This is a genomic window from Halomonas meridiana, from assembly GCF_009846525.1.
Taxonomy (GTDB): Bacteria; Pseudomonadota; Gammaproteobacteria; order Pseudomonadales; family Halomonadaceae; genus Vreelandella.
On sequence record NZ_CP024621.1, the window covers coordinates 562917 to 620397 of the forward strand.

General features: G+C 60.4%; 52 protein-coding genes and 1 pseudogene (2 of these 53 only partly in view). 25 read left to right on the forward strand and 28 right to left on the reverse strand.

Translation table 11 applies throughout. The features are described from left to right. The 6 genes and pseudogenes from lpxA to tilS form a co-directional block, all read left to right on the forward strand. Nucleotides 1-571, forward strand: a pseudogene (gene lpxA, locus CTT34_RS02855) (acyl-ACP--UDP-N-acetylglucosamine O-acyltransferase) (it extends 196 nt beyond the left edge of the window). 28 nt (nucleotides 572-599) lie between these two features. Beyond that, the gene (gene lpxB / locus CTT34_RS02860) at nucleotides 600-1775 is read left to right on the forward strand and encodes a lipid-A-disaccharide synthase (RefSeq protein WP_159341027.1); all 1176 of its coding nucleotides are present in this window, start codon (nucleotides 600-602) and stop codon (nucleotides 1773-1775) included. After that, a complete protein-coding gene (rnhB, locus tag CTT34_RS02865; RefSeq protein ID WP_159341029.1) occupies nucleotides 1765-2382 on the forward strand; it encodes a ribonuclease HII in 618 nt (205 codons plus the stop codon). The genes lpxB and rnhB overlap by 11 nt, the downstream gene beginning before the upstream one ends. Nucleotides 2383-2424: 42 nt before the next feature. After that, nucleotides 2425-5928, forward strand: coding sequence for a DNA polymerase III subunit alpha (dnaE, locus tag CTT34_RS02870; protein ID WP_159341031.1), 3504 nt, complete (start codon nucleotides 2425-2427; stop codon nucleotides 5926-5928). Between the two features lie 145 nt (nucleotides 5929-6073). Further along, nucleotides 6074-7030 carry an acetyl-CoA carboxylase carboxyl transferase subunit alpha gene (accA, locus tag CTT34_RS02875; protein WP_159341033.1) on the forward strand — a complete coding sequence of 319 codons (957 nt, stop codon included), beginning with the start codon at nucleotides 6074-6076 and terminating at the stop codon, nucleotides 7028-7030. Next, entirely contained in the window at nucleotides 7011-8300 is a 1290-nt protein-coding gene (tilS, locus tag CTT34_RS02880; protein WP_159341035.1) for a tRNA lysidine(34) synthetase TilS, read from the forward strand. The genes accA and tilS overlap by 20 nt, the downstream gene beginning before the upstream one ends. On the opposite strand, the gene ppx is transcribed toward tilS, so the two are convergent. Further along, nucleotides 8297-9847 (reverse strand): exopolyphosphatase, encoded by a 1551-nt coding sequence (ppx, locus tag CTT34_RS02885; protein WP_159341037.1) that lies wholly within the window; start codon nucleotides 9845-9847, stop codon nucleotides 8297-8299. The genes tilS and ppx overlap by 4 nt on opposite strands. Nucleotides 9848-10310: 463 nt before the next feature. Here ppx and rho point away from each other — a divergent pair, with 463 nt between their 5' ends. The 8 genes from rho (at nucleotide 10311) to CTT34_RS02920 (ending at nucleotide 17108) form a co-directional block, all read left to right on the forward strand. Continuing rightward, nucleotides 10311-11570: a transcription termination factor Rho gene (gene rho / locus CTT34_RS02890; protein ID WP_038481222.1), complete on the forward strand. Its 1260-nt coding sequence runs from the start codon at nucleotides 10311-10313 to the stop codon at nucleotides 11568-11570. A 59-nt stretch (nucleotides 11571-11629) separates the two neighbouring features. Further along, nucleotides 11630-13123, forward strand: a complete 1494-nt coding sequence (ubiD, locus tag CTT34_RS02895) for a 4-hydroxy-3-polyprenylbenzoate decarboxylase (RefSeq protein WP_159341039.1) — start codon at nucleotides 11630-11632, stop codon at nucleotides 13121-13123. 41 nt (nucleotides 13124-13164) lie between these two features. Beyond that, complete coding sequence (locus CTT34_RS02900) at nucleotides 13165-13929, forward strand: NAD(P)H-flavin reductase (RefSeq protein WP_159341041.1); 765 nt, start codon at nucleotides 13165-13167, stop codon at nucleotides 13927-13929. A 64-nt stretch (nucleotides 13930-13993) separates the two neighbouring features. Then, nucleotides 13994-14122 (forward strand): hypothetical protein, encoded by a 129-nt coding sequence (locus CTT34_RS18560; RefSeq protein WP_302476121.1) that lies wholly within the window; start codon nucleotides 13994-13996, stop codon nucleotides 14120-14122. A 100-nt stretch (nucleotides 14123-14222) separates the two neighbouring features. Beyond that, a complete protein-coding gene (locus tag CTT34_RS02905) occupies nucleotides 14223-14363 on the forward strand; it encodes a hypothetical protein (protein WP_159341043.1) in 141 nt (46 codons plus the stop codon). Between the two features lie 314 nt (nucleotides 14364-14677). Then, on the forward strand, nucleotides 14678-15742 hold the full coding sequence (locus tag CTT34_RS02910) for a 3-deoxy-7-phosphoheptulonate synthase (RefSeq protein WP_159341045.1): 1065 nt from the start codon (nucleotides 14678-14680) through the stop codon (nucleotides 15740-15742). 79 nt (nucleotides 15743-15821) lie between these two features. Further along, nucleotides 15822-16331: a DUF3087 family protein gene (locus CTT34_RS02915; protein WP_159341047.1), complete on the forward strand. Its 510-nt coding sequence runs from the start codon at nucleotides 15822-15824 to the stop codon at nucleotides 16329-16331. Between the two features lie 48 nt (nucleotides 16332-16379). Next, nucleotides 16380-17108 carry an MliC family protein gene (locus CTT34_RS02920; protein ID WP_159341048.1) on the forward strand — a complete coding sequence of 243 codons (729 nt, stop codon included), beginning with the start codon at nucleotides 16380-16382 and terminating at the stop codon, nucleotides 17106-17108. Between the two features lie 32 nt (nucleotides 17109-17140). Here CTT34_RS02920 and CTT34_RS02925 read toward each other — a convergent pair whose 3' ends face one another. Further along, the gene (locus CTT34_RS02925; protein WP_159341050.1) at nucleotides 17141-18211 is read right to left on the reverse strand and encodes a metal-dependent hydrolase; all 1071 of its coding nucleotides are present in this window, start codon (nucleotides 18209-18211) and stop codon (nucleotides 17141-17143) included. A gap of 214 nt (nucleotides 18212-18425) precedes the next feature. On the opposite strand from CTT34_RS02925, the gene gloA reads away from it, so the two are divergent. Next, complete coding sequence (gloA, locus tag CTT34_RS02930) at nucleotides 18426-18866, forward strand: lactoylglutathione lyase (protein ID WP_159341052.1); 441 nt, start codon at nucleotides 18426-18428, stop codon at nucleotides 18864-18866. Between the two features lie 2 nt (nucleotides 18867-18868). Here gloA and CTT34_RS02935 read toward each other — a convergent pair whose 3' ends face one another. Next, a complete protein-coding gene (locus CTT34_RS02935) occupies nucleotides 18869-19507 on the reverse strand; it encodes a hypothetical protein (protein WP_159341054.1) in 639 nt (212 codons plus the stop codon). Nucleotides 19508-19657: 150 nt separating this feature from the next. Between CTT34_RS02935 and CTT34_RS02940 the strand changes: the two genes are divergently transcribed. The 3 genes from CTT34_RS02940 to CTT34_RS02950 are packed head-to-tail and all read left to right on the forward strand — an operon-like array spanning nucleotide 19658 to nucleotide 22025. After that, the gene (locus CTT34_RS02940) at nucleotides 19658-19999 is read left to right on the forward strand and encodes a Cys/Met metabolism pyridoxal-phosphate-dependent enzyme (RefSeq protein ID WP_159341056.1); all 342 of its coding nucleotides are present in this window, start codon (nucleotides 19658-19660) and stop codon (nucleotides 19997-19999) included. Between the two features lie 2 nt (nucleotides 20000-20001). Further along, nucleotides 20002-20664, forward strand: coding sequence for a response regulator transcription factor (locus tag CTT34_RS02945; protein ID WP_159341058.1), 663 nt, complete (start codon nucleotides 20002-20004; stop codon nucleotides 20662-20664). Next, complete coding sequence (locus tag CTT34_RS02950) at nucleotides 20661-22025, forward strand: ATP-binding protein (RefSeq protein WP_159341060.1); 1365 nt, start codon at nucleotides 20661-20663, stop codon at nucleotides 22023-22025. The genes CTT34_RS02945 and CTT34_RS02950 overlap by 4 nt, the downstream gene beginning before the upstream one ends. A 19-nt stretch (nucleotides 22026-22044) precedes the next feature. Here the strand turns inward: CTT34_RS02950 and CTT34_RS02955 are convergent, their stop codons facing one another. Further along, complete coding sequence (locus CTT34_RS02955) at nucleotides 22045-22758, reverse strand: hypothetical protein (protein WP_159341062.1); 714 nt, start codon at nucleotides 22756-22758, stop codon at nucleotides 22045-22047. 156 nt (nucleotides 22759-22914) lie between these two features. Between CTT34_RS02955 and CTT34_RS02960 the strand changes: the two genes are divergently transcribed. After that, complete coding sequence (locus CTT34_RS02960; RefSeq protein WP_253019092.1) at nucleotides 22915-23367, forward strand: META domain-containing protein; 453 nt, start codon at nucleotides 22915-22917, stop codon at nucleotides 23365-23367. Between the two features lie 3 nt (nucleotides 23368-23370). Here the strand turns inward: CTT34_RS02960 and CTT34_RS02965 are convergent, their stop codons facing one another. The 3 genes from CTT34_RS02965 to CTT34_RS02975 form a co-directional block, all read right to left on the reverse strand. Next, entirely contained in the window at nucleotides 23371-23550 is a 180-nt protein-coding gene (locus CTT34_RS02965) for a hypothetical protein (RefSeq protein ID WP_159341064.1), read from the reverse strand. A gap of 119 nt (nucleotides 23551-23669) precedes the next feature. Beyond that, a complete protein-coding gene (locus CTT34_RS02970; protein ID WP_159341066.1) occupies nucleotides 23670-24857 on the reverse strand; it encodes an FAD-dependent oxidoreductase in 1188 nt (395 codons plus the stop codon). A gap of 46 nt (nucleotides 24858-24903) precedes the next feature. Beyond that, nucleotides 24904-26301 (reverse strand): GGDEF domain-containing protein, encoded by a 1398-nt coding sequence (locus CTT34_RS02975; protein ID WP_159341067.1) that lies wholly within the window; start codon nucleotides 26299-26301, stop codon nucleotides 24904-24906. Nucleotides 26302-26461: 160 nt separating this feature from the next. Here CTT34_RS02975 and CTT34_RS02980 point away from each other — a divergent pair, with 160 nt between their 5' ends. Continuing rightward, complete coding sequence (locus CTT34_RS02980) at nucleotides 26462-26863, forward strand: transcriptional regulator (protein WP_254436444.1); 402 nt, start codon at nucleotides 26462-26464, stop codon at nucleotides 26861-26863. A 32-nt stretch (nucleotides 26864-26895) separates the two neighbouring features. Here the strand turns inward: CTT34_RS02980 and CTT34_RS02985 are convergent, their stop codons facing one another. The 16 genes from CTT34_RS02985 to CTT34_RS03060 form a co-directional block, all read right to left on the reverse strand. Beyond that, nucleotides 26896-29031 carry an FAD-dependent oxidoreductase gene (locus CTT34_RS02985; RefSeq protein ID WP_159341071.1) on the reverse strand — a complete coding sequence of 712 codons (2136 nt, stop codon included), beginning with the start codon at nucleotides 29029-29031 and terminating at the stop codon, nucleotides 26896-26898. Nucleotides 29032-29084: 53 nt separating this feature from the next. Next, nucleotides 29085-29708 carry a TIGR04282 family arsenosugar biosynthesis glycosyltransferase gene (locus CTT34_RS02990; protein ID WP_159341073.1) on the reverse strand — a complete coding sequence of 208 codons (624 nt, stop codon included), beginning with the start codon at nucleotides 29706-29708 and terminating at the stop codon, nucleotides 29085-29087. Further along, nucleotides 29698-30417 carry a TIGR04283 family arsenosugar biosynthesis glycosyltransferase gene (locus CTT34_RS02995; RefSeq protein ID WP_302476122.1) on the reverse strand — a complete coding sequence of 240 codons (720 nt, stop codon included), beginning with the start codon at nucleotides 30415-30417 and terminating at the stop codon, nucleotides 29698-29700. Before CTT34_RS02995 ends, CTT34_RS02990 begins: the two co-directional genes overlap by 11 nt. After that, nucleotides 30404-31039, reverse strand: coding sequence for an ATP-binding cassette domain-containing protein (locus CTT34_RS03000; RefSeq protein ID WP_159341077.1), 636 nt, complete (start codon nucleotides 31037-31039; stop codon nucleotides 30404-30406). Before CTT34_RS03000 ends, CTT34_RS02995 begins: the two co-directional genes overlap by 14 nt. 24 nt (nucleotides 31040-31063) lie before the next feature. After that, nucleotides 31064-32752, reverse strand: coding sequence for an ABC transporter permease (locus CTT34_RS03005; RefSeq protein ID WP_159341079.1), 1689 nt, complete (start codon nucleotides 32750-32752; stop codon nucleotides 31064-31066). Between the two features lie 36 nt (nucleotides 32753-32788). Further along, nucleotides 32789-34006 (reverse strand): ABC transporter substrate-binding protein, encoded by a 1218-nt coding sequence (locus CTT34_RS03010; protein WP_159341081.1) that lies wholly within the window; start codon nucleotides 34004-34006, stop codon nucleotides 32789-32791. Nucleotides 34007-34030: 24 nt separating this feature from the next. After that, on the reverse strand, nucleotides 34031-35080 hold the full coding sequence (locus tag CTT34_RS03015) for an aminoglycoside phosphotransferase family protein (protein WP_159341083.1): 1050 nt from the start codon (nucleotides 35078-35080) through the stop codon (nucleotides 34031-34033). A 205-nt stretch (nucleotides 35081-35285) separates the two neighbouring features. Then, nucleotides 35286-38132: a valine--tRNA ligase gene (locus tag CTT34_RS03020; protein ID WP_159341085.1), complete on the reverse strand. Its 2847-nt coding sequence runs from the start codon at nucleotides 38130-38132 to the stop codon at nucleotides 35286-35288. Nucleotides 38133-38238: 106 nt separating this feature from the next. Beyond that, the gene (locus tag CTT34_RS03025; RefSeq protein WP_159341087.1) at nucleotides 38239-39555 is read right to left on the reverse strand and encodes an HlyD family type I secretion periplasmic adaptor subunit; all 1317 of its coding nucleotides are present in this window, start codon (nucleotides 39553-39555) and stop codon (nucleotides 38239-38241) included. Then, a complete protein-coding gene (locus CTT34_RS03030) occupies nucleotides 39552-41690 on the reverse strand; it encodes a type I secretion system permease/ATPase (RefSeq protein WP_159341089.1) in 2139 nt (712 codons plus the stop codon). Before CTT34_RS03030 ends, CTT34_RS03025 begins: the two co-directional genes overlap by 4 nt. Continuing rightward, the gene (locus CTT34_RS03035; protein WP_159341091.1) at nucleotides 41677-43104 is read right to left on the reverse strand and encodes a TolC family protein; all 1428 of its coding nucleotides are present in this window, start codon (nucleotides 43102-43104) and stop codon (nucleotides 41677-41679) included. Before CTT34_RS03035 ends, CTT34_RS03030 begins: the two co-directional genes overlap by 14 nt. A 34-nt stretch (nucleotides 43105-43138) precedes the next feature. Next, a complete protein-coding gene (locus CTT34_RS03040; RefSeq protein ID WP_159341093.1) occupies nucleotides 43139-43918 on the reverse strand; it encodes a SapC family protein in 780 nt (259 codons plus the stop codon). 71 nt (nucleotides 43919-43989) lie between these two features. Continuing rightward, nucleotides 43990-45168, reverse strand: a complete 1179-nt coding sequence (locus tag CTT34_RS03045; RefSeq protein WP_159341095.1) for an MFS transporter — start codon at nucleotides 45166-45168, stop codon at nucleotides 43990-43992. Between the two features lie 59 nt (nucleotides 45169-45227). Beyond that, the gene (locus tag CTT34_RS03050; protein ID WP_159341096.1) at nucleotides 45228-45659 is read right to left on the reverse strand and encodes a DNA polymerase III subunit chi; all 432 of its coding nucleotides are present in this window, start codon (nucleotides 45657-45659) and stop codon (nucleotides 45228-45230) included. Between the two features lie 82 nt (nucleotides 45660-45741). Next, nucleotides 45742-46863, reverse strand: a complete 1122-nt coding sequence (locus CTT34_RS03055; protein ID WP_159341098.1) for a branched-chain amino acid aminotransferase — start codon at nucleotides 46861-46863, stop codon at nucleotides 45742-45744. 153 nt (nucleotides 46864-47016) lie between these two features. After that, nucleotides 47017-48537, reverse strand: a complete 1521-nt coding sequence (locus CTT34_RS03060) for a leucyl aminopeptidase (RefSeq protein WP_159341100.1) — start codon at nucleotides 48535-48537, stop codon at nucleotides 47017-47019. A gap of 134 nt (nucleotides 48538-48671) precedes the next feature. Between CTT34_RS03060 and lptF the strand changes: the two genes are divergently transcribed. From lptF to bfr, 5 genes are all read left to right on the forward strand, one after another. Beyond that, the gene (lptF, locus tag CTT34_RS03065; protein WP_159341102.1) at nucleotides 48672-49751 is read left to right on the forward strand and encodes an LPS export ABC transporter permease LptF; all 1080 of its coding nucleotides are present in this window, start codon (nucleotides 48672-48674) and stop codon (nucleotides 49749-49751) included. After that, a complete protein-coding gene (gene lptG, locus CTT34_RS03070; protein ID WP_371825121.1) occupies nucleotides 49751-50821 on the forward strand; it encodes an LPS export ABC transporter permease LptG in 1071 nt (356 codons plus the stop codon). The genes lptF and lptG overlap by 1 nt, the downstream gene beginning before the upstream one ends. 34 nt (nucleotides 50822-50855) lie before the next feature. Beyond that, nucleotides 50856-51329, forward strand: a complete 474-nt coding sequence (locus CTT34_RS03075) for an RDD family protein (RefSeq protein WP_254436445.1) — start codon at nucleotides 50856-50858, stop codon at nucleotides 51327-51329. A gap of 158 nt (nucleotides 51330-51487) precedes the next feature. Then, the gene (locus CTT34_RS03080) at nucleotides 51488-51694 is read left to right on the forward strand and encodes a (2Fe-2S)-binding protein (protein ID WP_159341106.1); all 207 of its coding nucleotides are present in this window, start codon (nucleotides 51488-51490) and stop codon (nucleotides 51692-51694) included. A gap of 183 nt (nucleotides 51695-51877) precedes the next feature. Then, the gene (gene bfr, locus CTT34_RS03085) at nucleotides 51878-52363 is read left to right on the forward strand and encodes a bacterioferritin (RefSeq protein ID WP_159341108.1); all 486 of its coding nucleotides are present in this window, start codon (nucleotides 51878-51880) and stop codon (nucleotides 52361-52363) included. Between the two features lie 96 nt (nucleotides 52364-52459). Here the strand turns inward: bfr and CTT34_RS03090 are convergent, their stop codons facing one another. The 5 genes from CTT34_RS03090 to CTT34_RS03110 all read right to left on the reverse strand — a co-directional run. Then, on the reverse strand, nucleotides 52460-53929 hold the full coding sequence (locus CTT34_RS03090) for a carbon starvation CstA family protein (protein WP_159341110.1): 1470 nt from the start codon (nucleotides 53927-53929) through the stop codon (nucleotides 52460-52462). A gap of 212 nt (nucleotides 53930-54141) precedes the next feature. Beyond that, a complete protein-coding gene (sodC, locus tag CTT34_RS03095) occupies nucleotides 54142-54675 on the reverse strand; it encodes a superoxide dismutase family protein (protein WP_159341112.1) in 534 nt (177 codons plus the stop codon). Nucleotides 54676-54745: 70 nt separating this feature from the next. Continuing rightward, entirely contained in the window at nucleotides 54746-56161 is a 1416-nt protein-coding gene (locus tag CTT34_RS03100; RefSeq protein ID WP_159341114.1) for an ABC transporter ATP-binding protein, read from the reverse strand. Next, entirely contained in the window at nucleotides 56158-57012 is an 855-nt protein-coding gene (locus tag CTT34_RS03105) for an ABC transporter permease (protein ID WP_159341116.1), read from the reverse strand. Before CTT34_RS03105 ends, CTT34_RS03100 begins: the two co-directional genes overlap by 4 nt. Next, a protein-coding gene (locus tag CTT34_RS03110) for an ABC transporter permease (RefSeq protein ID WP_368027059.1) crosses the window boundary here: on the reverse strand, nucleotides 57009-57481 show its 3' end. The gene runs 487 nt beyond the window's last position; only the last 473 of its 960 coding nucleotides appear in the window; the start codon falls outside the window, past its right edge — the gene reads right to left on this strand; it ends in the stop codon at nucleotides 57009-57011. Before CTT34_RS03110 ends, CTT34_RS03105 begins: the two co-directional genes overlap by 4 nt.

Genomic DNA, 57481 nt, shown 5'->3' on the forward strand with positions numbered 1-57481 from the left:
GCCAGGACAAGAAGTACGCAGGTGAACCGACGCGCCTAGTGATGGGTGACGACAACGTGATTCGCGAGGGCGTAACGCTGCATCGCGGCACCGTGCAAGACCGAAGCGAAACCACCATCGGCTCCCGTAACCTGTTCATGGCCTACGTACACGTGGGCCATGACTGCGTCATTGGCAACGACTGTATTCTTGCCAACCAGGTGACGCTGGCGGGCCACGTGACGCTGGGCGATCATGCCATTTTGGGTGGCCTGGCCGCCGTGCACCAATTCTGCCATTTTGGCGACCATGCCATGGCGGGGGGGGCTCGATCATCACCAAGGACACTCCGGCCTACGTGATGATCAACGGTAATCCGGCAGAAGCGCGCGGGCTGAACCTCGTCGGCTTGAAACGCCGCGGGTTTAGTCGCGAAGCGATCGCCGCGCTAACCTCTGCTTACAAGCTGGTGTATCGCCAAGGCTTGACCGTCGAACAAGCGGTTAGTGAAATGCGCAGCCGTTTCGATCTACCGGAAGTCGCGCTGTTTGCCGACTCTATCGAGCGTTCGACTCGCGGTATCGTTCGCTAACCTTTTTCTAACCGGCTCTCCCGTCACTATGACACTGCAGCGCGTATACCTTGTGGCAGGCGAACTCTCTGGCGATATCCTCGGTGCGGGATTGATGCAGGCGCTGCGCGCCCGTCACCCCCAGGTGGAGTTTCGCGGTATGGGCGGTCCCCGTATGGAGGCCCAAGGCCTGAAGAGCCGTTTCCCCCTCGAAACCCTCTCGGTGATGGGGTTGGTCGAGGTGCTCAAGCACCTGCCAGAACTGGTTCGCGTGCGTCGCACCCTGCGCGAAGAGGCGCTGGCCTGGCAGCCGGACGTCATGATCGGTATCGATGCACCGGACTTCAACATTGGGCTGGAGAAGCAGCTGCGTGCCGCTGGCGTCACGACGGCCCACTACGTGAGCCCCTCGGTATGGGCGTGGCGGCAGGGGCGGGTGAAGAAGATCGCCAGCGCCGTGGATGCCATGCTCACGCTGCTGCCCTTCGAGGCGGACTTCTATCATCGCCACCGAGTGCCGGTCGCCTTCGTAGGCCATCCGCTTGCCGACGAGTTGCCGCTGGAGAATGACCGTGCCGTGGCCCGCCGTACGCTAGGGTTGAACGCGGACGCACCGGTTCTAGCGTTGCTGCCCGGCTCCCGGCGGAACGAAATCCGCTTCATGGGTGCCACCTTCTTGGATGTGGTGACGCTGCTGTGCCAGCGCCACACGGGGTTGCAGGTGGTGATACCTGCGGCCACCGCCCAGCGCTATACCGAGCTTGGCGAGCTGCTGGCAGGCTACCCCGCGTTGGCCCAGCGGGTCACGCTGCTGGAGGGCCAAGCCCGCGAGGCGATGGTCGCCAGCGATGCGGTACTGCTGACCTCCGGTACGGCGGCGCTAGAAGCCATGCTCTGCCATCGCGCCATGCTGGTGGCGTACAAAATGGCGCCCGCGACCCATTGGCTCGCCAAACGGCTGGTGAAAACCCAGTGGATCTCACTACCCAATTTGATTGCCCAGGAGAGCGTGGTGCCTGAGCTGATTCAGCACGCGGCCACGCCGGAGGCGATTGCCGAGCAGATAAGCCAGCTACTTAGCGATGCCGAGACGCGTCACGCTCTGGAGGCACGCTTTGCCGCGATGCATGCCACGCTGCAGCGCACGGCCAGCGAGCGCGCCGCGCAGGCGATTACCGCCTTGGTTGCAGGCGAGCCGCTGGAGGCTAAACCGGATGGCGGCTAAACCAGCCGACTTTCCGCCGCTCGTGGTGGAGTATGCGGGGGATTTTCTGGCGGGGGTCGATGAGGTCGGCCGTGGGCCGCTGGTGGGGAGCGTGGTAGCCGCCGCCGTGATTCTGGACCCCAAGGCACCTATCGACGGCTTAACCGACTCCAAGAAGCTCACTGCCCGCAGGCGTGAGTCGTTGGATGTGCTCATTCGCGAGCGTGCGCTGGCGTTTGCAGTGGCGGAGGCGAGCGCTGAAGAGGTCGACTCGCTCAATATCTATCATGCGACGCATCTGGCCATGCGCCGCGCGGTGGATGCGCTGCTTCCCCAGGCCGAATACCTGCTGGTGGATGGCAACCGCCTGCCGGGGCACGCGCTGCCGGGCCAGGCCGTGGTGAAGGGCGACGCCCGCCACCCCGCGATTGCCGCCGCCTCGATTCTGGCCAAGGTGGCGCGGGATGCACAAATGGCCGAACTGGATCTGCGCTATCCTGAATACGGGTTTGCCCGCCACAAAGGGTACCCCACCAAAGAGCACCTGGCGGCGCTGGAAGCCCACGGTGCACTGGCCGAGCACCGCAAAAGCTTCGCGCCCGTACAGCGCCAGTTAGCGCTGCTGTAGTCGCACACTTCATTTTGTTAAGCGTTCAATACTGAGAGTCCCATGACGGTTCCGTTCGTTCATCTTCGTTTGCACAGTGAATACTCTCTGGTCGATGGCTTGGTCAAACTCAAGTCACTGGTCAGCACGACCGCTGAGCGCGGGATGCCGGCGCTGGCGCTCACCGACGAAGCCAACCTGTTTGGTTTGGTCAAATTCTACAAAGCCGCTCAGGGCGCCGGGTTGAAGCCGATCATTGGCAGCGATCTCTGGCTCTCAAATCCCCACGACGATGCCCACCCGTACCGCATCACGCTGCTAGCGATGAACGATGTGGGCTATCGAAACCTGACCGAGCTGATCTCCAAGGGCTGGACCGATGGCCAGCGCCAGGGGCGGGCAATCCTCGATAAACAGTGGGTGCTGGCGCAAAGCGAGGGGTTGATTGCCCTGTCGGGCGGGCGCGAAGGCGAGATTGGCCGCCATCTGCTCTCCGAGCACGAGCGGGAAGCGCGCCAACTGCTGGAAGAGTGGCAGCAGGCGTTTCCCGACCGCTTCTACCTGGAACTCATCCGCACCGGCCGACCTCTGGAAGAGGCGTGCGTACACGCCAGCGTTCAACTGGCGATCGACACCGGCACGCCCGTCGTCGCCACCAACGACGTGCGCTTTCTAGAGCGTGAAGACTTCTGGGCCCACGAAACCCGCGTTGCCATTGGTGAGGGGAAGGCGCTGGACGACCCGCGCCGCGAGCGCCGCTACACCGAAGAGCAGTACCTCAAAAGCCCGGAAGAGATGGCAGCGCTGTTTGCCGATATTCCCGAAGCGCTGGAAAACAGCGTGATGATTGCCGAGCGGTGCAGCGTCGATGTGCGCTTGGGAGAGATCTTTCTGCCCGAGTTCGGCATTCCTGAAGGCATGACCCAGGATGAGTTCTTTCGCAAGGTCTCCCACGATGGTTTGACGGAGCGGCTCGATTTCCTGTTCCCCGCCGAGCAGTACCCGAGAGACAGTGACGCGTTTCGCGAGATCGACCAGCGCTACCGTGACCGACTGGAGTTCGAGCTCAACGTTATCATTCAGATGGGGTTCCCTGGCTACTTCCTGATCGTGATGGACTTTATCCAGTGGGCCAAGGACAACAACGTGCCGGTAGGCCCGGGGCGCGGCTCCGGTGCGGGGTCTCTGGTGGCCTATGCGCAAAAAATCACCGACCTGGACCCCATCGGCTACGATCTGCTGTTCGAGCGCTTTCTTAACCCTGAACGTGTCTCCATGCCCGACTTCGACGTCGATTTCTGCATGGAGAAGCGCGACAAGGTCATCGAGTACGTGGCTGACCGCTATGGCCGGAACGCGGTTTCCCAGATCGTCACCTTCGGCACCATGGCCGCCAAAGCCGTGGTGCGCGACGTGGCCCGCGCCCAGGGCAAGCCCTACTCACTGGGGGATAAGCTCTCCAAGCTGATTCCTTTTGAAGTGGGCATGACGCTGGCCAAAGCCATCGAGCAAGAGCCAGCCCTCAAGGAGTTCATCGAGAACGACGAAGAGGCCGAAGAGATCTGGGAAATGGCCCTGAAGCTCGAGGGCACCACGCGCGGTACCGGCAAGCACGCGGGCGGCGTGGTGATCGCCCCCACCAAACTCACCGACTTTTCGCCGCTGCTGTGTGACGAAGATGGCTCGGGGCTGGTGGTGCAGTTCGACAAGAACGACATCGAAGACGCCGGGCTGGTGAAGTTCGACTTCCTGGGCTTGCGCACGCTGACCATCATCGACTGGGCGCTGGAGATGGTGGACAAAGTGCGCGACGCTGCTGGCCAAGGCCCGCTCAATATCGACGCCATCCCCCTGGACGACGGCAAAACCTTCGAGATGCTCAAGCGGGCGGAGACCACCGCGGTCTTCCAGCTCGAATCCCGCGGGATGAAGGAGCTGATCAAGCGCCTGCTGCCGGACTCGCTGGACGATATGATCGCCTTGGTGGCCCTATTCCGCCCCGGTCCGCTGCAGTCGGGCATGGTGGATGACTTCATCAACCGGAAACATGGCCGGGCGGAAGTCTCTTATCCACACCCGGATTATCAGCACGATCTGTTGAAACCGGTGCTGACGCCCACCTACGGGATCATTCTCTACCAAGAGCAGGTCATGCAGATCGCTCAGGTGATGGCAGGGTACACCCTTGGCCAAGCCGACATGCTGCGCCGTGCCATGGGTAAGAAAAAGCCCGAAGAGATGGCCAAGCAGCGGGCAGGCTTCATGGAAGGCTGCGCGGCCAACGGCATCGATAAGGACCTGGCGGGCAACATCTTCGACCTGGTAGAGAAGTTCGCCGGTTACGGCTTCAACAAATCACACTCGGCAGCCTACGCGCTGGTGTCGTATCAGACCGCATGGCTGAAGGCGCACTACCCAGGCCCCTTCATGGCGGCGGTGATGTCCACGGAGATGGATAACCTGGACAAAGTGGTGCCGCTGATCGAAGAGTGCCGCCACTTGAAGCTCACGGTGACACCGCCGGATGTCAACGTAGGTGGCTACAAGTTTACCGTGGATACCGACGGCCGGGTGGTGTACGGCTTGGGGGCGATCCGTGGCGTCGGTGAAGGGCCGATTGGTGCCATCGTCGAAGCGCGTCAGGCCGACGGGCCGTTCAACGATCTGTTCGACTTCTGCCGTCGTATCGATCCGAAACGGATGAACAAGCGCACCCTGGAAGCGCTGATACGCTCTGGCGCGTTGGATAATCTGGGGCCCAATCGGGCGGTGCTGTTCGCGGCGATGGAAGATGCGCTGAAAGCCGCTGCACAAAATCATGCTAACCAGAACCTGGGCATGATGGACATGTTTGGCGATGCCTTTGCTGCCGAGGAAGAGACCAGCGATGTCTACGCCGAGTATCGTCATGTGCGCGAATGGACCGACCGTGAGCGGCTCTCTGGTGAAAAGGACACCCTGGGGCTCTACCTGACCGGGCACCCCATTGATGAGTATGAGCGCGAGCTCAAGCGCTTTGTCTCCACGCGTATCAGCGATTTAAAGCCTTCTCGGGAGCCGCAGCGGGTGGCAGGGTTAGTGGTGGCCATGCGGACGATGAAGTCCAAACGTGGCGACACCATGGCATTCATCACCCTGGACGACCGCACCGGACGTATCGAAGCGTCGCTGTTCGGCGAACTTTTCGAGCAGCTACGCGGCCAAATCGAATCGGATCAAGTGATCATCGTGGAGGGCGAAGTTTCCAGCGACGACTTCTCGGGCGGCCTACGCCTGCGCGGTAAAGATGTGACGCCGATGGTCACGGCCCGCGTGCGCTACGGCCAAGCCGTCGAGCTAGCGCTGGATGCCGGACAGATCAATGGCCGCTTGGTCGACAGCCTGCGGGATAGTTTGACGCCCTTTCGGGATGACACTGGACTGCCCGTGCGGCTGCAGTACCGCCATCCGGACGCGGTCGCTTGGCTGGAGCTGGCCGAGGAGTGGAAGGTTGCGCCGAGCGATGATCTGCTGCTTGCGCTGCGTGATGTGCAAGGGCAGGTAGGCGTCCAGCTACGCTACCGTTAATCACCCCGCGTGTGAGCGCTCCAGGGCGCTCGTGCGGAATTGGGCAGGCATTGCCTTGCGTGGCAGGGTCAGGGTGCGATAATGGCGCCCAATATGCGCGTTTCGACAAGGCTTATTTTTTATAGGCAGCTTACAGGCAGAGCCGATGAATCCTAACTATCTCGATTTTGAACAGCCCGTTGCCGAACTCCAGGCAAAAATTGAGGAGCTGCGTTTGGTGAGTTCCGACAGCCAAGTGAATCTCTCTGATGAGATTTCACGGCTGGAGGAGAAGAGCCGCAAGTTGACGGAATCCATCTTCAAAGACCTGACACCGTGGCAGGTGTCGCAGCTTTCGCGGCATCCCCAGCGTCCTTACACGTTGGATTACTTAGCGCACATCTTCACCGATTTCGACGAGCTGCACGGCGACCGTAACTTTGCCGACGATGCCGCTCTGGTCGGCGGGATCGCCCGCTTGAACGATGCCCCGGTCATGGTGATTGGCCATCAGAAAGGCCGCGACGTAAAAGAGAAGGTGCGCCGTAATTTCGGCATGCCACGCCCGGAAGGCTACCGCAAGGCCTGTCGCCTGATGGAGATGGCCGAGCGTTTCAAGATGCCGATTTTGACCTTCATCGACACCCCAGGGGCCTATCCGGGTATCGACGCCGAAGAGCGCGGCCAGTCGGAAGCGATTGCCTATAATCTTGCGGTCATGTCGCGCTTGAAGACACCGATCATCTCCACCGTGGTGGGTGAGGGCGGCTCCGGCGGCGCGCTGGCGATCGGCGTGTGCGACGAGCTGCATATGCTGCAGTACTCCACCTATTCGGTGATTTCTCCGGAAGGCTGTGCCTCCATTTTGTGGAAGAGTGCCGAGAAAGCCTCCGACGCGGCCCAGGCCATGGGCATCACCGCCGAGCGTTTGAAAGAGCTGGGCTTCGTTGACTCGCTGATCAAAGAGCCGCTGGGCGGCGCTCATCGTCATCCGGTCGACACTGCTGCACGGGTGAAGGATGCGCTGTCGGCTAGTCTCGAGCGACTGCAGGCGCTGGATAGCGACGCCCTGCTAGAGCGCCGCTACGCGCGCTTGATGAGCTATGGCGCCCCAGCCGCCTAACCGGCTGTTAGGCCTGCTCGATGACGCCCTGGCGGAGACCCCGCCGGGGCGTTGCGTTTGGGTCGCCCTCTCCGGCGGATTGGACTCCTCGCTGCTGCTGGCGCTGGCTGCCGAGGTGTGTCGCGGCAACGGCCATAGGCTGCGCGCGCTGCACGTCAATCACGGTCTTCAAGCCGCTTCCAGCGCCTTCGAGCGTCACTGCCAGCGGCTGTGCGAGCACCAGGGCGTCCCACTCACCATCGAGCGTGTGACCGTCGATGGACAGGGGGGCGGGGTGGAAGCCGCTGCCCGGCGTGCCCGCTACGCGGCCTTTGCGCTGCATGTGCCTGCGGGTGACACCCTATGGCTGGCGCAGCATCAGGACGATCAGGCAGAAACGTTGCTGCTGGCGGCGCTGCGGGGCAGCGGCATTCGCGGGCTGGCAGGCATGCCATACCGGCGGGAGTGGCAGGGCATCACGCTACTGCGCCCGTGGCTTGGCGTCAGTCGCCAAACGTTGGCCGATACGGCTCACGCGCTATCGCTTGACTGGTGTGAAGACCCCAGCAATCGCGATGTGGCGTTTGATCGTAATCGCTTGCGCCATGAGGTCTTGCCAACGCTGGCGCAGCGCTGGCCAGGGGCGGTGCGCTCGCTGGCCCAAAGCGCAGGGTGGGCTGGCGAGGCCGATGCGCTGCTGGCCAGCTACGCCGTCGACGAGTTGGCCGCACTCACACTAGCGCCGGGCTGCCTCGACGCGTCGGCACTGGTGGCGCTGCCAATGCCCCGCCAGCGCCTGCTGGTGCGTACGCTCTGCCAGCAACGAGGGCTGCCAACGCCTCCCCAAGCGCGTTTGACCAGCTTGCTCGACCAGCTGAACGCTGCCCGGGATGCTCAGGTGCTAGTGGAGTGGCCCGGTGCCCAGGCGCGGGTGTGGCGGCGCAGGCTATATCTCATGACACCAGTGAGCGCGCTACCGCATTGGCAAATGCCTTGGGACGGCACGCCGGGGGTGACAACGCCCCTGGGGCCGCTACAACTTCGCCTGGCTGACGATAGCGATTCAGTCGCCCCCGTCATGCTGCGCTGGCGGCGGGGCGGCGAGGTGCTCGACTTGCCAGGGCGTGGTCGACGCGACCTAAAACGCTGGCTGCAAGAGCAGGCACTGCCACCCTGGGAGAGGGAGCGTTTGGTGATCGTCATGGCGGGGGAGCGTTGTCTGGGGGTGCTGCAACCGCCTGCCCAAGTGCTCTGGCAGGCGGAAGGGACGGTGTTTCAGCGCGAGGGTTAGGCAGGGTTGTTCAAGTGGAGCACGAACCCTGCATTGGCCATGAAGGCCTGCTCCTGCTCCAAATCGGTGCTGAGCAGCGTGGGTTCATCGCTGGGGGGCAGCGTGATGGTCAGCGACTCGTCTTGGCTGTCCGCGTTGATGTCGGGCGGTAAGGGAGCGCCCTCCGGGCGGGAGTGGTTGATCAAGACGGCGAGGCGCAGCAGGCGAGCCAGTTTGGCGGCGCTTGGCTGCTGCGAGGCCGGCAGGGCTTGCCACTCCTTGGTCGGGAATTTACGCCGATGGGCGCGCACCAAAAACGCCAGCAACCGCTGCTCAGGGCGAGAAAAACCGGCCAGGTCGGAGTGTTCGAGAAGATAAGCGCCGTGGCGATGAAACTGGCTGTGAGAGATCGCCAGCCCGATTTCATGCACATGGCTGGCCCAGGTCAGGTAGTGGCCCTGCTCGGCGGTCAGTTCCCATGCCGTTTTGACCTCATCGAACAGACGCGTGGCCGTATCGGCCACGTTTTCCGCTTGGCGTGTATCGACATCGTAGACCCGTTTGAGCATCTCCAGTGTGTTGGAGCGGGTGTCTTCGGCGCTATTGCGCCCGGCCATGTCGTACAGCACGCCTTCGCGCAGCGCGCCATCGGCAAAGCGCATCTGCTCGAGATCGAAAGCCTCGAAGATGGCGCTCAAGATGGCAATGCCCGCAGGGAAAACGCGCGCCCGATCGGGTTTCAAACCCTCCAGTTCGACTTTGTCGAGCTGTTTGCACTTGAGCAGCCGCTCGCGCAGCTTCTTGAGTCCGCTGCGCGTGATCACTCCCTCTTGTGGCGTGTCACCATAGGCGAACAGGACGCTAGCGGCGGCCTTGATCGTGCCGCTGGAGCCCACGGGGTCGTCCCAACCCAAGCGCTGGTAGGGGCGCTGGATGTTGGCCAGCTCCGAGAGGGCCGCCAGCTCGGCGCGGCGCATGCGTTTTTCGGTCAATTCGCCGTCGGCGAAAAAGCGACCGGTAAAGGTGACGCATCCCATGCGCAGGCTCTCCAGCGCTTTGGGTTCGAAGGCCTCGCCGATAATGAACTCGGTGGACCCGCCGCCAATATCGACAATCAGGCGGCGGCCGCTTTCTGCCAGCGCGTGAGCGGCGCCCAGGTAAATCAAGCGGGCTTCTTCGCGTCCGGCAATGATCTCGATGGCGTGGCCGAGCTGGGCTTCCGCGCGCTCGATGAACGTTTGGCTATTGTGAGCGTCACGCAAGGCGTTAGTGCCCACGACGCGAAGGTTAGGGCCTTCGATATCGGTCAAAAACGGCGCAAAGCGGCCCAGGCAGTCGAGCGCGCGCTGCATGGCGGCCTCGCTGAGGTAACCGTTCTCGTCTAGTCCTGCCGCCAGTTGGACCTTTTCACCCAAGCGTGCCACTACTTGTAAACGTTCGTTCTGGTAGTTGGCCACCAGCAGGTGAAAGCTATTGGAGCCAAGGTCAATGGCGGCTAGGCGCTGCGGCTCACCGCTCTCGAACTCGGCAGTGGGGGCGGCGATGGGGAGCGAAATGTCCTTGGGCATGAGCTATCCTTCAAATTGGCTATGCCAAGGTTGCGGTGACCTCTGACTATTGTCAATTGCCAAAGGCTTGCGTTTGTCGCGGGCCTTGACTACCATCGAGCTACTGGCTTGATCCGAGTTGGCTTGTTCGTCTTAACAAGCGCACTGACTCGGGCACCCCGAGCAGTACGTATCCAGATGGCATCAGCCAGATGTCCAAGTCGTCAGATAACCCGCTGAAACGCATTCTCCGTGCCAATCAGATTAACTAGTTTATTTGCACCCTCATGCTAAGCAGTCAGTAATGCCACGTCTACGTGTTCGGCATTGTCGCGGCGACTGCCCAGCTTTTATCACTCGAGCGTGTGCCTAGATGGGGTCTGAACGCATCACTCGGCGCTTAGCCCTATGATTTCGGCCACGCCTCCTGTCTTATTCCCGGCGCCTAGCGCCTAGCTTTCATGAGCAATTTTCTAACACACCGATGAATCTCACTGAACTCAAGCAAAAAACCGTTCCCGAGCTGCTCGATATCGCCCGCGAAATGGGCATCGACAACCTGGCCCGTTCGCGCAAGCAGGACATCATTTTCGCCATCCTCAAGAAGCACGCCAAAAGTGGCGAGGATATCTACGGCGACGGTGTGCTGGAAATTCTTCAGGATGGCTTTGGCTTCCTGCGGAGCGCCGACAGCTCGTATCTCGCCGGACCGGACGATATCTACGTATCGCCTTCACAGATTCGTCGTTTCAATCTGCGCAAGGGCGACTCCATTTCCGGCAAAATCCGTCCGCCCAAAGAGGGTGAGCGCTACTTTGCTCTGCTCAAAGTCAGCCAGATCAACTTTGACCGCCCGGAAAACGCCAAGCACAAGATTCTCTTCGAGAACTTGACGCCGCTGTTCCCGGACGACCGTCTGCGCATGGAGATCGGCAACGGGTCGACCGAAGACCTGACGGCCCGAATCATCGATTTGACTGCGCCGATTGGTAAGGGCCAGCGCGGCCTGCTGGTGTCTCCGCCGAAAGCGGGTAAGACGCTGATGTTGCAGAACATCGCCACGTCCATCACGCGTAATAACCCAGAGTGTCATCTGATCGTGCTGCTGATCGATGAGCGCCCGGAGGAAGTCACCGAGATGTCCCGCACCGTGCGCGGTGAAGTGGTCGCTTCCACCTTCGATGAGCCGCCTGCCCGCCACGTGCAGGTAGCCGAAATGGTCATCGAAAAAGCTAAGCGCTTGGTAGAGCACAAGAAAGACGTCGTGATTCTGCTCGACTCCATCACTCGTCTCGCACGTGCCTACAACACCGTGGTACCCAGCTCTGGCAAGGTGCTCACCGGTGGTGTGGATGCCCACGCGCTCGAGAAGCCGAAACGCTTCTTTGGTGCCGCGCGTAACATCGAAGAGGGCGGCAGCCTGACGATCATCGCTACCGCGCTGGTCGATACCGGTTCGAAAATGGACGAAGTCATCTTCGAAGAGTTCAAGGGCACCGGTAACATGGAAGCGCACCTGGACCGCAAGCTGGCGGAAAAGCGCGTCTTCCCGGCCATCAACATTCGCCGCAGCGGTACGCGTCGCGAAGACCTGCTGGCCTCTGAGGATGAAATGCAGCGCATGTGGATTCTGCGTAAACTGCTCAACCCGATGGAAGATACGGCGGCCACCGAGTTCTTGATTGATCGTCTGAAAGACACCAAGACCAATCTGGAATTCTTTGAAGCCATGAAGCGCCGCTAAGGCGCTTTGCATAGGCGTAGCGCCAAACGGCATCAGACAGCCGGGTTGAGGAGAGGGCATTGAAGTACAACGACTTGCGCGACTTTATTGCGGCGCTAGAGGCCAAGGGTGAGCTAAAGCGCATCACGGCCGAAGTAGATCCCTACTTGGAAATCACCGAAATCTGCGACCGCACGCTGCGTGCCGGTGGCCCTGCACTGCTGTTCGAAAATGTGAAGGGTCACGACATGCCGCTGTTGGGCAACCTGTTCGGTACTCCGAAACGGGTAGCGCTGGGCATGGGGCAGGATTCGGTCGAGGCGCTACGAGAAGTGGGCAAACTGCTGGCTTTCTTGAAGGAGCCGGACCCGCCCAAAGGCCTGAAAGATGCCTGGGACAAACTGCCGATCTTCAAGCAGGTGCTCAGCATGGGGCCCAAAAGCGTCAAGCGTGCGCCGGTGCAGGAAGTCGTTTACGAAGGCGATGACGTGGACTTGGGCCGCTTGCCGATCCAGCACTGCTGGCCGGGCGATGCGGCACCGCTGGTGACGTGGCCGCTGGTGATCACCAAAGGGCCGCACAAAAAGCGCCAGAACCTGGGGATCTATCGTCAGCAGAAAATCGGCAAGAATCGCCTCATCATGCGCTGGCTCTCCCACCGCGGCGGCGCACTGGATTTTCTCGAGTTCCAAAAAGCCCATCCCGGCGAGCCGTTCCCCGTGGCGGTGGCGCTAGGCGCTGACCCAGCGACCATTCTTGGCGCAGTGACGCCGGTACCCGACACGCTGTCAGAGTACGCCTTTGCAGGTTTGCTACGCGGTTCGCGCACCGAGCTGGTCAAGTGTGGCCATGCGGATCTGGAGGTTCCTGCCTCCAGCGAAATCATTCTGGAAGGCTTCATCTACCCAGACGATATGGCACCGGAAGGGCCATTTGGTGACCACACGGGGTACTACAACGAGGTGGATCACTTCCCAGTCTTTACCGTGACGCGGATGACCATGCGTCGCGATGCGATCTATCACTCCACCTACACCGGCCGTCCGCCTGATGAGCCCGCCATTTTGGGCGTAGCGCTCAACGAAGTGTTCGTGCCCATCCTGTGCAAGCAGTTCCCTGAAATCGTCGATTTCTACCTGCCGCCAGAGGGCTGCTCCTACCGTATGGCAGTCGTCACCATGAAGAAGCAGTACCCCGGCCACGCCAAGCGCGTGATGATGGGGGTATGGAGCTTCCTGCGACAGTTCATGTACACCAAGTTCGTCATCGTGCTGGATGACGATGTGGATGCACGCAACTGGGAAGACGTGATGTGGGCGATCACTACGCGCATGGATCCCGCTCGTGACACGGTGATGGTGGAAAACACGCCCATCGACTATCTCGACTTTGCGTCGCCGGTGTCTGGGCTTGGCTCCAAAATGGGCTTGGACGCGACCAACAAGTGGCCCGGCGAAACCGACCGTGAGTGGGGAACGCCCATCGTCATGGACGAGGCGGTGAAAACTCGTGTCGACGAGCGCTGGGATGAGCTGGGCATCGACATTCCGTTACCCACACCGCGCCACGGTTAACCGGCCGTGCGGGCCGAACGATTTTCCATAAAGAGGCTTTCATGAGCGCTACGTTAACGTGCAAAACGCTAACCTGCCAGGTCACGGCCGTTGAGGATCTCAATCCTGACGTGTTCAAAGTGACCCTCGCCGGGCGCGCCGAAGCAATGCAGCACGCCCCTGGTCAATACCTCGAGTTAATGCTGGACGAGGCGACGTGGGTGCCGTTCTCGATTGCGAGCTGCGACCGGGGCGACGGTACACTAGAGCTGCAGATTCAGCACTGGCCCGAGCGGGACAACTCCCAGCGCCTGCGCCAACTGCTGCAGGTGGCGAATCAGCTCACCGTTCGTCTGCCGAGCGGTGAGTGCGTGTTGGATACACAAAGCGAGCGCCCGCTGCTGCTGATTGCCGCTGGCACGGGGTTTGCTCAAATGAAGGCCATCATCGAGGCCGCACTGCGTGATCAGCCTGCACGGCCCATTTCCCTATGGTGGGCGAACCGCGAGCATCGCGACCTGTATGCAGAAGATCTCGCCTGTGCGTGGGCACAGCAGCATGATCAGGTGGCGTTTCATGCGGTCACCGAGTTTCCGCTCACCGAGCCGCTCGCACCTGGGGAGCGAATCACTCACCACCAGGGCCGCGTCGATTTGGTGCTGGAGAGCGAACTGGCCAAGGCCCCCATCACGCCAAGCGACTGTGATGTCTACCTCTCGGGCTCGCCGGGCATGGTCTACGCCTGCGTGGACGTACTGGAGCGCTTGGGCGTGAACAGCGAGCGAATGTTCTCGGATGTATTTGCCTACGCTCCCCGGCCTCACTAGAATAATCCATCACTTTTGGCGTACGGCCCGTGCCGTGAACTCGACCCATTATGAGGAGGCTGTCATGGCCAATCACGACGACAATTTCAAAGACGACTCTGGCATCCTGCCGATTATTCTCGGTATTGTGATTCTGGTCGGTATGAGCGCGCTGCCCGCCACCATTGGCTGGATTCAGGCGTTCGGCAGCTAATCATTTGCCTGATCTAACCGGCGCGTAATTCCCGGTTGCCATTTGGCGAATGCGCAGGCAGGATAAAGACAGTTCGTTATTGATCGATTGAGGAAGCCCTATGTCACACGCCACGCTGCTATCAAGCGTCACCGCTAAACCGGAAACGGTGGCGTGTGCTTGGGCGAGCGTGGGGACGACTCAATTCGGTTACTATGCAGCGTATTGGTTTAGCCACGGTGTGCCCCTGGCCGACGCCTAACGTCGCGCCAGCAGGCACACCGCCTAGGTTGCCTGCCGCATGCAAAGAAGCCTCGGTGGGTAACTCCACCGAGGCTTCTTTCGTTTCATTCATCCGCATTTTTCATAGGTAGATTATCAAGGAGCTGCACTATGTCTTACCGCGCTTACTCCATCGCTAGCCCCAACACCATCCGTTATCCCGGTTATGGCTATGGCTGGCGATTTAGCGTCGCGCGGTCGGTGCAAGCTGCCACCTCCGACCGTGCCCATTTGGGTGGCAAGTTGGTGATGCGATGTCACGCGTTATGTCATACGAATTCGGAGAGTTAACCTATGAATGCCCCTATCAACACCGCTTGTTCCTCTACTGCCCAGGCCTCCACACTAATGTCTGCAACGGCGCTACCGCTACCGGCTGAACTGCGTCAACGGGTGGTGGTGAACAGCACCCTCAGCGCACAAATTGACCATCAGCGCCAAGCGGTACAGCGCATTCTCAATGGGCAGGATGACCGCTTGCTCGTTGTGGTAGGCCCGTGCTCGATCCACGACCCCGATGCTGCACTGGAGTACGCGGATCGTCTAGCCGCTCTTAGCGATGAGGTCAGCGAGCAGATTTTGCCGGTGATGCGAGTGTACGTTGAAAAGCCGCGCACCACGGTCGGTTGGAAGGGGCTGGCTTACGACCCTGATCTTGATGGCAGCGGCGACATGCCGCGCGGTATCGCCCTTTCCCGTGAGCTTATGCACGCCGTCGCCTCCCGTGGCCTGCCGGTAGCCACCGAGCTGTTACAGCCCTTGTTAGCCCCGTACCTGGATGACCTGCTGAGCTGGGTAGCGATTGGGGCGCGCACGACGGAATCCCAGTTGCACCGGGAGCTGGCCAGCGACCTCAGCGCCGCCGTAGGCTTCAAGAATGCCACCAGTGGCGATGTGCAGGTGGCGATCGATGCCATGCAGGCGGCAGCCCACTCCCATCAGCGTTTCGCCATGGATGCCCAGGGGCGTCCCATCATGCAGGAGAGCGCCGGCAACCCGCATACCCATGTGGTGCTACGCGGCGGCCATGGCGAGCCCAATTACCAAGCCCACCATGTGCGCAGCGCGGTCAATACGCTGCGCGAAGCGGGTCAGAATCCGCGTTTGATGGTGGATTGCAGTCACGCCAATGCCCGCAAGGATCACCGCCGCCAAAGCGAAGTGATGCTGGATGTGCTGGCCCAGCGTCAAGCAGGGGATACCAATCTGGTCGCGTTGATGCTGGAGAGCCACCTGTTCGAAGGCAAGCAAGCGTTGGCGCCCAAGGCGCTACGTTACGGCGTCTCGGTCACCGACGCCTGCGTAAGCTGGGAAACCACCGAGCGATTGCTGAAGACCGCCGCTGAACGTATTGCCTGATGTTCGGACAACGCCTAGCGCGTTGACTGCCCCGGCCAGCCCCGTATCATAACGATTCCCTTTGATGACGAGGTTGGCCATGGCCTTTTCCCTTGAACAGCACGACCCCGATACGTACCGGCGCAAGGCCCGCATCATCAGCGTGGCGATGGCCGGGCAGCTGATTATTTTTGGCCTGCTGTTTTCCATGCTCCTCACCACGACCTTTGGTAGCAGCGTCTGGCTGAACGCGCTGGGCGTATTGTTGGGCTTGCTTGCCACCAGCGCTATGTTCGCGGCACTAAGAGAGCGCCCCTGGATGGCCGAGATGCGCTATGTTTGGCAACTCAAGCACCACCTGTCGCGTATCAGCAGCTACCTGCAGCCGCTACGTCGCGCAGTGGAAGACGATAACCGCCTAGCGCTGGATATTCTGACCTTTTACCATCAGGGCATGGCCCAGCTTGCCGAGCTGAATGGCCGTACCACCGATGACGATGCCGAGCGGTTAGCGGAAAAAATGCAGGTCAAAGTGAAGCGTGAAGCGTTAGGCCTACCCAAAGACGTCACCACGTTCGACCCACACGACCTGAGCGCTTTTAAGAAGTAAACCGTGCATTAAGACATATAATGAGGGATCTGACAGGGAGCACGTTCGATGAAGGCTAATGCTGCATTACGACGATTCACCACGGCAGCGGCTGCCGGTGTGCTGTTAGCTGGTTGCGCCACCAGTGCGCCCGACCCTGAGCCGCCGGTAAAAACCACCGTGCAAAGCAGCGCACCGCTACTGCCTTCGGTGCTGTTTCCCGGTAGTGCCGAGCGCTTTCAAGCTTGGAACTGCCAACCAGCCAATCAAGACTTGGTCACGGCCGTCAATGGGGAAGAGTTACGGCTGTGGTCGCTACATGGCGCGTGGCGATTGCCTCAAGCCGTCGTGGCCAGCGGTGCCCGCTATCAGGATGGCGATATCAGCTTCTGGAATCGCGGCGACCAGGCGCAAATCGAAACGCCCCGTGGGCAATTGCAGTGCCAGCAAGGGGTTGACCGGGAGATTGCGACCCGGTCAAGCCACCCAGGCGTGATGTTGTTAGCCCGCGGCAACGAGCCGGGTTGGACGATTGAGCTGGCGAACGATGCGCCAGTAATGACCTGGACTACCAACTACGGCAGCGACACCACCACCATGCCTTATATGGTCAGCGTGATGGACAACGAGGCAGGCAGGGTAGTGATCGAGAACGCCAACGCCGAGCAGTTTTTCCGCGTTCGCATTGAATCGGGTGCCTGCTTCGATGACATGAGTGGCGAGCCTTATCCTGCTCGCGTGACGCTCACCATTGGCGGCGAGCAGTACAAAGGGTGTGGCCAGGGCATCGCGCCCTAGTCATCACGCCCTAGCCATCACGACCCAGCCCACTAGCAGCGGTATAGAAACGGCTCTGCGCGCCACTGTGGTTCCACGTAATCGCTGGCGCACAGCGCCGAGACATCACCACCCGCTCGGGCCGCCAGCCGCGCCAGTGTGGCTAGGTGTAACCCCCTGGGGGAGCGCACCTCTTCGCTGATGGCCACCGGCATCCAGCGGTCGCCCTCACGGGTTGCCAAGGTGAAGTTGAAGGGGTGAAAGCCTGGGAAGCCCAACCGAATGTCGGTAGCGATCAGCGTCTCTTGTCCATTGATATCACGGGTTTCGAAACGTAAAAACGGCCCGGTGAACCACGTCAGCCGCTGCCCTAGCGGTCCCTCCAAAGCGTTGGCCTCCAGTTCGACGTTACGACGCAGCGGTTCCAGTGCGGGGACTCGGTCACGATCGAATACACTGATCAAACTCTCGTAATAGCGGTCTTCATCGATGACCGTTGCCCGCCATAGTGCGATGTTGAACGGCGTGGGTTGGATGAGTACGGGGGCCGCTTGTAAGTTCGCCTCGGCTAGGGCTGGCGTTAGGCGCTGCTCGACGCTCCATTTTGCACCTGCGGCCATCATGAGGTAAGCGCAGGAGATCACCAGCCCCGTGCGGCAGGCACTGCGTACCTTGCCCGACACGCTGCCGATGATCAGCGCCATAAGCAGCGGTAGCGTGTAGAACGGATCGATGATGAAGACGATAGGCCACGCGGCGGGCGGTGCGTCTAGCGGCCAGAGCAACTGTGTGCCGTAGGTGGTCAGCGAGTCGAGCAGCGGGTGAGTCACTAATATCAACGTAAAAAAGCACCACCAGCGACCCAACGAGATGTCCCGTGCTGGAGCAAAGCGGGCACTCAGCACGGCCAGCAGCGTGCCAAGACCCGTCAGTACGAACAGTGAATGGCTAAACCCGCGATGCTCCGTGACATTGGCAATGGCGTCGCCATAATCCAACGCGACGTCCAGATCGGGCAGGGTACCCAGCAACGCACCCAGTACGATGGCCTTGCGACCCAGACGCTTACCCAGTACGGCGCCCCCGACGGCTGCGCCAAGCGCTGCTTGCGTAATCGAATCCACAGACTTCTCCTCGACGTGCTGATAGCGAATCGTGATCGTCACCCAGACATGACACACGAGATGAATCGCCGTGACGTCATTATACAACGTGTCTACTTTCTATTTTACTGTCGCACTGTTGTCTATGTTTTAATGGTGCTACGTGACCGGCTCGGCACCGCACTCGGCGGTTGCACGGGATATAATTACCATTCTTCAATGAAGAGGAAATGACATGCAGTTTTTACACACTATGGTACGCGTCAGCGACTTAGACGCCTCGCTTCACTTTTATTGTGACCTGCTCGGCCTGAAAGAAGTGCGCCGCAAAGAGAACGAAAAGGGCCGTTTTACGCTGGTGTTCCTGGCGGCTCCCGAAGATGAAGCGCGCTCCGAGCGCCTCACGGCCCCTGAGCTTGAGCTGACCTACAACTGGGACCCAGAGGAGTACACTGGCGGTCGTAATTTTGGTCACCTGGCCTACCGGGTCGATGACATTTACGCCCTTTGCCAGCATCTGCAGGATAACGGCGTCACCATCAACCGACCGCCCCGCGATGGTCACATGGCCTTCGTGAAATCGCCGGACGGCATCTCCGTGGAGCTGCTGCAAAAAGGCGATGCGTTGTCACCCCAGGAGCCCTGGGCTTCCATGGAAAACAGCGGTAGCTGGTAACACTACTCTCGGTGGCGCTCTTTATAGATGTCGCCACTGAACTCCATATGGAGTTCAACCGCCTCGCCATAGGGGTTCATTGCGCGTAGCTCCACATGGCGAGGCTTGTACTCGACGCCGCCCAGCGGTTGATAACCCGCCTGCTCGGCGCGCTGCATAAAAAAAGCATCGCTATTGGGCCGCTCGGTGAGCGGAGGCGCGGAGACTGGGGCCGAGCGGTTCAAGCGGTCTCCGGGTAAGCGAGACGCGTAGGGCTCTTCCACTTCGACGAGCGTTTCACCGATCACCAGCCAGCGAGCCTGCATGCGCTGGCCCGTCGGCAGGCCAAACACACCGATCTCATCACCCGCGTTCGCAGTGAGTGCTGAACGCCCCTCCGGCCAGGTATCGACTAAGACGCGACCGCTCTCATCTTCAAGAATGAAGCTATTACCGAACCGCTCGCTAATGCGGCCGTTCAAGTAAACCCCCGCGCTTTGCGCAGTGGCAATCGGGGTGGCGGGCGTCTCCAGAGACGGTGGTGCCGCAAGCACCGGTAAGCCCAGCAGCGGCAGCGTGAGTGTACACAGCAACAAGCCGCGCATCGTGTTCACCCAGGGTAACCAAACACGCCGCTTTAGCAGTACGATAGAGCAAATCATAGGTCGGGCCTCACTTAGCGCCAATGCAACGAGTATACGCACCGAAAGCTGACGATAACCTGAATGGCGCGCTTGTTCAGTCAAGGTTAAGGCGCTTCCCGTTATAGTGTTGGATTACTCTTAGAGTATGGCGTTTGCCAGGAGTCTTTTATGAACAGTGGCCATCGTGGCAGCGTGCTTCGCTGCGCCCTGCTGAGCACACTCTTGTTCGTCAGCGTTCCTACGCCGGGGGTCGCTCAATCCGCCCTGACGGTGGATGACGCCATCGCCGTGGTACAGCAGCGCTATGAGGGCGAACTACTCGATATCGAAATGAAAAGCGGACGTGGCTGGGAAAATAGCGAGCAGGTGTATGAGCTGCGCCTGCTGACGGCCCAAGGCAACGTACTCAAAATTCGCATTGCCCGAGAAGATGGTCGTTTTCTTGAAATTGACGGCAGGGGCCAAATTGAGGCGCGTTTGCCGCCTACCCGCGATAACGGCGGAGCCTAATAATGCGAGTGTTAGTGGTCGAAGATGAGCAGCATCTCGCGGCTCAAATGCGTGAAGCGCTTGAGGGTAATGGTTTCGTCGTCGATGTTGTCAACGACGGTAACGAAGCCGTGTACATGGGCAATCACGAGACCTATGACGCGGCGGTGCTGGATCTGGGTCTGCCTGGGCGGGATGGCTTAAGTGTTCTGCACGATTGGCGACAACATGGCCGCACGCTACCGGTGGTGATTTTGACCGCCCGGGATGGCTGGAGTGAGAAGGTGCAGGGGTTCCGCGCCGGGGCGGATGATTATGTCACCAAACCCTTTCGCATGGAGGAGATTATCATGCGGCTGCGTGCGCTGATTCGCCGTGCGTCTGGCCACGCTGATGTGATGATCCGCAGCGGCGAGCTAGAGTACGACACTCAGCTAGGCACCTTCCATCTCGCAGGCCTGCCGTTAAAACTTACCGCCTTTGAACATCAGCTACTCGTGTATCTGATTCATAACGCTGAGCGGGTGGTCAGTCGTACCGAGCTCTCCGAACATCTCTACTCTTACGATAACGACCGTGACCATAATTCTCTCGAAGTGATCATCAGTCGGTTGCGGCGCAAAGTGGGGGCAGAGCGTATCGAAACCCTGCGTGGTCAGGGGTATCGGCTGTGCGACCGCTCGTGAAACTGTCACTGCGAGCGCGTCTGCTAGGATCCGCTGGCCTATGGAGTGCCATTGCGTTAGTGGGCGTGGGGCTATTTATCTACTGGCTGTTCAAAGATCACGCCGAGCGCACCTTTGACGCCCGGCTGGACGCCAACCTACTGGGGCTGATGGCCTCTGTAGAGTTCAATGAGCAGGGTCAGTTGATCAAAACCCGTGATATTGGCGGCCCTCAGTTCGATCGCGCCTACTCGGGGTGGTATTGGCAAATTGCCCACGACGATGAGGTGCTGATTGCCTCGCGTTCGCTGCTGAATGCCAGCCTGCCCGCGCTGACCAGCGATGTTTCTCAGGCGCTGGCGCTCACCGGGCCAGAGGGCGAAGCGCTACGCGCCCGGGGCCGTCACTTCTCAGCCCCAGGCAGCGGCCCGCCGTTGAGTATCACCGTGGCCGGCCCACAAAACGACATTGATGATGCCCTGTCGCGTATCGTCCTTCCTTTAGTAGCTTCGCTGGCGCTGCTGGGAATCGGGCTAGCGGTGGCGGTGTGGTGGCAAGTTCGCTGGGGGTTAAAGCCGCTCACCCGGCTGCGTCGCGACCTTCTTGCGGTACGCCAGGGGTACCGCGAACAGTTAGCCCACGCCACGGTGGAAGAGCTACAGCCGCTGGTGGATGAGATCAATGCGCTGGTGACCCATAACCGAGAGGTGATTGCTCGCAGTCGTCAACATGTGGGCAACTTGGCTCACGGCCTCAAAACGCCCCTCGCCATGTTAGCCAACAGCCTATCGGCTCAGCAGGCGCATGACGCCACCACTGAGGAGGCATTGTCACGTCTGCAGCGTCTGGTCGATCACCATTTGCGCCGCGCTCGGGCCGTCGGTGCGGGCTACCACATGGGCGAGCGCACCCAGGTAGCAGACACGTTAGAGGGGCTAGTGAGCGTGATGCGCCATGTATACGTCCGCGGCCCCGCGCCACTCCATATCAGCGTTCAGTGCGATGATGCGTTAGCGTTTCGAGGTGAGTCCCAGGATCTCGATGAGCTGTTAGGCAACCTGCTGGATAACGCCTGCAAGTGGGCGCGTCAGCAGGTGATGATCGAGGCACGCCGGGTATCGCCAGAGCAACTGACCGTGGTGATTAGCGATGACGGCCCGGGTATGCCCGAAACCCAGCGGCTAAAAGCCGTAAAGCGGGGCGAGCGCTTCGATGAATCGACCCCCGGCGATGGTTTGGGGCTCGCCATCGTGCAGGATCTGGCGCGGCTTTACGGTGGGCATTTGGCGCTTGCCGCTAACTCGCCCAGCGGGTTACGCGTCGAGCTGACGCTGCCCGCCGCCGAAAGGCCGCCCAAGGGCGACCTTTCAGGTACATCGTAACGCCAAAAGATTAGTGAGTTTATTCAGCGGGCCACGCGGGGAGGCGTTTTTCGCGGTAAACGTCGCCGCGGTAGTCCACATGCAGTATGACCTGCTCTTCGGCGTCATTCTGCGCCATCCACTCCATATGGCGGCCCTTGAAGTCGACCAGGGCGGCATTACGGTAGCCCTGGTCGCTCAGCGCGTTCTCCACGTCACTCTGCTCTAGGGTCGACAGGCTCTCATCGCGGTGAGGGCGGTCATGCCCAGGACGTTTGATGTGCCATTCCAGTAACTCACCGTCCGGTGAGAAGAAGCTGTGAACGTCGACACCTTCCTCATTAATGCTAGTAATGCGGTAAACATCTTCGTGGCGCTTCAGTTCAATCATCTCACCGAAGCCTTGTTCATCGAGCTGACGCTGTAGCGCCTCGACGTCGGGGGCGACGACGCGCGCTTGTGGCTGGTCACCGTTATCGGGCTCATCTGCCGAGCCGCGAAGCGACGAAGCGGTGACGGTATCGCCTTCCAAGCGGCCTTCCACCATAATGTCGTCGCCTACTTGGAAGCGCTCACCACTGTTGCCTTGCGGGCGAACCAGCAGACGACGGTCGCCTTCATCGACCACGAGCAGGTCATTGAAGCGTTCGACCACTTCGCCGTTGATGCGCACCTCTTCCTGCGCCGCCAGCGGAGCGGAGAGGGCAAGGGTGCAGATGGCAGCAGCCAGGGCTTTTAATGGAGTCGGTTGCATAGCGGTTTCCTCTTGTTGGCAAGTTGGGGCAAGCTTGTGAAGCGATAGCCCCGCAAGTGACAATGCCAAGCCTACGCAACCGCTGCTGAACCGAGACTAAATCACCGGTTCAAGTTTGATTCAGGATTAACGAGCTGATCGGATAAGGGAGTCGAGATGACATCACAGGGCATGAAAGGATGGCTAGCCGCGCTAAGCATGGTCACGCTGGCAGGCTGCAGCAGCGCACCGCAACAAGAGCGCATCGACGCGCCGCAAGGCGGCACGCTCTCTGGGCCAGTGGTCGAGCAGCGCTGGAACTTACTGTTGGTAGGGACCGATGAACGGCTCTCCATGCCCGAGACGCCGTTTTTCCGCATCGGCCGCGACGGCAAGGTGAGCGGCTCGGATGGCTGCAACCAGTTCACCGGCAAGGTGAGCCTGGGCGAAAGCCAGCGCATTGAGTTCAGCGAACTGGCCTCCACCCGAATGGCCTGCCCCAATATGGAAGACGCCAAGCGGGTCACCGATATGCTGGATACCGCGTATCGTTACTTGATCGACCACGACCGTTTGGTGTTCTTCGGACCGGATAGCCGTGTGCTCGGCGGTTGGCGGGAAGCTAACTGACGGTCAGTGACCGCGCTGGTACAGGGCCATACAGCCAGCGCCAATGGCGATACCGACAATGAGTAAAACCCACTCATCGTGCTTGCCAAAGCCACCAGGTCCGTGAAGACCTTTACAGCCGGCAAGCATGAACGTGAGAAACAGTAGCGTGATGGATGTTTTCAATGTGTGCAGTGAGCGCATAAGAGATCCTCAAACAACGCGGAGAGGGAGAACTGTTTTCAAGTCGCTGAAAACAGTGGGGTGTTTGAGGTTACCCCTGGCCTGCTGAATGACCGCTGAATCAGTGGTTCAGGCTCTGTTTACTCTCTTTGCGACGCATGAAAAGGCGGATTGAAGCGAGTGATAAAACGCGCATCAATCCGCTTTTTCCATTGCCACACCCAGCGTCCTGAAAAGCCCATGGCTCCACGGCTGGCAATGGCGTGACCGTCGCCGGTGCCAATCAGTGCCAGCACGCGACGCGGAGGTTGCCACGGGGTGAGCTGTTTGCCGTGACAGGCAGCCCGTAAATTCTCTGCCAAGACGGGCCCCATGCGCACCGCATAAACGCCTGCCTTAGGCAGCGGGGAAGAGCGCAGCGTAGCGCAGTCGCCAGCGGCAAAGATGCCCGGTTGGCCGATGACCTCAAGTGACGTATCCACCGGGATAAAGCCGTGCTCATTCAACGGCAGCGCCGTTTGCTGCAGCCACGTTTGGCCCACGGCTCCGGTCGCCCAGAGCACGATATCCGCGGCGATGTGGTTGCCGGTGTCGGTTTGCACGCCGCCGGGTACCAAGGCGTGCCCTCGCACGCCTGTATGGACGCGCACGCCCGCACGTGTGAGCGCTCGCGCCGTTAACCAGCGGGGCAGCCAGCCAGCGCCGGGCAGCAGCGTTTTGGCGGCGCTGATCAGCTCGCCTTGCCAGTGAATGTCCGGGCGCTGCTGGCGAAGCTGCGCCAGGACGCTCATCAGCGTCTCGCAGCCTGCTGCGCCGCCGCCTACGCTCACTACGTTCTGGAACACTCCTGCAGGCAGTTTGGCCACCTCTTCGCGTAATGCTTGCCAACGGTGGTGCAACGAGCTGAGCGGGCGCATGGCCAGCAGCGTGGGCAGCGTATTCTCCTCAATACCTTTTGGCCCGATCCCCTCATCGCTTTGCGGGGCAATAACTTGCGGTAACGCGAGCGTCGAGCCGACGTTGAAGGAGGCCACGTCAAACGCAATCACGCTGCCATCCGCCAGCATTACCTGGCGCTCGCTCGTGCTGAACGCCACGGCTGGAGAAGCAATAAAGCGAGCCCCCGCCCGCTGGCAGAGCGCCGCGATATCCATCTGAGTCTCCCGCAGCGTGCACTCCCCAGAGAGCCACGCAGGTACGCTGCCCGAGTAGGCGGCCAGTTGGCTGTCGCTCACGACGGTGATCGATACCGCTTTATCCGGGCGTTGAGCAAACGCCTCCAGTACGAAGGCGTGGGCGTGGCCCGCGCCGATGAGCAGTAGCTGCATGTCCGCCTCCTTGAGCGAGCGATGAGACGACGTTGTTAGCGCATTGTTATTTACCGATAGTCACTCGATTTTTGCCAGCTTTCTTGGCCAAGTACATACCGTGATCGGCGCGTTCCACCAAATGACGCACTGTATCTCCAGTCTTCTTCGACGTAAGGCCAATGCTGATCGTCACGGGGAGCGGCAGTTTGAAAGGTGTCGTTGACACAATACTGCAAAGACGTTGTGCAAGAAGCAAGCTGGCAGCGGTATCTGTCTCTCGAATGATGATGAGGAACTCTTCTCCTCCCCAGCGGCCAAGATGATCCTCTTCACGAAGCGTGTTTTGGACAACTTGGCTTAGACGCCTCAGGACGTCGTCCCCCACAGAATGGCCGAACGTATCATTGATATTTTTGAAGTCGTCAACATCGAACAGTATGACAGATAGGGAGACGTCCGAATCGATTAGGCGGCTCAGTGTCATTTCTGTGTAGTGCCGATTCCAACACTGGGTTAATGGATCGGTGCGGGCTAATGTTTGCAAGCGTTGATTGCTGTGCGTCAACTGCTGATTCAAGTAAACGGCGTCCATGGCGGTAATCGCCATGGCAATATGGTCGCCTAACTCCGTCATCGTGGCTATTTCCAATGGTGACCAGTAACCCATAGGATCAACATTGGCCGAGAAGTTCTCTGGCAGATGAGAGAGGGGAGTGTGACGAAAAAGAAAGAGCCAGCTTGGCGTGACGCATGAGATATCTAGCCTTGTTGCTACGCCGCCTTGGCACATGCCGTCGAGCTCTACGGTCGCATCATTAGTATTCCCTCTTGTTAGAGTTTCAAGAGCATTGAGAATGTGTCGTTCGGAGGGACAGTCACCAAAACTGTGCATTTGATGATTTCTTAGGAGGGCAATGCCTTGCGATTCGAACAGTTTGCATAGCCGCTCTCCGTGATGTCGGACAATGTCTTTGAAGTCAGAAAAACGCTTGATGTCACTAGAGAGTTGTTGGCGGTATCGTTTTAAGCCTGCTCGGCGCTCAGCCAGTTGCTCCATGGTTAATAGACCTAGTCGCTGCGCCGCAATCGTAATGACCAAGCGACTCCAACGGGATGAGACGAGGTGATAAGAGGGGGGGAGAGCTATGTAGCCCCATGTCTCTGCTTCACATTTTAATTCATAATATTGCAGCTCCGACGCCAACAATGTGCTGACCGAGCGGATAGAGATAAGACGTGGGTGCGCTTTTAGGGAGCATGCGGATGGAAAAACGTGTATCAAACGCAACTCCATAGTCTTGGTATGACGGTATATAGCAATGGGCATTTGGTGGGTCATTCGGTGAAGCGCGCATGTTAGCTGCTCAAAAAGCGCCGTCAGAGACGGCGCGTGGCTGATTTTCATCAGAGAGTCGTATAGGCCGCCGTGCTCATGGAGCAAGTGTTGACGCTGTTCGCTCATCCTGAATGACTCCTCAAAACACGAGATAGCACGTCCATGTTGGCCATAGGCCGAGCGCCACTTCATATCAAAATTGAATTAATGATTCAATCAAAAGGTAAATCATTATTCAACAACTATTGAATAATCGATTCACATTGGCGGCATGAATGAAAAAATCATGTTTGCCGAGCGCTTAAAATCCTCTATGCAAGCGGCGGGGTACGACACTCGGCCCTCCGTGCTAGAGCGTGAATTCAATTTGCGCTACTGGGGAAAACCAATCACCTTCCAGGCCGTTAGGCGCTGGTTGCGAGGAGACTCGATTCCAAGTCAGGAAAAACTGCAGGTGCTGGCGCGTTGGTTATCTGTCACGCCCCATTATCTGCGTTATGGCGGGGCAGAAGATAACGCCGTTAAGGAGCCGCAGGGGCAGTGGGAAACCTCGCTGACTAGAGAAGAGCATCATCTTCTCGCAATGTATAAGACGCTGCCGCAGCCTCAGCGTAAAATTGTTCATGAAGTGGTGGAAACCTTCTCCAAGGCGTACGGCGACTCGCTAGTACTTCCCGAGCGCGAGTGACTTGTAGGTAGCGCCACTCGCGCTCGTCAATCTCATCCCCGTCGCCAATCGAAATACCGCTTCAATAGTGCCAGCACTCGTTCTGGCTTGTGGGCGTTTTTCCAAACGCCTGCGGTGGCTTTGGCGGCTTCGCCTAGCGTGGGGTAGGGGTGAATGGTGCCGAGCAGTTTATTCAGCCCCAGGCCGTGCTTCATGGCGATGGTGAACTCGCCCAGCCACTCCCCGGCGTTCTCCGCGACGATCGTCACTCCCAGAATTTTGTCTTTGCCGGGCACGGTAAGCACTTTGATAAAGCCTTCGGGGGCGCCTTCGGCAATGGCGCGGTCGCTTTCGCTCATGGCGTAGCGGGTCACTTCAAAGGCGACACCTTTCGCGGTGGCCTCTTTTTCGTTGAGACCAACTCGCGCTACTTCCGGCTGAACATAGGTAACGGCGGGCATAAAGCGGTAGTCCACCGCGAAGCTTTTCAGCTCGCCAAACAGCGCATTCACGGCGGCGTGCCATGCCTGATGGGCGGCTGCGTGGGTAAGCTGGTAGGGGCCCGCTAAGTCGCCGCAGGCCCAGATGTTAGGCAGGCGCGTTTGCAGCCGCTCGTTGAGGGCCAGCGTGCCGCCGTCGGTGGTGGTAATCCCTAGCGCCTCCAGTCCTAACCCTTCCACGTTGGCCTGACGGCCCGCGCTCACCAGTAGATAATCAAACGCTAAGGTGCTGCGCTCACCCAAGTGTTCAATAACAAGCTGATGCTCCCCGTCGACTTGGTTCACCTCCAGCGCTTTCGCGCCGGTCATCACCGTCACGCCCTCTTGAGTGAGCGTGCGCTCTACGTGCTCGCCCACCTCATTATCTTCCCGGCCCAGCAGTTGCGGCGCGCCCTCTACCAAGATGACGTGGCTACCTAAGCGGGCAAAGCTTTGGCTCAGTTCGCAGCCAATCGCACCGCCACCCAGCACCACCAGCCGTTTGGGCAGCTCGGTGAGCGACCAGAGGTTTTCAGAGGTGAGTAGCGGCGCGTGCTCGATACCGGGCAGGGGCGGCACGCGAGGGCGCGCTCCGGTGGCCAGCACGATATGGCGAGCGGTGAGGGTTTGATCGCCCACGCGAATTTCCCATGGTGAAACGAGGGTGGCGTGCTCTTGATACACCTCTACACCAAGCTTGGTGTAGCGCTCGACGCTGTCGTGGGGCTCGATATCGCGGATGGCCTGATGCACATGCCCCATCACCTTGGCGAAATCCACGCTGGGCTCGCTGGTGCTCACGCCAAAGCGGTCTGCTGTGCGAATTTCATGGGCCGCGCGGGCCGCCCGAATCAAGGCTTTGGAAGGCACGCAGCCAGTGTTAAGGCAGTCGCCGCCCATCTTGTGCTTTTCGATGAGAGCCACCTTGGCTTTCACGGCGCTGGCGATATAGCTGGTCACCAGCCCCGCCGAGCCGCCGCCAATCACCACGATGTCGTAGTCAAAACGGCTAGGGCGAGTGAAGCCTTTGTAGGCGTTGCGCTTTTGCACCATCAGCGCAATGCGCCGGGCCACCCAGGGGAACACCGCCAGCAGCGCAAACGAGGCGATGAGCCCAGGCGAGATAATGCCGCTCAGGCTTTCCAGCTCGCCGAGCTGGCCGCCCGCATTCACGTAAACCGCCGTGCCGGGCAGCATGCCGAGCTGGCTCACCCAGTAAAACGTGGTGGTTTTAATCCGCGTTAGGCCCATCACCAGGTTGATCATGAAAAACGGGAAAATGGGCACCAAACGCAGGGTGAACAGATAAAACGCGCCATCTTTCTCGACGCCCCGGTTCACCGTGTGGAACTGGCGGGGAAAGCGTTTTTCGATGGGCTGACGAAACAAAAAGCGTGAGAGTAGAAAGGCGAGCGTCGCGCCGATGGCGCTGGCAAATGAGATGATCACTAGCCCCCAGCCCAACCCAAACAGCGCGCCGCCTAGCAGCGTTAACAGCGACGCGCCGGGCAGCGAGAGTGCAGCCATCGCCACATACACCGCAAAGAAAATGCCCGCCACCTGCCAGGGCGACTGCTGGAACGCTGCCTGAAAATCGCTGCGGTAGGCCTGCAGGGTATCCAGAGTGAAGAACGTATGGGCGCCGCTAACGTAGAAGCCAATCACGGCCAGTAGCAGTAGGGCAATAATCAGCAGGCGCTGACGGTTCATGGCAGGCTCCTTGGAAAAGGTGTTCGTACTCAGTGCTAAAACGGAACGTTTCCTTACACGCTGGCGTGACGCAACTGCTGCCAGCGCTGCCAATCTTCGGGGCGGTCGATGTCCCACATGGTATCTGGGTAGGCGGCTTCCAGGCCCAGCGCCGCCAGGCGCGCTTGCGTCACGCTCAATACCTGTTCGGTGCCCCAGGGAATGTCTTCAAACAGGCTGGGGTGATCCTGGTGGCTGCCAATCAGCCCGTAGCCGCCATCCTCAGCCGGTAGAATCACCACGGCAAAGGTGCTCAACGCCGCTCGGCAGCGTTTGAGCATGGCGCTGGTAATACTGGGGCAGTCGGTGCCCATCACCATGGCGGGGCCGTCGGTGCTGTTCAGTGCATGGCGAACGCGCCTGCCCACATCGCCCTGCTCTTGGGCGGCCAAGGCCATGCCGTGTTGGGCCTGAAGCTCTAAAAATAGTGGGTGGTGGTGGTCTAACGAGGTCCACAGCGTAACATTCTCCGCCCCCAGCGCTTCGCAGCCGGTGGCAACACAGTGTCGCACCATGGCGGCGTGGGCTTTGGCGGCGCCCTCTGCGCCCAAGCAGGGGATCAAACGCGTCTTGGCCTGCCCCGGCAGCGGCGCTTTGGCCAGCAGGTGCAGGTGGGGCGCGGCGAGCTTAACGTGCATCGCGGTACTCCTTAGCCAATTGAGTGGCGCTGACACCGCGCCAATAGCGGTAGCGTAGCCGCCACATGAGGCGAATGGTGGGCCAAGCGCCGAACTCGTCCCAGCGCCTGCCCGAGCTTATCACCTTCTGGCGCAGGCAGGCGGGGGGCGAGTGCGCCTTCAGGCGTTTGCTGAGTTCGATGTCTTCCATCAGCGGCTGATTGGGAAAACCGCCCAGCGCGCAAAACGTATCGCGGCGCACAAAGATGCCTTGGTCGCCGGTCGCGATACCGCTAATCCGCGAGCGCAGGTTCATCAAGCTCGCGACCACCGGCAGCCAATGGCTTCGCCCCGTGAGCTGAATATCGAATCGCCCCCAAGCGTGTTGGGCCAGCGCCTTTTGTAGATCTACCACCGCACGCTGCTCTTCGCCGGGGGGCAGTTGGGTATCGGCATGCAAAAAAAGCAGCGCCGGGGCGTGGGCGTGCTGCGCACCCAGGTTCATTTGCCGTGCTCGTCCGGGGGCGCTGCTGAGTACCGCATCGGCCAGCGGTGCTGCGAGGGCCACGCTGGCATCGGTGCTGCCACCATCCACGACGAGGAGTTGAACGCCTGAGGCGCGCAGCGGTTGCAGCCGCGTGAGCGTTGCCTGAATACCCGCTGCCTCATTGAGCATGGGAATGATGATGCTCAGGGACGCAGGCGCGGGGTGTGGATCAGCCAAGGGCAATGATCGGCCCTCCTGCAACGGTGGCATCGGCTTCGTCATGGGTAACGAGCAGGGCAGGCAGGCCCGCCTCCCGCAGTTGGCCGAAAACCAGCGTGCGCATCTCTTGGCGCAGCGCCGTATCGAGTTTGGAGAAAGGTTCATCCAGCAGCACGGCGCGAGGCTGGGAGAGCAGCAAACGCATCAACGCTACCCTAGCCTGCTGCCCGCCAGAGAGCGTGGCCGGGTCGCGGGCTTCAAACCCCGTAAGCCCTACCTGATCGAGCGCTTTGGCAATCTGCGCGCTCTTTTGCGGGCTGCGATGGGGCAGGCCAAAGTGCAGGTTGCCGCCGACGCTCAAGTGGGGAAACAGCAGCGGGTCTTGAAACAGCAGGCCAACGCCGCGCTGCTCGGCGGGCAGGCTGAGTACGTCGGTGTCGCCAAGGCGAACCTGCCCTTGGGCGGAGAACGTGCTGTGTAAAAAGCCGGCGATAAAGGCCAGCAGTGTCGATTTGCCGGAACCCGAGGGGCCCATCACGGTGAGCACTTCGCCGGGGGCCACCGTGGCGTCCACATGCAGCAGCGGGCGGCCAGCTAAGTGAATGCTTACTTGCTCTAGGGTCAGGGCATTGGCAGCGTTATTCACGGGGTTCCTTATCCACAGGGCGTCTTAACCTTGGCGTTGAACGTTGAGAGGGACACGGCGTGGAGCGCCTAGCCACCGGGGCAGTGCGACGGCGGCCATAAAGCCTACAAGCGGCAGGCCCGCTTGCACCAGCGCCCACACGCCGATTAAGCGGCGGTTTCCTCCGGAGGCCAGCGCCACGGCTTCGGTGGTCACTGTTGGTACTCTGCCTGCGCCTAATAGTTGGGTGGGTAAATATTGGCCAATACTGACCGCCAAACCCACCGCCACGGCGGTCAGCAGCGGGGCGAGCAGGAGCGGCAGCCGCACGCGCCAAAACGCCCGGCGGCGCGAGACGCCCAGCGACTGCGCAATGTAGAGCCAGCGAGGATCTAAGCGGCGGTAGGCCTCGGCTAGCGAGAGATACACATAAGGCAGCACGAACAGCAGGTGGCCCGACACCACCAGCGCTAGCTGGGGGCGAATGCCCAGGCGTTCGGCGGCTACCACTAAGCCATATAAAAATGCGATTTGCGGCACCAGCAGCGGCAAGTAGAGTAGCCAGAGCGAACGGGTAGGGTGAATCTGCTGGCGCTGCTCGTTTTCAAGAGTGGCGACGACCAACGCGGCCGCCAAGCCGGTCGAGAGCAGCGCAATCAGCGCGGTATTCACCAGCGGCCCGGCCAGCATGTCGGCGCTGCGCTGCCAGTGGTCGAAGGTAAACGACTGCGGCAGCAGCTCAGGAAAACGCCAAAACCCGGCCACCGAGAAAAGCCCTAACCCGATCAGCGCGGCCAGCGCGGCCAGGCTTGCCAGGGTTAGCCCCGCTCGGCCTGTTACGGTGAAGAGGGCTTCCCCCCACTGCCGGTCGCCGTTGGTCAGCCAGCGCTGGCTCAGCCTGCGGGCTAGCTGCTCTAACAGCCACCAGCTCAGCAGCGCGGCCAGCGTCACGCCCAGTTGCAGTACCGCGGCGGCTGATGCCATAAAACGGTGGGTAATGTCCGGATCGCTAAACCAGCCAAGAATCGAGACGCTCAAGGTGGGCGGCAAGCGCGGCCCCAAAATCAGCGCCATATCCACCACCGACGTGGCGTAGGCAATGACCGCGTAGATAGGTAGGCGTATCAATGGATAGAGCGAAGGAAGCACCACTTTGAGCCAGGCAATCGTGGGCGCGTAACCCAGCGACCGCGCCAGCCGCAGGCGCTGTTCCGCCTGTAACTGGGGCAGCGCCGCCAGGCTCATTAACAAGAGAAACGGGGCTTCTTTGAGTACCAGGCCGAAGGTGAGCGCAAGCCCCCAGGGGTCGTTCACGATCAGCGCATCGGGAGGCGCTTCCCAGCCGGAGAGCCAGGGGGAGATAAGCCGTGCCATCAGCCCGGAAGGCGCGATTAAAAACGCAAAGCCGAACGCCACCGCCGCGTGGGGAATTGCCAGCAGGGGCGACACCAAGCGGCGTAGGCTGCGGTCCAGCCAAGTGCCTTGGCTGGCAGCTAAAAACAGCACGACGATCAGCAGCGCCAGCGCCGTACTGGCCAAGCCGCTGGCAAAGCTCACCGCCACCGAGCGGCCAAGCCCCGGCTGGGCGAACAGCATTTGCCAAGCGGAGAGGTTGGCCTGCTCGCTCCCCAGTACCGGCAGGTAGCCAAAAGCAGGCAGCAACACCATGCCAAGCCCTGCGGTGACGGGAATCACCAGCAGGGCAATGATCAGAAGAGGCGCTAGCCGCAGCATGGTTCAGTGAGTCGCATGCGGGTGTGAGTCGTGCGTTTAGTTGACACCGTAACGCTCAAGCCAAGCATCCTGAAGGGCGTTCATCCAACTGGGGTGGGGTTCGGCAAGGGTGTTGGAGAGCGCATCGGCGGGCAGTGCTGCTGGGTGGCTCTCGACCTGCTCGAAGAGCGCCTGGTCGCTCGGCTCAAGCTGCTGGATCGCTAACACGCTGCGGTCGCCCCACATGCTGAGCGACTGCTTCTGGGCTTGCGCCTCCGGGGAGAGCAGGAAGTTGGCTAGCGCCATTGCACCCGCTTTATGGGGTGAGTTGTAGGGAATCGCCACGAAGTGCACGTTACCCAGGGTGCCGCCTTCCAACACATAGCTACGCACGCTTTCCGGCAGCTCATACTCCATCACCGCCACGGCGGCATCGGTGGGGTAGAACGAGAAAGCGAGGCTGAGTTCGCCGTCGCTCATTAGCGTGCGAAGGTTGGGGCCGGATTCGGGAAAGCTACGGCCACTGCGCCATAAATGCGGGTGAAGCTCGTCTAAATAGGCCCACAGCGGTTCGGTGATCTCCTCGAAATCGGCGTCTTCGACCGGCGCGTAAAGCGCTTCATCTTGATCGGTCAGCTCGATCAGCGCCTGCTTGAGGAACGTGCTGCCGGTGAAATCGGGAATACGCGGATAGCTAAACTGGCCGGGATGCTCTTTGGCCCAGCCGAGTAGCGCCGCAATGCTTTGAGGCGGCGTGTCGGTTTGCGCGCTGTCGTAGTAGAAGGTGATTTGCGCTTTGCCCCAGGGGGACTCGTAGCCTTCGGTGGGCAGGGTGAAGTCGGTGACGACTTCGGGGTTTTCGTCAGGGTAAGTGAGGGCGAAGTTCGGCAGCGATTCCGCAAAAGGCCCAAACAGCAGGTCTTGCTCGCGCATGGCGGCGAAGTTTTCGCCGTTGATCCAAATCAAGTCGATGCTGCCCTCGCTGTCGTTCCCCGCCTGCTGCTCACCCAATACCCGCGCCACGGCGCTGCTGGTGTCGTCGAGTTTCACGTGCTCCACGCGAACGCCATAGCTCTCCTGCATCTGCTCTGCGACCCAGGCAATGTAGCGATTGGTGCGCGCGTCGCCGCCCCAGGCATTCCAGTACACGGTTTGGCCGTCGGCGGCGTCCAGTACGCTCTCCCACTCTTGCGGGTCGGGGGCGGCGACCGCAGGGGCGGTGAAGGTGACTAGAGCAAGCGCCACGGCGGTGGCCAGAGCAGAGCGTGGTTTCATCGCACACCTCATCAAATCAGTTGGTTATAGAGCGGTTTGTAGGCACTGCAGTTCACTGTGGACGTGTTCGATAATGGGCAGCGAGAGGTAGTGCTCGACACGGTCGCGCACGTGGTCGATCACGACCGCATCGGTCAGCTCGGCCGACCAATCCTCGCCCCGGCGCTCGTCATCCTGGCGATGTAGGTGCTGAGCGCGCCACTTGGCACACCAGGTGAGCGACCACAGCCAGGTGGCGCGTCGGCAAGCAATCAGCGTATCCACACTTGGCAACGTAATCTCAGGCGCTGTGACCATCGCAGCCTGCCAGCGACGATAGAACCCAACAACCTCCTCCAGGCTGAGTACCGCTTGGCTATTGAGGTCCCAGGTGGTCGAGGTGTAGAGCGAGGTGTGGGCCAAATCGATGCCCGGCAGGCCATAGCGGCACTTCTCGAGATCCACCAGCACCGCCCGGCCATCGTCGGTGATTAAAAAGTTGCCGGGGTGCGTATCAAAGCTGATCAGCGTAGGAGCGGCGTCGTCCAGCGTGCGGGGCAGTAAATCCAGCTCCTGCTGAATACGCAGGTGAATACCGCTGGGGAGCTGGGCATCGCTCAACCACTGGGCCTGCTGAGACACCTCCTCCACCATGGCCTGCCAAGGCGATTTGGGGGCCAGCAGCGGCGGGCGCTGGCGAGGCAGCGGCTGGCGGTGCAGGCTGGCGAGTGTGTCGGCAATGGCAGGCAGGTCCTGGGGGAGTTCGGCCAAGCGCCCGCGAATCGCCTCGACCAGCAGCGCGCCGCGTGGCAGCGCTTCGCTAGGTGGTAGTACACCGTATAGGCGTGGCGTGTGCCCGCCGTGGCTGGCCCGTTCGTAGCAGGCGGCTTGATACGTCAAGTTTTCCGCTGGCGGCAGGTTCATCTGGCTCTGCTTGGGCAGTCGCGCCACCCAGTCGTCCCCTTCGCGGTGAATCCACACGTGGTCATGGGCCAGGCCGGTATCGGCCATGGGCGACAGCGATTGGTAGTCGATCTCCGCTTGCTGCAGGGTCGTGTCTAATGCCTGCAGTTGATCCTCAGAGAGTGTGGACATAGCGCATTCCGTAGTGTGAGAAACGGTAGCCGAATTAACGATGGCTGAACCTTCGGTGTTGCCACTCAGTGGCAGAATCATGACCAACCTTACACGCTTCATCATAAAAAACGATGACGCTGCGCGCAGCGGTTGGGATTGCGAGGCGCATTAACGACAACGGCACCCCAGGGGGTGCCGTTGAACTACTGCCGTCAGCGCTGACTTACATCGCAGCAATCTTCGCCTGCTGCTCTTCGAGCAGCTTTTTGGCGGACTGGAATTCCGCCAGTTTGCCGCGCTCTTTCTCGATCACGGCGTCGGGGGCTTTGGCGATAAAGCCTTCGTTGCCCAGCTTCTTCTTGATGCCACCGATGAGCTTGTCCTGTTTCTCGATCTCTTTGGCGAGGCGAGCAAGCTCCGCGTCTTTATCGATCAGGTCCGCCATCGGCACCAGCACTTCCATATCGCCGACCAGCTGCGTGGCTGAAAGCGGGGCGTCTTCTGGGTTGGCCAGCCACGTCACACTTTCCAGTTTCGCTAGCTTGGCCAGGAAGCGGCGGTTCTGCTCCAGGCGTTCGGCGTCTTCGGGCTGGCCTTTGGTCAGCAGCACATCCAGCGGCTTACCGGGGGCGATGTTCATCTCGGCGCGGATGTTGCGCACCGCGATGATCACGCCTTTCAGCCACTCGATATCGCGGGTGGCCTGCTCGTCGATCTTGCTCTCGTCGGCTTCCGGCCACGCCTGATGCATGATGGAGGCATCGTCGCCCACATAGGTGCCCGCCAGCGGTGCCACGCGCTGCCAGATCTCTTCAGAAATATAGGGCATCATCGGGTGAGCCAAGCGCAGGATAGTTTCCAGTACCCGCACCAAGGTGCGGCGGGTGCCGCGTTTGGCGTCGGCACTGGCCGCTTCGTCCCACAGGACCGGCTTGGAAAGCTCCAGGTACCAGTCGCAGTACTCGTTCCAAACAAACTCGTACAGCGCTTGGGACGCGTGGTCGAAGCGATACTCGTCCATGGCTTTGGTGACTTGCGCTTCGGTTTTCTGTAGCTGGGAGATGATCCAGCGATCGGCTAGCGACAGCTCCACTTCTTCGCCGCTGGTGCCGCAATCTTCGCCTTCGGCATTCATCAACACGTAGCGCGAGGCGTTCCACAGCTTGTTGCAGAAGTTGCGGTAGCCGTCTAGGCGGTTCATATCGAACTTGATATCGCGCCCGGTGGTGGCCTGGGAAAGGAACGTAAAGCGCAGCGCATCGGTGCCGTGGGCTTCGATACCGTCTTTAAATTCTTCTTTGGTGGCTTTGGCAATCGCTTTGGCCTTCTGGGGCTGCATCATGTTGCCGGTGCGCTTTTCCAGCAGGTCATCCAGCGTGATGCCATCGATCAGGTCGATAGGGTCCAGCACGTTGCCCTTGGATTTGGACATCTTCTGACCCTGGCCGTCGCGCACTAGGCCATGTACGTAAACGGTTTTGAAGGGCACTTCGCCAGTGAATTTCAGCGTCATCATGATCATCCGGGCGACCCAGAAGAAGATGATGTCAAACCCCGTTACCAGTACGCTGGAGGGGTGGAAGGTGTCCAGCTCCGGGGTTTTTTCCGGCCAGCCCAGGGTGCCAAATGTCCACAGGCCCGAGCTGAACCAGGTGTCCAGCACGTCTTCGTCTTGGGTCAGCGCCACGTCAGCGCCCAGGCCATGCTTCTCGCGGGCTTCCTCTTCGCTCCTGGCTACGTAAACATTGCCGTCGGCGTCGTACCAAGCGGGAATGCGGTGGCCCCACCACAGCTGGCGAGAAATACACCAGTCCTGCAGGTCACGCATCCAGGCGAAGTACATGTTCTCGTAGTTCTTCGGCACGAACTGAATGTCGCCGTTCTCTACCGCTTCGATGGCGGGCTTGGCGAGGCTCTCTACGGCCACGAACCACTGATCGGTGAGCAGCGGCTCGATGACATCGCCGGAGCGGTCGCCGTAGGGCAGGGTGTTGTTAACGCTCTCTACCTGCACCAGCAGGCCGAGGGCATCCATATCGGCGACGATCTGTTTGCGCGCTTCGAAACGATCCAAGCCCGCGTATTTGGCCGGCAAGGTGGCGTCTTCATCAGGCTGCGGTTGACCTTTCAGGTCGAAAATTTCCGCCTGCTCAAGAATCGTCGCATCTTTGGTGAAGACGTTGATCAGCAGATGGTTCTGGCGCTTGCCGACTTCGTAGTCGTTAAAGTCGTGGGCCGGGGTGATCTTCACGCAGCCGGAGCCTTTCTCCATATCGGCGTGCTCGTCCGCCACGATAGGAATACGGCGACCTACCAGCGGCAGTTCGATGAATTTGCCCACCAAGGAGGCGTAGCGCGAGTCTTCCGGGTTAACCGCCACGCCGGTATCGCCCAGCAGGGTTTCCGGGCGGGTGGTGGCGACCACCACGTAATCCTTGCCGTCGTCGGTTTTGACGCCGTCGGCCAGCGGGTAGCGGAAGTGCCAGAAGCTGCCCTGCTGCTCTTTGTTTTCCACTTCCAGGTCGGAAATGGCGGTGTGCAGGGTAGGGTCCCAGTTCACCAAGCGCTTGCCGCGATAAATTAGCTTCTCTTCATGCAGGCGCACAAAGACTTCCTGAACCGCTTTGTAGAAGCCGTCGTCCATGGTGAAGCGTTCACGGCTCCAGTCGACGCTGGCGCCCATGCGGCGCAGCTGGCGGGTAATGTGGCCGCCGGACTCCTCCTTCCACTCCCACACTTTATCGATGAACGCATCGCGGCCGAGATCGTGGCGGGTTTTGCCTTCTTCGGCGGCAATCTTACGCTCTACCAGCATCTGCGTGGCGATACCGGCGTGGTCGGTGCCTACCTGCCACAGGGTGTTGTTGCCCTGCATCCGCTTCCAGCGCGTCAGGGTGTCCATGATGGTGTCCTGGAACGCGTGGCCCATGTGCAGGCTGCCGGTCACGTTGGGCGGCGGAATCATGATCGAGAAGGGCTTGCCGCGGCCAGACGGGGCGAAGCGGTTATCGGCTTCCCAGCGTTCGTACCAGCGGGTTTCGATCTGTTCAGGTTGGTAGGTCTTTTCCATGGGGAGTCGGCTCACGGCTTGCAAAAAATGGGAGCAAGTATAGCGCGAACGCCCCGCGCTCGTCAGGGGCGTTGCATCTTGCTTTCAGGGGCGCTCGGTATAGCGTTTAGTCGCGCAGTGCGCGGTCGCGGACTTTCACCACGGGCTCCATTAGGTAGTCCAGCACGCTGCGTTTGCCGCTGAGAATGTCGATTTCTGCCACCATCCCCGGCATGATATCCAAAGGCTGGTTATCGGCGTCGTAAAGATAGCCGTCGGTACGCACTTCCACGGGATACATCAGCTCGCCGCTTTCCGGCATTTCTACCGCGTCGGCGGCGATGGTCACCAGCTCGCCGTCCAAGCCTCCGTAACGGGCAAAGTCGTAGGCGGTCAGTTTTACTTTGACCGGCTGGCCGGGGTAGAGAAAGGCGATATCGGACGGGCGAATATGCGCTTCTACTACCAGGGCATCATCGGCAGGCACCACTTCCACCAGCGGCTCGCCAGAACCTGCCACGCCGCCCACCGTACTGATGTGTACTTGATTGACCACGCCGTCTACCGGCGAGCGAATCGTGGTGCGGGCGACTTGGTCCGCACGCCCCGGCAGGGTTTTTTGCAGCTCGGCGACTTGGGAGGTCGCTTCGGCCAGCTGGGCTAACGCATCGGCCTCGAAGGCGTTGCGTGCCGCCACCTTGCGATCTTCGATTTCCGCAATCGACGCCTCGGCGCGCGCCACGGCGCTCTGCTGACGGGCCACTTCACCCCGCAGCTCATTGAGCGATTGGCGCACCCGCAGTAGCGAGGTTTCCGGTTCGATGCCGCGCTGGGCCAGCGGTTGGATGATCGCTAGCTCCTGTTCGGCCAGCTGAACGCCTGAGCGGGCTGTGCTAAGGGCGGCTTCCAGCTCCGCTGTCTCTTGGCGTCGCTGGTAGCCCTGCTGCTCTAGCACCTGTAGCTCCGCATTCAGTTCTAATTGGCGGCCATGAAAGAGCCGCGTTTCGCTGGCGGCCACGCTGGGGGCTGCTTGGCTCAGGGCCTCATCCAGCGCCAGCGGCGTTTGGCTGATTTCGGCCTCTAAACGCTGGATACGCAGTTGTAACGAACGCAAGCGCTGGAGGCTCTCTTCGTAATCACCTCTAAGCGTGCCACCGCTGAGCACCATGAGCGTATCGCCTTGGGCCACCGTATCGCCCCGGCGCACGTTGATCTCCGTGACCACGCCGCCTTCCAAGCTTTCGACCACTTGCAGGCTGCGCGAAGGCACCACTTTGCCCTGGCCGCGGGTGACTTCATCCACTTCCGTGAGATAGGCCCAAACAAAGCCAATCAGCAGAAACGCGATGATCGTGAGCAGTAACAGGCTACTGCCGATGGGGCGCTTGGCACGTCCGTGACGTACGAAATGCTCAAAATCCAGTTGAGAAGTAGGACGGTTCACTGGGCAGTTCCTTCACGCGAGCGGTGGGGAGCGGCTTCCACAGGGCGCATGACCTGGGCTTTGGGGCCGTCGGCGACGATCTGGCCCTGGTCGAGAATCACCACGCGGTCCACCAGCTCCAGCAGGCTAGTGCGGTGGGTGACCACCACCAGCGTTTGCGTTGGGCTCGCGGCTTTCAGGCGCGCAATCACCTCTTTTTCGGTTTGGATATCCATGGCGCTGGTGGGCTCATCCATCAGCAGAATCGGCGGTGCGCCCAGCAGTGCGCGGGCCAGGCAGATCAACTGCCGTTGCCCGCCGGAGAGCCCCTCACCGCGCTCGCCAATCGGCATGTCGTAGCCTTTGGGGTGGCGGGCAATGAAGTCATGTGCTCCGGCAAGCTTGGCGGCGTTGAGAATCTGCTCATCGGTGGGGTGGTGGGCACCAATGGCAATGTTTTGCCGCACGGTGCCGGAGAAGAGCCAGGCTTCTTGCAGAACGCTGCCAATGTTGTGACGTAAATCCGCAGGGTCGATTTGTCGAAGGTCGGTATCATCGACCAGCACAGCGCCCTGTTCCGGTGGGTAAATGCCCAGCAGTAGGCGCGCCAGCGTACTCTTGCCGGAGCCGACGCGGCCAAGCAGGGCGACTTTCTCGCCGGGCTCGATGGTCAGGTTGATATTCGCCAGCGCTGCGGTAGTTTGCTCGGGGTAGCGAAAGCTCACGTCCTGCAGGCGCAGCTTGCCTTCCAGCGTGGGGCGGCTGAGGTAGTGGCGGCCTGCCGGGCGCTCGGAGGGCATGTTCATCAACTGGTCGAGCGCGCGGTAGGAGGTACGCGCTTGGTTGATGCGCGTCATGGTTTGCGCCAGCTGTGCCAGCGGCGCCAGCGCGCGCCCGGTGAGAATGACGCAGGCAATCATGGCCCCCATGGAGATGGTGCCATCGCCCACCAGAAAGACCCCGTACACCACGATGCTGACCTGGGCGGCCTGCTGGGCAAAGGCAGTGGCGTTGAGGGCGAACTGCTGAATCGCGCGCCCTTTACGCCCTACATTCGACTGCTGGTGAACGCTCTCTTCCCAGCGTTTACGAATCATCGGTGCCGCACCGCTGGCCTTGATGGTTTCCAAGCCAGCAACGGCCTCGATCAACACGCCCTGCTTGGAACGGCTCTCCTCAAAGGCTTGACCAGAAAGGCGTTTAAGAAACGGCTGAACGGCGATGCCAATCAGCAATACAAGGGGAACGGCGATCATGGGGATGATGGCCAGCGGCCCACCGATCAGATAAATCACGCCAATAAACAGCAGGATAAACGGCAGGTCGACAATGGCAACCAGCGACGCCGAGGCGAAGAAGTCGCGCAGTGTCTCAAACTCTCGGAGGGTATTGGCAAAGCCGCCGGTGGAGCCACGCTTCGCGCTCATTTGCAGGTTGAGCACGTGATCAAAAATACGCCGTCCCATGCGCAAATCTGCTTCCTGGCCAGCCCGCTCGATAAACAGCTGGCGCAGGGTTTTTACCGCAAAATCGAACAGCAGGGCGATACTCACACCGATGGTGAGTGCCACCAACGACTCTACCGCTTCGTTAGGCAGTACGCGGTCGTACACCACCATGATGAACAGCGACGTGGCCAGACCTAAAAAGTTGGTGAGCGCGGCGGCAATGATCACTTGGGTATACACCCAGCGATTCGAGGAGAGCGCGCTCCAGAACCAGTGGCCGCCTTGAATCGCTGGTTCACTATTTAAGCTGACCGGGCGGTAGCGGGCGCGTACGGCAATGAGGTGGCCGATATACGCCTCTTCCAGGGCGCTTACGTTGGTCTCCACCGGCTGTTTCCCCAAGGCCGGATCAAACAGCGCAAAGCGCTCCTCATCGATACGCTCGATAAGGACCACCGCGCGGCCATTTTTCAGCAGCGCCACCGCAGGCAGCAGCGAGTTACCCAGGGTGGCGAGGGTATGCTCGCCCAGTGCGGCGACCATGCCGTGGCGTTCGGCGGCATCAATGAAGCCGTCCGGGGTCAGCGGTGATTCGTTGCCTACCCGGTGAGCACGCACGGCAGCTTCAGAAACGGGCAGCGTTAGGTGGGCGGCCACGAAGGTCAAGCACTGCTCTAGGTTGTCGTGATGGGGGTTAGCGGCGTTCAAGGTGAATCTCCATCACATCCAGCAGTTCACCAGTGACCGCGAGCTGCTGGAAAGCGGCCTGTTCCCAGCGCACTCGGCGGTTAATCAGCTCCAGCGCGGTTTGAAATAGGTCGCGCTGAGCGTCGAGCAAGTCGTTGATGCTACTGCGGCCAACGGCAAACTGGTCGCGGTAGGCCAGCAGGGCTTCCTCTTCGGCGGCGAGCGTGGCGGTTTGCGCTTCCAGCTCCGCGCGTCGGGTGCGGGTATCGGTGTAGGCAGAGCGTACTTCGCGCTCTAGCTCGCGGCGCAGCGCCTGCTGCTCGTACTGGCTCTGCTGCTGGCGCTCGACCGCCTGGGCAACCCGCGAGGAGGTAGCACCGCCGCTGTAGGGGGTGTAGTCCACGTTAAAGAGCAGCGCGACGTCGTTGTCGGATTCGTTGAAATCGTTCACATCGAACTGGCGGCCCTCTACCGCCACGCTTAGGCTGGGAAGGCGGGCATTCCGGGTGGCCTGGGCCTCGGCGTCGCTGGCTTCACTGGTGAGCGTCTGGCTGCGCAGCGCGGCGTTTTGCGCCAGCGCTCTGTCTAGCAGGCGGTCTGCATTGGCATCGCTTAATAGCGCGGCACCCTGGGGCAGCGCCAGCACATCCGGCGTGGTGAAAAACGCTTCCTGATACACGTTGATCGCCCGGGCCAGCTCGCCTTCCAGTGTGACCAAGCGTGATTCGGCATCGCTCAAGCGGCTTTGCGCGCGCAGAACGTCGGCGCGTGAGCCTGCGCCTGCTTCACGGCGTAGGCTCACGTCTTCAAAAATACGCTGGTGCTGCTCAAGGTTATGCTCGGCCAATTGGCGCTGGGCGGTCAGACGAGCCACGTCTAGGTAAGCGTTCACCGCGTAGAGGACTTCTTCTTCAATGCTAGACTGGGACTGCCAAAACGCCGCTTCTGCGCTGAGGTCGGCGGCGCGTACGCGTTCGCTACTCGCGCCGAAATCCAGCAGTAGCTGGCTCAGCGTGACCACGGCATCGACGCGGGAGCCGCGGTCGGGCAGTGATTCAGTACGCTGGAGGTCGTTGCGGTACTCAAGGCCTGCATTCACCTGTGGACGGCGCACGGCGCGCACTTCGTCAATGCGCAGCACGGATTCCCGCTCCCGAGAGCGCTGAGCCAGAATGCCGGGCTGCTGCTCGATGGCTTGCTGAATTTTTTCACGTAACGCAACCAGTGCCACAGAGCTGCCCGTCGCCTCACTGGCTTGCCAGCGAAAGCGATCAAGGAGTTCTTTAAGCTCAGGCGAAAAAGCCGGGCCATCCAGAGAGGAAGCAGGCAAGGGGGCCATCTCGGCCAGCGGCTCCTCCAGCACGGGTTGAGCAATCAGTGGAGGGCTGACCAGCAGTAGGCCGAGTATGAGCGACCTGGTTACGTTCACATTCATTATCGTTCCTGAAGAGCATCGGTACTTAGCGCGTTTAGGTAGCGCTCGGCCAGTCATATTCGGCTTCGCTGCTCAGCGCTTCTTGCCATTGGGCAAGGGGATCTGAGGGCGGCACGGACGGTTCTGCCGTCGCCTTGCGTTGCTGATAGAGCTGCAAACGGCCAAGCTGCTGTTGCGATTGCAGCAGAGCGTACACCAAAGGGACGGCACCCAATTGCCAGAAAAGCCCTACTTGTTTGGCAGAAAGGGCCTGCCAAGCGCGCTCGTCGATTTGATACAGCGGTGTGCTGCCTTGATAACCGTGGGGCTGCCAGGGCGTCAGCAGTGCCGCCTTGGCCAACGCGTTAATACGCTTGGAAAGTCGCTGACAGCCTTGCTCACGCTGCTGTAGAAATGCCAGTACCTGGGCAGGAAAGCGGGCAAGCTCGCCGTGCTGGTTGAAAAAAGGCTCGGCATCCAGGCGTTCAACGACATAGGGCGAGTGCTGGTCAATACACAGCCTGCCAGGATAGTTAGAATGTAGCCCAAACGGGTGGCCGCGCAGCGCGGCAGGCACATAGGCTGCCCGCCAGCGCCCCTGGTCGTCTACCAGAAGGTTCTGGCCATCTTCCAGCCCCAGCAGCGCAACGGCCTGCCAACCTTCGGCGGTTTCCGTTAGCGCGATTGGAACATTCGCCGCCACATGGCGAAGCTCAGCGTCTGCCAGTGCGACCTGGGTAGTGGTTTGCGCGAAGTGGTAGGCAGTAAAACGCTGCCACATTAAACCGCCGTGGTGCTCTTGGCTGAGCGGCACCCACTGGGCAGCGTGGTTCATGGCGACAACCTTCTTTGATCGGGCGTGGAGAGGTAATGGTGAGGGCACCTTACCAAACGTAGCCCCTACCGTCAGCGGGTGATCAGTCTACGCATCGTGATGAGGCCAATGATGGGCCCAGGTAGCAACCACCCAATCACCCAAGGCCCTTGGCTTGCCCATAGCGCCGTGACCAGCGCGATGGAGGGAATCGTGAGGCCAAAGCCAATCGCATTCATCATGGCCAGCGCCGCGCCCAGCCGCTCGGGCGGCGCGCTGGCGGAGGCCAAGGCAGAGAATTGGGCCGAGTCGGCAATCACGCTCACGCCCCATAGGGCAAGCAGCGCCAGCAGTAGCCAGGGGGAGAGGCCGCCTAGCAGCGGATAAATAAGACACAGGGTGCCAGATACCGCCAACGCGATAAATGCGACCCGCGCGCTACCGATACGTCGGCTCCACCAGCCTGCCCATACGCAGCCGGGAAGCCCCAAGGCAATGACCGCAAAGCTTAGCCACGGCTGCAGGCCCGGGGCCGCGCCTAAGCGTTCCAGCTCTCTGGCGACCAAAAAAGGCACCAGCGCCCAGAGGGCGTAAAGCTCCCAGCAGTGGCCGAAGTAACCCAGCGCGGCGGCGCGGAAGTTCTTCTCTTTGAATGCGGCAAGCCCCGCCCAAGGTCGCCCGCCGTTGGCCTTGGCAGGCAGATGTGGCCCCACGCCTAGTTGGAAAATCATCAGCGCTGCCAGGAGAGCAAGGGCAGAGGCCAACAGCAGTGGCCACTGCCAAGGCAGGTGCAGGGTGAGCCCGCGCAGCAGGTGCGGCGAAGCAATGCCAAGGGTGAGCATGCCGACCAACCAGCCAAGCGCCGAGCCTGCGTGGGTGGGTGTCCAGCTCACTACCAGCTTCATGCCCAGCGGATAAATGCCCGCCAGACAAAGCCCGACTAAAAAGCGTGCCATTGCCGCCAAGGTGACGCTATCTGCGACGCTAATAAAGGCCGCGTTGATCAGCGCGCCCAGTACAGCAGACATCGCAAACAGGTGGCTGGCGCGCACGCGGTCGGCCAAGCCAGTGGTCGCAATCAGCAGGGTGCCGGTAATAAACCCCGCCTGCACGGCGATGGTGAGCAGCCCGAGGTCGCTTTCGCTAAGGCCTACGGCTTCCTGCAGCGCTAAGCCGACACCGTTAACGCTAAACCAGAGCGAGGTGCCAAACAGCTGGGCAATCACGATGACCGCTAGCGGCGTGCGGGCTAGAAAGGTATGGGAAAGCATCGGCAATCTCATCCATTGAGTTGTTGTTATGGGGCTTGGGACGTTTAACGTGCAGAGCGCTATCCCAGCTTATGTGGCACGACCTCATGCCCAAGCGCCTTGTAGCGCTGCCAGCAGGCGCGTTTAGCGACCAGCACGTGTTGGTGTTGGTTGATGATCTCGGCAATCCGAGCGAAGTGCTCGATACCTTCGGGAATATCGGGGTGCAGGTTCAGCAGCGCCGTCTCTTCAGTGGGCACCGGTAGCTGCTGCCAGCCGAGTGTGATGGGCACAGTGTCAGCCAGCTCGCTATCTTCCAGTGCATGGGGCAGATAAGCATCATCGCGGAACTGCCATAGCGCTTCGTCGGCCTGTTCGGCCAGCGCTTTGTCTTCGCAGTGGAGGTGCAGTCGATACCCTTTGCGGTGAATCGTCTCGGCGAGCTTGCAGGCGAACTGTAAGCGCGCTTCTAGGGTGGTATCGGGCAGAATATAAAAATCGATGCGTGCCATCGGTGGCTCCAGCGGGGTCAACGCGCTTGGCAGCCTGGCCGCCACGGTGAGTGGCGGCCAGGTGTTGGGTAACGCTAGAGGGTCATACCAAGCGGGTCAGCCAGCCATATTTGTCTTCGCTGCGGCCATACTGAAGGTCGAGCAGGGTTTTGCGAATGCGCTTGGCCACTTCGTTATTGCCATCACCCTGAAGACGAATACGCTCGTTTTCCGTGACCAGTTCGCCAACCGGGGTAATCACGGCAGCCGTACCGCAGGCGAACACCTCGGTAATCTCGCCGGAGGCGGCACCTTCGCGCCACTCGTCGATGCTGATCGCGCGCTCTTCGGGGGTGAGGCCCGCGTCTTTGGCCAGAGTGAGGACAGAGTTGCGGGTCACGCCTTCCAAGATGGTGTCGGTCAGGCGCGGTGTGACGATGCGGCCATCTTTATAAACGAAGAACAGGTTCATGCCGCCCAGCTCTTCGATCCACTTGTTTTCAGCAGCGTCCAGGAAGGCGACCTGGCTGCAACCGTTGGCGGCGGCTTCTTTTTGGGCGGCCAGCGAGGCGGCGTAGTTGCCACCGCACTTGGCAAAACCGGTGCCGCCAGGGGCCGCGCGCTTGTAGTGTGAGGAGAGCCAGATAGAGACCGGCTCGATACCGCCTTTGAAGTAGGCCGCCGCCGGAGAGGCAATCACGTAGTAGTCCACTTCGTGAGCCGGGCGCACGCCAAGGAAGGCTTCTGAGGCGATCATAAACGGGCGAAGGTAGAGGCTGCACTCGTCGGCGTCGCTGGCTGGGGTAGGTACCCAGGCGTGGTCTTGGGCCAGCAGTGCTTTCAGCGAGCCGATGAAGTCGTCATCGGAAAGCTCGGGCAGCGCTAGGCGGCGGGCGCTGCGGCGAAAACGCTCGGCGTTTTTCTCTGGGCGGAAGGTCCAGATAGAGCCATCGGCATGGCGGTATGCCTTGATGCCTTCGAAAATTTCCTGGCCGTAGTGCAGCACGGAGGCGGCAGGGTCGAGGGTGAGCGGGCCGTAGGGGCGTACTTGGTGGCCGTGCCAGTCGGCATCGACGGTCCAGCGCACGTGGGCCATATGGTCGGTGAAGTGTTTACCAAACCCTGGGTTTTGCAGGATGTTATCGCGGATCTCATCGGCCATCGGCTGATTGGACGGCAAAATTTCAAAACGCGATTCAAGTTGAGCATCTGAAGCTGTGGGCACGGCGTGTTCTCTCCGCTAGAGCCAAGCCCCGAAGGGCATCTATTAAGCGTATCGTATGGTTGGCGTGTGCCTGGACGCGCTGGCACACGCACATACGTTCAGGTTTAACGGTTGCGTTAACGAAAGGCAACCATTGGTGGCCGGTTTGTGAGGTTAGGTGTCGCCATTTTCGACTTGGGCGTCGGCTTCACGGTCGAGCAGGTACTGGGTCAACAGACCCACCGGGCGGCCGGTGGCGCCTTTTTGTTTGCCCGAATGCCAAGCGGTGCCGGCAATATCCAGGTGCGCCCAGGGGAAGTGGTCGGCAAAGCGTGATAGGAAGCAGGCAGCGGTAATCGTACCTGCCGGACGCCCACCGATGTTGGCCAAGTCGGCGAAGTTGGAGTCCAGCTGCTCCTGGTACTCATCCCATAGCGGCAGGTGCCACGCGCGGTCCCAGGCGGTTTCACCGGCATCCAGCAGATCAAGCGCTAGGTCATCGTCGTTGGAGAGCAGGCCGGTGGCGTGGTGACCAAGGGCAATAATGGCCGCGCCCGTCAACGTGGCGATATCGACCACGCTGGCAGGCGTGAAGCGCTCAGCGTAGGTAAGGGCGTCGCACAGCACCAAACGGCCCTCGGCATCGGTGTTGAGGACTTCCACCGTCAGGCCTTTGAGCGTTTTGATAATGTCGCCCGGCTTGGTGGCGGCACCATCAGGCATGTTCTCGGCGGCGGCAACGATAAACACGGCGTTGAGCTTGGGTTTGATGGCCAGCACGGCTTTGACGGTACCGAAGACGCTGGCCGCACCGCCCATATCGAACTTCATTTCATCCATGCCTTCGCCGGGCTTCAGCGAGATACCGCCCGTATCGAAGGTGATACCTTTGCCGACCAGGACATGGGGCGCCTCGTCGGGGTTGTCTGCACCCTGGTATTTCATCACGATGAGGCGTGTTGGCTCGACGCTGCCACGGCCCACTGACAGCAGTGAATGAGCGCCCAGGGCCTCTAGTGCCTCTTCGTCTAGAATCTCAACGTCGAGCGCGCCTTGGGAATCGCGCCCCAATGCTTCTGCCTGCTCGGCTAAGTAGCGCGGCGTGCATACGTTGCCCGGCAGGTTGCCGAGCGTGCGCGTAAAATTAATGCCCTGACCAATGGCGGTGCCGAGCGCGGCGCCTTGCTTGGCGAGCGGCGCATCGCCGGCATCGCTGACGATCAGCGTCAGTTTAGCCAAGCTAGGCGCTTTGGCCGGCGATGACTTGAAGTGATCGAATCGGTAAATCGCGCGTTCGGCGGCTTCTAGGGTCTTGCGTGCTTTCCAGACGGCGTCGCGATCGTCGAGCGGTACGTCAGTAAAGGTGGCGCTGGCTTCGTCCACGGGCAGTTTGACCAGGGCGGCCATGGCGGCATCGAGTGCCTTGATAAAGGCCGCTTCCTGGCATTTGTCGCGCTCACCCAACCCCACCAGCAGAATGCGGTCGGCTCCCAAGCCCGGTGCGAAAGGCACTAGCTGCGTGTTGCCCAACGCCGCGTCGAAGTCGCCGCGCTCCAGCAGCTGGCCGATCAAGCGCTCGCTGGCGTCGTCTAATTTGGCCACGGCGGGCAGTAAGTCGCTACCTTTATAGACAGGGAGAACGAGGCAAGCCGTTTCGGCTTTGGCGGGGTTCGCGGTCTGAACGGAAAATTCCATGACGTCTCCAACAAGACAAGCAACGAGTGATTCGGGATAATGCCCCGTTATTTAGTGTTTGCTACCAGTTTGATTAGTGTACCCAAGCCATGGACGCATTGCATGGTCACCTGCACCACTAGTCGGAGAGTGCGTTGATTCTATTTCGGTACTTAACTCGCGAAGTGTTACTGACGATGTCTGCCGTGGCAGGCATTCTGCTGCTGGTCATCATGGGCAGCCGCTTCATCCGCTACTTCTCGGATGCTGCCGAGGGGGACTTCCCGGTCACGATTTTAGGCAGCCTGATGCTGTTTCATCTGCCGGGCTTCATGGAGCTGATTCTGCCGCTGTCGTTTTTCCTCGGCATTCTGCTGGCGTATGGGCAGCTCTATATGAACAGTGAAATCACCGTGATGGTGGCTTGTGGCATGAGCCCAACGCGGCTCTTTCGCGTCACGCTGCTGCCCGCCACGGTGGTCGCGGTGCTGGTGGGGGTATGTAGTGTATGGTTGACTCCGGCCGGGGCGCTGCAAACCGAGGCGACGCTGGAGGAGCAACGCAGCCGTTTGGACGTGTCGGTGCTCGCCCCTGGCCGTTTCCAAGACTTCGGCGGTGGGCGGACGGCCTACATCACCGACTTCAGCAGTGACGGCACGGAAATGCAGGAAGTCCTGGTGCACGAGCAGCCCATGGCCGGCGCTGAGAAGACCCATAGCTACATCACACGGGCGGGTACGGGTTATCAGGAAACGAACGTCGACACCGGCAGTCGCTTTCTCGTTCTTGAAGATGGCGAGCGCTACGGTGTCACCCCCGGTCGCCAAGATGCCGAGCGCTTGACCTTCGAGCGCTACACGCTGCGGCTAGGGCTGAGCCGGGATCGTCAAGAGCTGGACTCCCTCGAATACGCCACCACCGCTGAGCTATGGCAAAACCCCGACCCGCGCGCCCAGGCGCAGTTCCAGTGGCGGGCAGGATTGCCGCTCATGGTCTTCATCTTGGCACTGTTGGCCCAGCCGCTTTCACGGGTAAACCCTCGCCAAGGACGCTTCGCCAAACTGCTACCCGCCGTGTTTCTCTACGTTGCCTATTTAAGTTTGCTGCTGGCCGCCGTCGATGCCATCGGGAGTGGTTCGCTCGCGGTGGCGTTGGGCGTGTGGCCGGTGCATGCGCTGTTCTTGGGGCTTGGCTTACTGCTGTTATGGCACTCGCAACGTAAGGGAATGCGCTAATGCTGATCGCAATGGATCAAATGGATCGCTATATCGCCCGTAACGTGCTGGCCGCCATCGTGGTGGTGCAGTTCGTGCTGCTGGGGCTGGATATCACCATTGCCTATATCGGAGATTTAGGGGATACCCAGGGCGACTACAGCGCGCTAGACGTGCTGCTCTACTTGGGGATGCGACTCCCCTGGCGCTTTTATCAGTACGCGCCGGTCGCGGTGCTGATTGGCGCGCTGATTGGTCTGGGCAGCATGGCCTCTAGCAACGAATTGACGGTGATGCGTGCTGCTGGCCGATCGCTGGCGCGCATTGTCTGGGGCGTGATGAAGCCCGTGCTGCTGGTTGTCGTTGTGGTGCTACTGGTGGCAGAGTTCGTCAGCCCACGGACCGAGCAGTACGCCGAAGCCTGGCGCTTAGAGCAGCGCCAAGGCGAGGGGGCCATGCTCACCACCCGCAGCGGTTGGCAGTTCGAAGGCGATAGCGTCTACCGCTTCGGTGCCATTCGGGCAGATAACGTAGTGCTGGATTTAACCCGCTACCGCTTCGACGAACGCCGCTTAGTCGAAGCCACCCATGCCAATCGTGCCCACTGGGAAGAGGGCGCATGGCTGCTCGAAGGGGTGACCACCACGCGCATTTTTGATAATCGCACCGAGTCGGCGTACCAGCCCAGTGCGGCTTGGGAAACGGCGCTCACACCGACCCAGCTGGAGCGTTTGCTGCGGGATATTGAAAGCCAAGCGCCTAGCGAGCTGTGGGCGTACGCCAACTTCCTCCAAAGCCAGAACCTGCAGGCAGACCAACCGCTCCTCTATTTTTGGCAGAAGGTGTTGATGCCGCTCACCATGGGGTCGCTGGTACTGATTGCCGCTTCGTTCGTGTTTGGTCCGCTGCGGTCAGTGGCGGCAGGCACGCGGGTCTTTTATGGCGTGGTCACCGGTCTGGTGTTCAAGTACGTACAGGATTTGCTCGCCCCGGCGTCCACCATCTTTGGCTTTTCCCCCGTTTGGGCGGTGCTGGTGCCGACCCTTGCCTGTGCCGCGGTAGGGATCTACTTCTTGCGGCGAAATGGCTAAGCGCCGCGAAGACGCGAACCAGGAGACAAGAACAGTGACGACACGACGCTTTACTCAATTGGATGACGTGTGGCCCGCCGGGCTGGGCCGACGGTTGGGAGCTATGCTGTACGATGGCTTTTTGGTCACGGCCATCTGGATCGCCGTGACCGTGGCGCATTTGGCCTTTTTCCGCTTCGTGCTCGGCCAGCCCGCCGAGGAGATTGGCACTACGGCTTTCGATATCTGGAGCTTGCGGCTCATGCTGCTGTTTTTCGTCACGCTGTTTTTCGTGTACTCCTGGCGCCGGGGTGGCATGACGCTGGGTATGCAGGCGTGGCGGCTGCGGGTGCAAACCCTGGATGGCCACGCGATCACGCTGAAGCAGAGCCTGATTCGCTGCGCAACCGCGTGGCTCTCGCTGGCGGCGTTCGGTATTGGCTACTGGTGGGTACTGTTTGATGGGCAGCGCAGAAGCTGGCCCGACATCGCCTCCAAGACAGAGACCGTGGTGCTGCCGAAAAAATAATGGGAGAGCGGTGCCCACGGAAATAGCCCGCCGACCAACGGGTTATGCCATGTCTCAATGGCCTTAAGGCGAATCGATACTAAAGAACAACGTTTTCTACTTGAAAAGATGTATGCGAATCATTTACATTCACCTCATGATTTTTATGAGGTGTCGCCATGTACGTGTGTGTGTGCAAGGGAGTAACCGATCATCAGATTCGCCAGCAGGTTAGCGACGGAGCGCGCAGCTGGCGGGAAGTCCGCGAAGCCACTGGCTGCGGCACCCAGTGTGGCAAATGCGCCTGCTTCGCCAAATCCCTCACCCGCGAGGCCGTTCAGGCCGTACGCGCCGAGTCTGATATGAGTCTCGCTTACGCCGTATGACGCGAATCACTCTTGTTAGGCTTATCGTTAGCAAATAATTGATTTACTTGAATTTTTATCGCCATGGCTGATACTCTCAACACCGTTGGGAGTTAGCCTTTTATGGCCTATACTCCTTGATTAACGTAAGAGTACGGTGCAAAACAGTACTTTATAGGGCAATACGCTAAAAAAGGTGACGGCATGAAAGGCGATCCGAAAGTAATTCAGCATCTCAATATCGCGCTTGGCAACGAACTCGTGGCGATCAACCAGTACTTTTTACATGCCAAGATGTATAAAGACTGGGGCCTCAAAGTGCTAGCCAAGTGGGAGTACGATGAGTCCATCGAAGAGATGCAGCACGCTGACAAGCTCATCGAACGCATTCTGTTCTTGGAGGGCATCCCGAACCTTCAAGATCTCGGTAAGCTGCACATCGGTGAAAACGTCAAAGAGATGCTCGAGTGCGATCTCAAGATCGAGCATGACGGCCGTAACGACTACATCGAAGCCATCACTTATTGTGAAAGCGTCAAAGATTACGTGACGCGTGATCTGCTTCGCGATCTGCTGGCCGACGAAGAGGGCCACATCGATCATATCGAAACGCAGCTCAAACTGATCGATCAGGTGGGTATCCAGAACTACCTGCAAAAGCACATGGCACTGGCCACTGACGAAGAGTAAGTCAGCGATCCAGCCACGCGTCAACGCGCGAATAGAAACGGGCAGCCTCCAGAGGCTGCCCGTTTTGCGTTTCAGTGCAAAGTGTTGACCTGATATTTACCGATTGCTAGTAGCCAGCGTAGCGTCTTGATCCAGCGCACCAGGCACCGGCTCATCCACGCTAAAGGTGGCGCGGCTGAGGCGGCGCACGCGCTTCATGAAGAGCGCAATACAGACTAGCGTGCCAAGTGCCGCGACGATGTAGCTGGTTTGCAGCGGCAGGTTAAAGCCAATCGGCGCGTAAGCGAGGTAGGTGAAGGTCGCCATGGTCATAAATACCGCCGGAATCGAGGTGATCAGGTAGGGCTTGCGCGATAGCACCAGATACATCGTGCCGGTCCAGAGCGCAATCACGGCGGTGGTTTGGTTGGCCCAGGAGAAGTAGCGCCATAGCAGCGTGAAGTCCATATGGGTGAGCGCGTAAGACATCACGAACAGCGGCAGCGCAATCAAGATACGCTTGACGATGGGCTTTTGCTCTACTTTCAAATAGTCGGCAATGATCATCCGTGCGCTGCGGAAAGCGGTATCACCCGAGGTGATGGGCAGCACAATGACGCCCAGCACGGCTAGCGTGCCGCCAACCGCGCCCAGCATCGTGGTGGACACTTCACTCACGACAGCGGCCGGGCCGCCCGCTGCCAATACATCGGAAAGCGACTGTTCACCCTGGAACAGGCTCATGGCCGCCGCTGCCCAAATCATGGCGATCACACCCTCGGCGATCATCATGCCGTAGAAAATCTTGCGGCCGTTGGTTTCGTTTTCCGTCGTGCGCGAGATGATCGGCGTTTGGGTGGCGTGGAAGCCAGAAAGCGCACCGCAGGAGATGGTCAGGAACAGCAGCGGGAAGATCGGCGCGTTATCCGGGTGCATGTTCTGGAACGACAGCTCTGGGATAGGTGCGCCCGTCACGACCAAGCCAATGCCGATGCCAGCGGCGCTAAACAGTAGCAGCGCGCCGAAGTAGGGGTAAATACGTCCAATGACTTTATCGATCGGCAGCAGCGTGGCAATCAGGTAATAGGCAAAAATGGCCAGGATGATCAACGTGAGCGACAGCGACGTCATGTTGGCCAACAGGGCCGCCGGAGAAGTCACGAATACGGTACCGACCAACAGCAGCAGCAAGATCGCGAAGCCATTCACTACGTGCTTCATCGTTTTGCCCAGAAATTTACCCGCTAACTGGGGCAGGTGGGCGCCGTGGTTACGGATGGAGATCATGCCGGTCAGGTAGTCGTGAACCGCACCTGCGAAAATACAACCAATCACGATCCATACAAACGCCACCGGGCCATAGAGAGCGCCCAGGATAGGGCCAAAAATCGGCCCTACACCGGCAATATTGAGCAGCTGAATAAGCGAGTTGCGCGTGGTATTCATCGGCACGTAGTCGATGTCGTCGCGCATGCTGAACGCCGGTGTTTGTCGCTTGCGGTCCGCGACAAACACGCGCTCGACAAACTTGCCATAGGTAAAGTAACCCACGACTAATAGTACTATCGAGAGAATGAACGTAATCATAGAAAGCACTCAACTGGTCAGGGAGGGTGTTAAGCGGACAGCCATACAGCAAGCCGCGCTTATTTAGCCGGGGTGAATGTACAGAGACGTGCCGATAAGTGCTTTACGACTTTAGTGGCCCGCGACGTTAGTCGCTGATCCGTCAGCAAAAAAATGGGCAGCCATGAGGCTGCCCGGTTTGAAACGGTGGCAAAAACAGCATCAATAGAGCATTAAGACGAGACAACGCCGCAGGCCATGCGAGCACCGCCACCGCCGAGGTGGGGCTCATCCGCGTAAGTATCGCCCCCGGCGTGAATCATGAGGCTGCGGCCCGGCATGTCTTCCATGCTAAGGCGCGGAGCCAGTACCGGTAGGTTGGCTTCGCCATCGTCATTGACAGTGAGCACGGGCAGGTCACCCAAGTGGCCGTCACCGTAGGGGCCTTGGTGGGTGCCCGCCTCTTCTGGGTCGTAGTGGCCACCGGCCGACAGCGCAGCGGTCATCTCTCCGCTGTCGTTGTCGGCAGGTTCGCAGCTAGCATTTTGGTGGACGTGAAAGCCGTAAACACCCGGCTCTAAACCGGTGAGTGAGGGAGTGAGCAGCACGCCGTGCTCGGTATGCTCAACGGCCACCGTGCCAATGGACTCCTCCACACCGTCGGCGCTGACCTTATGCATCTCGACATCCAGCGACTCGTTAGCGTGAACCGCCGTGGCCAACAGCATGCTCGCGGCAATACCGGTAAGGGGTAGTGAATAGCGCATCTTGGTTGCTCCTTTCCTTATCCATGGAAGCCCTAAAAAGGGGCGCTATTACAGCGTAGCTGCCCGCTGCTCAACCCGCCAACGTGAGCGTCTGGTCGCACACTTTCTCGATCAATGCCGGGTCGTGGCTGACCAGCATCACCGCGCAGGCCTGCTCCCGGGCCAGCTCCACCAGCAGGCCGAGCGTCTGCTGCTGGGTGACAGGGTCGAGCCGTGAGGTAGGCTCATCAGCAAATAGAAAGCGCGGCTTGAGCAGCAGCACGCGCAGAATGGCAAAGCGCTGCAGCTCACCACCGGAGATTTCCCCCGGTCGACGGCTCAACAGCTGCTCGTTTAGGCCCAAACGCTGAATCAAAGGGGCAATCGCGCGCTGCTCGAAGCGGTGGCGGCGCTGCAAATCCTCCAGCAGTTGGGTCAGGCTCCAGTGGGGTGAAAAAGCGGCGGGCGGGTCTTGGTAGAGCTTTTGGCGGCCAAGCCTCGGCATCTCGCGGGAGATATCAACGCGGCCAGCATTGGGGCGTGTCACGCCGAGTAGAATATCGCCCAGCGTGCTCTTGCCACAGCCGGAGGGGCCGACAACACCGACGATTTCCCCGGGGCGCACGCTGACGGAAAGGTCGCGAAACAGCTCGCGCCCGCCACGCGCCATGCGCAGCGCATCCGCACTGATGACGGGGGCCTGGGCGCTGCCCATGAAAGAGGGCGGGTCTGGCCAGCGGCTGGGCTCCGCCCCTAATAAGCGCTGGGCATACGCCGTTTGTGGATGGTTGAGCAGCACGTCTGCCGGGCCACGTTCAACGACCTGGCCCTGACGCAGGATGATGACGTCGCCCCCTAACCGCCTGGCGACCTCGATATCGTGGGTAATCGTCAGCAGTGCGCCGCCTCGGTTGGGCGTGTGGGCAAGCAGTTCGACCACTTCATCCCGGCGCGGGGCATCCAGCCCCTTGGTAGGCTCATCGGCAATCACGATGGGCGCGCCCGCCGCGCTGGCGGCGGCAAACGCCACCCGCTGGGCCATGCCGCCGGAAAGCTCCCCCGGCAGCTTGTTCAGCGCCTGGGCTAAGCCCAAGCGGCTCAACTCTGCGCTGGCGGCCTCGTTGGCGGCTGGCGTTGTTTTTCCCGCCACAAAACGATGCGTTTCCGCGACTTGCGCATGCGCGCGCATGGTGGGGTCGAGCGCATGCCAGGGCTCTTGAGGCAGCAGCGCCAGGGTTCGCCCCCATAGGGCGTGGCGGGTAGCGGGTTCTGCTGCCGCAAAGCGCTTTCCGGCGATTTCCAGCGCGCCTTGGGCGCTCAGTCCAGCAGGCAGGGTGCCCATAATGGCTTGGGCGATCAGGCTCTTACCGGAGCCGGTTTCGCCTAGTAGCGTGAGGCGCTGACCGGCTTCCAAGGTAAAGCTGATCGGGGCAATGGTGACGCCGTCCCCGCTGATCGCTAATTCGTTCACTTGTAGCAGCGTGGTGGTTAAGGTCATCGATGTCATCGCGGGTCCTTCCCAGCCAGGAGGTTTAAGCTCAGTACCACCACGAACAGAACGATGATCGGCTGTGCCATGGCCCAGGGGGCTTCGTGGTAGTAGGGCAGCAGTTCGATCATCATCAGGCCAAGCTCGGCGGTGGGTGGGCGCAATCCGACACTCACAAAGCCAAGCGCCGCCATAGCGAGAATGGCGCTGGCGGCGCCAAAGGCTGCTAAGGTGAATACCTGGGGGGCTAGCTCTGGCCACAAGTGGCGGCGGAACAGCATCACCGATCCAAAGCCGAGAAGACGGCTCGCTTCGATTTGCGGCGAGCTCACCAGCGCCTGGGTACGGGCACGCACCACGCGGAAGTACTCGATCCACAGCACCAGTGAAATACCCACATAAAGCGCCCAGAAATTGCCGGGCGCAATGGCCACCAGCAGAAGCACCAGCAGTAGGCCGGGCAGGGCTAGGCAAGCATCCGCGATGCTACCCAGCACGCGGTCACACCAGCCGCCTCGCCAACCGGCCATGACGCCCAGCAAAACGCCAGGAATGGCAGCGGTGGCGACGCTCAGTAATGCCATGCCCAGCGATAGCTGAATGGCTGACGCCAAGCGTGCCAGCATGCTGCGGCCCAAATGGTCGGTGCCGAAAGGCTCGGTCAGCGAAGGTGCCTGCAAAATACGTGTTAACTGCTGACGGGCAGGGTCGGCATCGCTTAACCAGGGCACCAGCCAGGCAAAGGCCAGTAGCAGCAGGAGTAAGCCCGCGCCCCACCACTGACGAACCGTGAGTGAAGTGAAGTAACGGCGCAAGGGTGATGACGCTGTACGCGACGCCGTGGAAGATGATGAGGAATCAGGCATCATGCGCGGCGTCTCCGTGGGTCGAGTAGGTAACAGGTAATATCCACCGCTGTATTGAGCAGCACGAACAGCAGCCCCATCACCAGCGCGGTGCCCTGAATCATCGGCACATCCCGAGCCACGATGGCGTGAACCAGGGCGTGGCCGATGCCCGGCCAGGCAAACAGGGTTTCCACTACCACCACGCCTTCAATCAGGTAAACGAACTGCACGCCCAGGTACGCCACCACGGGCACCGAGGCGTTGCGCAGGCCGTGGCGCCAAAAGCTTTGCCGTGCGCTGAGGCCTTTGGTGTGAGAAAAGGCGTAGTAAGCGGAATGCGAAACGTCCGCCATGGCGTTACGCGCCACGCGGCTGGAAACGGCAGCCAAACCCAGCGCTAACGTTAGCGCAGGCAGCACGGTGTGTGCGGCACCGTCATGGCCTGCGGCGGGTAGCCAGCCCAGCGTGACCGCAAACAGCATGATCAGTA

Excerpts from the sequence above, each read along its gene's own strand:
- lpxB (WP_159341027.1), top strand. The coding sequence starts at position 600 with ATGACACTGCAGCGCGTATACCTTGTGGCAGGCGAACTCTCTGGCGAT.
- rnhB (WP_159341029.1), top strand. The coding sequence starts at position 1,765 with ATGGCGGCTAAACCAGCCGACTTTCCGCCGCTCGTGGTGGAGTATGCG.
- dnaE (WP_159341031.1), top strand. The coding sequence starts at position 2,425 with ATGACGGTTCCGTTCGTTCATCTTCGTTTGCACAGTGAATACTCTCTG.
- accA (WP_159341033.1), top strand. The coding sequence starts at position 6,074 with ATGAATCCTAACTATCTCGATTTTGAACAGCCCGTTGCCGAACTCCAG.
- tilS (WP_159341035.1), top strand. The coding sequence starts at position 7,011 with ATGGCGCCCCAGCCGCCTAACCGGCTGTTAGGCCTGCTCGATGACGCC.
- ppx (WP_159341037.1), bottom strand. The coding sequence starts at position 9,847 with ATGCCCAAGGACATTTCGCTCCCCATCGCCGCCCCCACTGCCGAGTTC.
- rho (WP_038481222.1), top strand. The coding sequence starts at position 10,311 with ATGAATCTCACTGAACTCAAGCAAAAAACCGTTCCCGAGCTGCTCGAT.
- CTT34_RS02900 (WP_159341041.1), top strand. The coding sequence starts at position 13,165 with ATGAGCGCTACGTTAACGTGCAAAACGCTAACCTGCCAGGTCACGGCC.
- CTT34_RS18560 (WP_302476121.1), top strand. The coding sequence starts at position 13,994 with ATGGCCAATCACGACGACAATTTCAAAGACGACTCTGGCATCCTGCCG.
- CTT34_RS02905 (WP_159341043.1), top strand. The coding sequence starts at position 14,223 with ATGTCACACGCCACGCTGCTATCAAGCGTCACCGCTAAACCGGAAACG.
- CTT34_RS02910 (WP_159341045.1), top strand. The coding sequence starts at position 14,678 with ATGAATGCCCCTATCAACACCGCTTGTTCCTCTACTGCCCAGGCCTCC.
- CTT34_RS02915 (WP_159341047.1), top strand. The coding sequence starts at position 15,822 with ATGGCCTTTTCCCTTGAACAGCACGACCCCGATACGTACCGGCGCAAG.
- CTT34_RS02920 (WP_159341048.1), top strand. The coding sequence starts at position 16,380 with ATGAAGGCTAATGCTGCATTACGACGATTCACCACGGCAGCGGCTGCC.
- gloA (WP_159341052.1), top strand. The coding sequence starts at position 18,426 with ATGCAGTTTTTACACACTATGGTACGCGTCAGCGACTTAGACGCCTCG.
- CTT34_RS02935 (WP_159341054.1), bottom strand. The coding sequence starts at position 19,507 with ATGATTTGCTCTATCGTACTGCTAAAGCGGCGTGTTTGGTTACCCTGG.
- CTT34_RS02940 (WP_159341056.1), top strand. The coding sequence starts at position 19,658 with ATGAACAGTGGCCATCGTGGCAGCGTGCTTCGCTGCGCCCTGCTGAGC.
- CTT34_RS02945 (WP_159341058.1), top strand. The coding sequence starts at position 20,002 with ATGCGAGTGTTAGTGGTCGAAGATGAGCAGCATCTCGCGGCTCAAATG.
- CTT34_RS02955 (WP_159341062.1), bottom strand. The coding sequence starts at position 22,758 with ATGCAACCGACTCCATTAAAAGCCCTGGCTGCTGCCATCTGCACCCTT.
- CTT34_RS02960 (WP_253019092.1), top strand. The coding sequence starts at position 22,915 with ATGACATCACAGGGCATGAAAGGATGGCTAGCCGCGCTAAGCATGGTC.
- CTT34_RS02965 (WP_159341064.1), bottom strand. The coding sequence starts at position 23,550 with ATGCGCTCACTGCACACATTGAAAACATCCATCACGCTACTGTTTCTC.
- CTT34_RS02970 (WP_159341066.1), bottom strand. The coding sequence starts at position 24,857 with ATGCAGCTACTGCTCATCGGCGCGGGCCACGCCCACGCCTTCGTACTG.
- CTT34_RS02975 (WP_159341067.1), bottom strand. The coding sequence starts at position 26,301 with ATGAGCGAACAGCGTCAACACTTGCTCCATGAGCACGGCGGCCTATAC.
- CTT34_RS02980 (WP_254436444.1), top strand. The coding sequence starts at position 26,462 with ATGTTTGCCGAGCGCTTAAAATCCTCTATGCAAGCGGCGGGGTACGAC.
- CTT34_RS02985 (WP_159341071.1), bottom strand. The coding sequence starts at position 29,031 with ATGAACCGTCAGCGCCTGCTGATTATTGCCCTACTGCTACTGGCCGTG.
- CTT34_RS02990 (WP_159341073.1), bottom strand. The coding sequence starts at position 29,708 with ATGCACGTTAAGCTCGCCGCGCCCCACCTGCACCTGCTGGCCAAAGCG.
- CTT34_RS03005 (WP_159341079.1), bottom strand. The coding sequence starts at position 32,752 with ATGCTGCGGCTAGCGCCTCTTCTGATCATTGCCCTGCTGGTGATTCCC.
- CTT34_RS03010 (WP_159341081.1), bottom strand. The coding sequence starts at position 34,006 with ATGAAACCACGCTCTGCTCTGGCCACCGCCGTGGCGCTTGCTCTAGTC.
- CTT34_RS03015 (WP_159341083.1), bottom strand. The coding sequence starts at position 35,080 with ATGTCCACACTCTCTGAGGATCAACTGCAGGCATTAGACACGACCCTG.
- CTT34_RS03020 (WP_159341085.1), bottom strand. The coding sequence starts at position 38,132 with ATGGAAAAGACCTACCAACCTGAACAGATCGAAACCCGCTGGTACGAA.
- CTT34_RS03035 (WP_159341091.1), bottom strand. The coding sequence starts at position 43,104 with ATGAATGTGAACGTAACCAGGTCGCTCATACTCGGCCTACTGCTGGTC.
- CTT34_RS03040 (WP_159341093.1), bottom strand. The coding sequence starts at position 43,918 with ATGAACCACGCTGCCCAGTGGGTGCCGCTCAGCCAAGAGCACCACGGC.
- CTT34_RS03045 (WP_159341095.1), bottom strand. The coding sequence starts at position 45,168 with ATGCTTTCCCATACCTTTCTAGCCCGCACGCCGCTAGCGGTCATCGTG.
- CTT34_RS03050 (WP_159341096.1), bottom strand. The coding sequence starts at position 45,659 with ATGGCACGCATCGATTTTTATATTCTGCCCGATACCACCCTAGAAGCG.
- CTT34_RS03060 (WP_159341100.1), bottom strand. The coding sequence starts at position 48,537 with ATGGAATTTTCCGTTCAGACCGCGAACCCCGCCAAAGCCGAAACGGCT.
- lptG (WP_371825121.1), top strand. The coding sequence starts at position 49,751 with ATGCTGATCGCAATGGATCAAATGGATCGCTATATCGCCCGTAACGTG.
- CTT34_RS03080 (WP_159341106.1), top strand. The coding sequence starts at position 51,488 with ATGTACGTGTGTGTGTGCAAGGGAGTAACCGATCATCAGATTCGCCAG.
- bfr (WP_159341108.1), top strand. The coding sequence starts at position 51,878 with ATGAAAGGCGATCCGAAAGTAATTCAGCATCTCAATATCGCGCTTGGC.
- CTT34_RS03090 (WP_159341110.1), bottom strand. The coding sequence starts at position 53,929 with ATGATTACGTTCATTCTCTCGATAGTACTATTAGTCGTGGGTTACTTT.
- sodC (WP_159341112.1), bottom strand. The coding sequence starts at position 54,675 with ATGCGCTATTCACTACCCCTTACCGGTATTGCCGCGAGCATGCTGTTG.
- CTT34_RS03100 (WP_159341114.1), bottom strand. The coding sequence starts at position 56,161 with ATGACATCGATGACCTTAACCACCACGCTGCTACAAGTGAACGAATTA.
- CTT34_RS03105 (WP_159341116.1), bottom strand. The coding sequence starts at position 57,012 with ATGATGCCTGATTCCTCATCATCTTCCACGGCGTCGCGTACAGCGTCA.